At 59.6% G+C, this 56,709-nt stretch carries 56 protein-coding genes (1 of these 56 only partly in view); 37 read left to right on the top strand and 19 right to left on the bottom strand.

The features are described 5' to 3' along the window. Positions 1-33: the 5' end (the start) of a flavin-containing monooxygenase gene (locus GIW79_RS09935; RefSeq protein ID WP_371264156.1), read on the bottom strand. 1,299 nt of this gene lie to the left of the window's left edge; only the first 33 of its 1,332 coding nucleotides appear in the window; the start codon lies at positions 31-33; its stop codon lies off the left edge, out of view. A 189-nt stretch (positions 34-222) separates the two neighbouring features. After that, positions 223-825, bottom strand: coding sequence for a LuxR C-terminal-related transcriptional regulator (locus GIW79_RS09930; protein WP_054898522.1), 603 nt, complete (start codon positions 823-825; stop codon positions 223-225). Between the two features lie 182 nt (positions 826-1,007). On the opposite strand from GIW79_RS09930, the gene GIW79_RS09925 reads away from it, so the two are divergent. Further along, the gene (locus tag GIW79_RS09925; protein ID WP_096144289.1) at positions 1,008-2,621 is read left to right on the top strand and encodes an ATP-binding response regulator; all 1,614 of its coding nucleotides are present in this window, start codon (positions 1,008-1,010) and stop codon (positions 2,619-2,621) included. Here GIW79_RS09925 and GIW79_RS09920 read toward each other — a convergent pair. Next, on the bottom strand, positions 2,611-2,946 hold the full coding sequence (locus GIW79_RS09920) for a hypothetical protein (RefSeq protein WP_044273082.1): 336 nt from the start codon (positions 2,944-2,946) through the stop codon (positions 2,611-2,613). The two genes, GIW79_RS09925 and GIW79_RS09920, sit on opposite strands and share 11 nt — an antisense overlap. A gap of 176 nt (positions 2,947-3,122) precedes the next feature. Here GIW79_RS09920 and GIW79_RS09915 point away from each other — a divergent pair, with 176 nt between their 5' ends. Further along, complete coding sequence (locus tag GIW79_RS09915) at positions 3,123-3,605, top strand: GNAT family N-acetyltransferase (protein ID WP_236454450.1); 483 nt, start codon at positions 3,123-3,125, stop codon at positions 3,603-3,605. On the opposite strand, the gene GIW79_RS09910 is transcribed toward GIW79_RS09915, so the two are convergent. Continuing rightward, on the bottom strand, positions 3,589-4,077 hold the full coding sequence (locus GIW79_RS09910) for an HIT family protein (RefSeq protein WP_236454447.1): 489 nt from the start codon (positions 4,075-4,077) through the stop codon (positions 3,589-3,591). The two genes, GIW79_RS09915 and GIW79_RS09910, sit on opposite strands and share 17 nt — an antisense overlap. A gap of 234 nt (positions 4,078-4,311) precedes the next feature. Further along, a complete protein-coding gene (locus GIW79_RS09905) occupies positions 4,312-4,830 on the bottom strand; it encodes an Hcp family type VI secretion system effector (protein WP_034126109.1) in 519 nt (172 codons plus the stop codon). A gap of 468 nt (positions 4,831-5,298) precedes the next feature. Between GIW79_RS09905 and tssA the strand changes: the two genes are divergently transcribed. From tssA to GIW79_RS09830, 15 genes are all read left to right on the top strand, one after another. Beyond that, complete coding sequence (tssA, locus tag GIW79_RS09900) at positions 5,299-6,840, top strand: type VI secretion system protein TssA (RefSeq protein WP_236454444.1); 1,542 nt, start codon at positions 5,299-5,301, stop codon at positions 6,838-6,840. A gap of 25 nt (positions 6,841-6,865) precedes the next feature. After that, a complete protein-coding gene (gene tssB / locus GIW79_RS09895) occupies positions 6,866-7,375 on the top strand; it encodes a type VI secretion system contractile sheath small subunit (protein WP_054898526.1) in 510 nt (169 codons plus the stop codon). Positions 7,376-7,390: 15 nt separating this feature from the next. Further along, a complete protein-coding gene (gene tssC / locus GIW79_RS09890) occupies positions 7,391-8,869 on the top strand; it encodes a type VI secretion system contractile sheath large subunit (RefSeq protein WP_054898527.1) in 1,479 nt (492 codons plus the stop codon). Between the two features lie 14 nt (positions 8,870-8,883). After that, the gene (gene tssE, locus GIW79_RS09885) at positions 8,884-9,285 is read left to right on the top strand and encodes a type VI secretion system baseplate subunit TssE (RefSeq protein ID WP_054898539.1); all 402 of its coding nucleotides are present in this window, start codon (positions 8,884-8,886) and stop codon (positions 9,283-9,285) included. Beyond that, complete coding sequence (gene tssF, locus GIW79_RS09880; RefSeq protein WP_054898528.1) at positions 9,275-11,062, top strand: type VI secretion system baseplate subunit TssF; 1,788 nt, start codon at positions 9,275-9,277, stop codon at positions 11,060-11,062. The genes tssE and tssF overlap by 11 nt, the downstream gene beginning before the upstream one ends. Further along, positions 11,026-12,051 (top strand): type VI secretion system baseplate subunit TssG, encoded by a 1,026-nt coding sequence (tssG, locus tag GIW79_RS09875; protein ID WP_236454441.1) that lies wholly within the window; start codon positions 11,026-11,028, stop codon positions 12,049-12,051. The genes tssF and tssG overlap by 37 nt, the downstream gene beginning before the upstream one ends. An 83-nt stretch (positions 12,052-12,134) precedes the next feature. Beyond that, positions 12,135-13,664 carry a sigma-54-dependent Fis family transcriptional regulator gene (locus GIW79_RS09870; protein WP_236454437.1) on the top strand — a complete coding sequence of 510 codons (1,530 nt, stop codon included), beginning with the start codon at positions 12,135-12,137 and terminating at the stop codon, positions 13,662-13,664. Positions 13,665-13,699: 35 nt separating this feature from the next. Then, positions 13,700-13,831, top strand: coding sequence for a hypothetical protein (locus GIW79_RS09865; RefSeq protein ID WP_034126102.1), 132 nt, complete (start codon positions 13,700-13,702; stop codon positions 13,829-13,831). Positions 13,832-13,841: 10 nt separating this feature from the next. Next, complete coding sequence (gene tagH / locus GIW79_RS09860) at positions 13,842-15,035, top strand: type VI secretion system-associated FHA domain protein TagH (RefSeq protein ID WP_236454434.1); 1,194 nt, start codon at positions 13,842-13,844, stop codon at positions 15,033-15,035. Positions 15,036-15,040: 5 nt separating this feature from the next. After that, positions 15,041-15,526, top strand: coding sequence for a type VI secretion system lipoprotein TssJ (gene tssJ / locus GIW79_RS09855; protein ID WP_236454430.1), 486 nt, complete (start codon positions 15,041-15,043; stop codon positions 15,524-15,526). A gap of 1 nt (position 15,527) precedes the next feature. Further along, on the top strand, positions 15,528-16,856 hold the full coding sequence (gene tssK / locus GIW79_RS09850; protein ID WP_054898532.1) for a type VI secretion system baseplate subunit TssK: 1,329 nt from the start codon (positions 15,528-15,530) through the stop codon (positions 16,854-16,856). 5 nt (positions 16,857-16,861) lie between these two features. Then, entirely contained in the window at positions 16,862-17,722 is an 861-nt protein-coding gene (icmH, locus tag GIW79_RS09845; protein WP_054898533.1) for a type IVB secretion system protein IcmH/DotU, read from the top strand. Positions 17,723-17,737: 15 nt separating this feature from the next. Next, positions 17,738-21,085 (top strand): type VI secretion system membrane subunit TssM, encoded by a 3,348-nt coding sequence (gene tssM / locus GIW79_RS09840; RefSeq protein WP_236454427.1) that lies wholly within the window; start codon positions 17,738-17,740, stop codon positions 21,083-21,085. 2 nt (positions 21,086-21,087) lie between these two features. Next, complete coding sequence (locus GIW79_RS09835) at positions 21,088-21,810, top strand: PP2C family protein-serine/threonine phosphatase (protein WP_236454424.1); 723 nt, start codon at positions 21,088-21,090, stop codon at positions 21,808-21,810. Beyond that, entirely contained in the window at positions 21,807-22,649 is an 843-nt protein-coding gene (locus GIW79_RS09830) for a serine/threonine-protein kinase (protein ID WP_080757681.1), read from the top strand. The genes GIW79_RS09835 and GIW79_RS09830 overlap by 4 nt, the downstream gene beginning before the upstream one ends. Positions 22,650-22,657: 8 nt before the next feature. Here GIW79_RS09830 and GIW79_RS09825 read toward each other — a convergent pair whose 3' ends face one another. Then, a complete protein-coding gene (locus GIW79_RS09825) occupies positions 22,658-22,987 on the bottom strand; it encodes a DUF6388 family protein (protein WP_054898536.1) in 330 nt (109 codons plus the stop codon). 11 nt (positions 22,988-22,998) lie between these two features. Continuing rightward, positions 22,999-23,253, bottom strand: coding sequence for a hypothetical protein (locus tag GIW79_RS09820; RefSeq protein ID WP_230032401.1), 255 nt, complete (start codon positions 23,251-23,253; stop codon positions 22,999-23,001). Positions 23,254-23,597: 344 nt separating this feature from the next. On the opposite strand from GIW79_RS09820, the gene GIW79_RS09815 reads away from it, so the two are divergent. From GIW79_RS09815 to GIW79_RS09770, 10 genes are all read left to right on the top strand, one after another. Then, a complete protein-coding gene (locus GIW79_RS09815; RefSeq protein ID WP_236454420.1) occupies positions 23,598-25,667 on the top strand; it encodes an EAL domain-containing protein in 2,070 nt (689 codons plus the stop codon). A 400-nt stretch (positions 25,668-26,067) separates the two neighbouring features. Continuing rightward, complete coding sequence (locus GIW79_RS09810) at positions 26,068-27,063, top strand: HOASN domain-containing protein (RefSeq protein ID WP_072448390.1); 996 nt, start codon at positions 26,068-26,070, stop codon at positions 27,061-27,063. A gap of 39 nt (positions 27,064-27,102) precedes the next feature. Further along, a complete protein-coding gene (locus tag GIW79_RS09805; RefSeq protein ID WP_060764836.1) occupies positions 27,103-28,089 on the top strand; it encodes an HOASN domain-containing protein in 987 nt (328 codons plus the stop codon). 29 nt (positions 28,090-28,118) lie between these two features. Further along, entirely contained in the window at positions 28,119-29,552 is a 1,434-nt protein-coding gene (purB, locus tag GIW79_RS09800; RefSeq protein WP_198716121.1) for an adenylosuccinate lyase, read from the top strand. Beyond that, the gene (locus tag GIW79_RS09795) at positions 29,552-31,000 is read left to right on the top strand and encodes a class-II fumarase/aspartase family protein (protein ID WP_054897490.1); all 1,449 of its coding nucleotides are present in this window, start codon (positions 29,552-29,554) and stop codon (positions 30,998-31,000) included. The genes purB and GIW79_RS09795 overlap by 1 nt, the downstream gene beginning before the upstream one ends. A 38-nt stretch (positions 31,001-31,038) precedes the next feature. Then, the gene (locus GIW79_RS09790; RefSeq protein ID WP_236454416.1) at positions 31,039-32,112 is read left to right on the top strand and encodes a class I SAM-dependent methyltransferase; all 1,074 of its coding nucleotides are present in this window, start codon (positions 31,039-31,041) and stop codon (positions 32,110-32,112) included. Positions 32,113-32,222: 110 nt separating this feature from the next. Beyond that, complete coding sequence (locus GIW79_RS09785; protein WP_003191756.1) at positions 32,223-32,552, top strand: hypothetical protein; 330 nt, start codon at positions 32,223-32,225, stop codon at positions 32,550-32,552. Positions 32,553-32,649: 97 nt separating this feature from the next. Beyond that, positions 32,650-33,096: a GNAT family N-acetyltransferase gene (locus tag GIW79_RS09780; protein ID WP_034126087.1), complete on the top strand. Its 447-nt coding sequence runs from the start codon at positions 32,650-32,652 to the stop codon at positions 33,094-33,096. Between the two features lie 4 nt (positions 33,097-33,100). Next, entirely contained in the window at positions 33,101-33,361 is a 261-nt protein-coding gene (locus GIW79_RS09775) for a hypothetical protein (protein ID WP_032900704.1), read from the top strand. 401 nt (positions 33,362-33,762) lie between these two features. After that, positions 33,763-34,011, top strand: a complete 249-nt coding sequence (locus GIW79_RS09770) for a DUF1652 domain-containing protein (RefSeq protein ID WP_003191753.1) — start codon at positions 33,763-33,765, stop codon at positions 34,009-34,011. Positions 34,012-34,026: 15 nt separating this feature from the next. Here GIW79_RS09770 and GIW79_RS09765 read toward each other — a convergent pair whose 3' ends face one another. Then, positions 34,027-34,389, bottom strand: a complete 363-nt coding sequence (locus GIW79_RS09765) for an NUDIX hydrolase (RefSeq protein WP_057974846.1) — start codon at positions 34,387-34,389, stop codon at positions 34,027-34,029. Positions 34,390-34,515: 126 nt separating this feature from the next. Here GIW79_RS09765 and GIW79_RS09760 point away from each other — a divergent pair, with 126 nt between their 5' ends. From GIW79_RS09760 to GIW79_RS09750, 3 genes are all read left to right on the top strand, one after another. Continuing rightward, positions 34,516-35,493, top strand: a complete 978-nt coding sequence (locus GIW79_RS09760; RefSeq protein ID WP_054920858.1) for a Gfo/Idh/MocA family protein — start codon at positions 34,516-34,518, stop codon at positions 35,491-35,493. A 45-nt stretch (positions 35,494-35,538) separates the two neighbouring features. Continuing rightward, positions 35,539-36,168 carry a ribonuclease T2 family protein gene (locus GIW79_RS09755; RefSeq protein ID WP_072448400.1) on the top strand — a complete coding sequence of 210 codons (630 nt, stop codon included), beginning with the start codon at positions 35,539-35,541 and terminating at the stop codon, positions 36,166-36,168. Between the two features lie 588 nt (positions 36,169-36,756). Beyond that, on the top strand, positions 36,757-37,344 hold the full coding sequence (locus GIW79_RS09750) for a LysE family translocator (RefSeq protein ID WP_236454605.1): 588 nt from the start codon (positions 36,757-36,759) through the stop codon (positions 37,342-37,344). Here the strand turns inward: GIW79_RS09750 and GIW79_RS09745 are convergent. The 8 genes from GIW79_RS09745 to gloB form a co-directional block, all read right to left on the bottom strand. Further along, the gene (locus GIW79_RS09745; protein ID WP_236454608.1) at positions 37,286-38,179 is read right to left on the bottom strand and encodes an AraC family transcriptional regulator; all 894 of its coding nucleotides are present in this window, start codon (positions 38,177-38,179) and stop codon (positions 37,286-37,288) included. The genes GIW79_RS09750 and GIW79_RS09745 overlap by 59 nt on opposite strands. 35 nt (positions 38,180-38,214) lie before the next feature. Continuing rightward, positions 38,215-39,816: an ABC transporter ATP-binding protein gene (locus tag GIW79_RS09740; RefSeq protein WP_014718252.1), complete on the bottom strand. Its 1,602-nt coding sequence runs from the start codon at positions 39,814-39,816 to the stop codon at positions 38,215-38,217. Position 39,817: 1 nt separating this feature from the next. Continuing rightward, positions 39,818-40,837 carry an ABC transporter permease gene (locus GIW79_RS09735; protein WP_003190688.1) on the bottom strand — a complete coding sequence of 340 codons (1,020 nt, stop codon included), beginning with the start codon at positions 40,835-40,837 and terminating at the stop codon, positions 39,818-39,820. 1 nt (position 40,838) lies between these two features. Beyond that, positions 40,839-41,912, bottom strand: a complete 1,074-nt coding sequence (locus GIW79_RS09730) for a microcin C ABC transporter permease YejB (protein ID WP_034126078.1) — start codon at positions 41,910-41,912, stop codon at positions 40,839-40,841. Then, positions 41,913-43,745 (bottom strand): extracellular solute-binding protein, encoded by a 1,833-nt coding sequence (locus GIW79_RS09725; RefSeq protein WP_236454610.1) that lies wholly within the window; start codon positions 43,743-43,745, stop codon positions 41,913-41,915. Beyond that, entirely contained in the window at positions 43,742-45,571 is a 1,830-nt protein-coding gene (locus GIW79_RS09720) for an extracellular solute-binding protein (protein ID WP_236454612.1), read from the bottom strand. Before GIW79_RS09720 ends, GIW79_RS09725 begins: the two co-directional genes overlap by 4 nt. Positions 45,572-45,781: 210 nt before the next feature. Further along, positions 45,782-47,182, bottom strand: coding sequence for a transglycosylase SLT domain-containing protein (locus GIW79_RS09715; protein WP_003190692.1), 1,401 nt, complete (start codon positions 47,180-47,182; stop codon positions 45,782-45,784). 98 nt (positions 47,183-47,280) lie between these two features. Beyond that, the gene (gene gloB / locus GIW79_RS09710) at positions 47,281-48,048 is read right to left on the bottom strand and encodes a hydroxyacylglutathione hydrolase (RefSeq protein WP_236454615.1); all 768 of its coding nucleotides are present in this window, start codon (positions 48,046-48,048) and stop codon (positions 47,281-47,283) included. A 65-nt stretch (positions 48,049-48,113) separates the two neighbouring features. Between gloB and GIW79_RS09705 the strand changes: the two genes are divergently transcribed. Together GIW79_RS09705 and rnhA are read left to right on the top strand one after the other, a co-directional pair. Then, complete coding sequence (locus GIW79_RS09705) at positions 48,114-48,872, top strand: class I SAM-dependent methyltransferase (RefSeq protein WP_034126074.1); 759 nt, start codon at positions 48,114-48,116, stop codon at positions 48,870-48,872. Positions 48,873-48,903: 31 nt separating this feature from the next. Next, positions 48,904-49,356, top strand: a complete 453-nt coding sequence (gene rnhA / locus GIW79_RS09700; protein ID WP_003173571.1) for a ribonuclease HI — start codon at positions 48,904-48,906, stop codon at positions 49,354-49,356. Positions 49,357-49,491: 135 nt separating this feature from the next. Here the strand turns inward: rnhA and GIW79_RS09695 are convergent, their stop codons facing one another. Next, on the bottom strand, positions 49,492-49,797 hold the full coding sequence (locus tag GIW79_RS09695) for a DUF2388 domain-containing protein (protein WP_236454618.1): 306 nt from the start codon (positions 49,795-49,797) through the stop codon (positions 49,492-49,494). A gap of 202 nt (positions 49,798-49,999) precedes the next feature. On the opposite strand from GIW79_RS09695, the gene dnaQ reads away from it, so the two are divergent. The 3 genes from dnaQ to GIW79_RS09680 all read left to right on the top strand — a co-directional run bounded on the left by dnaQ (position 50,000) and on the right by GIW79_RS09680 (position 54,120). Beyond that, positions 50,000-50,740, top strand: a complete 741-nt coding sequence (gene dnaQ, locus GIW79_RS09690; RefSeq protein ID WP_164692278.1) for a DNA polymerase III subunit epsilon — start codon at positions 50,000-50,002, stop codon at positions 50,738-50,740. 534 nt (positions 50,741-51,274) lie between these two features. Beyond that, entirely contained in the window at positions 51,275-53,530 is a 2,256-nt protein-coding gene (locus GIW79_RS09685; RefSeq protein ID WP_054920838.1) for an Orn/Lys/Arg decarboxylase N-terminal domain-containing protein, read from the top strand. 20 nt (positions 53,531-53,550) lie between these two features. Beyond that, positions 53,551-54,120 (top strand): GNAT family N-acetyltransferase, encoded by a 570-nt coding sequence (locus tag GIW79_RS09680; protein WP_019820276.1) that lies wholly within the window; start codon positions 53,551-53,553, stop codon positions 54,118-54,120. 99 nt (positions 54,121-54,219) lie between these two features. Here GIW79_RS09680 and GIW79_RS09675 read toward each other — a convergent pair whose 3' ends face one another. Continuing rightward, the gene (locus tag GIW79_RS09675; RefSeq protein ID WP_054897501.1) at positions 54,220-55,128 is read right to left on the bottom strand and encodes a LysR substrate-binding domain-containing protein; all 909 of its coding nucleotides are present in this window, start codon (positions 55,126-55,128) and stop codon (positions 54,220-54,222) included. Between the two features lie 183 nt (positions 55,129-55,311). Between GIW79_RS09675 and GIW79_RS09670 the strand changes: the two genes are divergently transcribed. After that, complete coding sequence (locus GIW79_RS09670; protein WP_236454621.1) at positions 55,312-55,650, top strand: hypothetical protein; 339 nt, start codon at positions 55,312-55,314, stop codon at positions 55,648-55,650. 49 nt (positions 55,651-55,699) lie between these two features. Here the strand turns inward: GIW79_RS09670 and GIW79_RS09665 are convergent, their stop codons facing one another. Continuing rightward, a complete protein-coding gene (locus GIW79_RS09665; protein ID WP_032874044.1) occupies positions 55,700-55,936 on the bottom strand; it encodes a hypothetical protein in 237 nt (78 codons plus the stop codon). Between the two features lie 227 nt (positions 55,937-56,163). Between GIW79_RS09665 and GIW79_RS09660 the strand changes: the two genes are divergently transcribed. Beyond that, positions 56,164-56,673 (top strand): NADPH-dependent FMN reductase, encoded by a 510-nt coding sequence (locus GIW79_RS09660; RefSeq protein ID WP_329605952.1) that lies wholly within the window; start codon positions 56,164-56,166, stop codon positions 56,671-56,673. Positions 56,674-56,709: the final 36 nt, after the last annotated feature.

Raw genomic sequence — 56,709 nt, 5'->3', positions numbered from 1 at the left:
CTTGCGTAATGCAGTTGGATTCAGCTTGGGCATGACGTCAAGTTAGGGGGCGGGCGGTGATTAATAAAATATTATTAAGTTGGGAATTGAGCATAAATATCGGATGCAGAGGGGGCTGTAGGAGCTAGCTTGCTCGCGAAAAACGTCAACGCTAACGCGTGTTTTCTGAGTCAACGCGGCGCCTGTGGTTTTCTCGCGAGTAAGCTCGCTCCTACAAACAGCTTAGAGCTCTCCGGAGTACTTCACCGCCGCCGCCGCCCGCGACGGTACCTTCAGACTGCGCAGCAGGGACGACACATGAATGCGCACGGTAAACGGCGAGATATCCAGGGCCTTGGCGATTTCCTTGTTGGTCTTGCCCTGGGCAATCAGGCGCAACACTTCCTGCTGGCGGGTGGTAAGGGTATGAGTGTCCAGCGGCAGCAGGCCCGACGGCGCGAACTTGACCAGCACTTCGCCGGCGCGTATCGCCAGCAGCGCCTGGCCGATCTCATCCGGGGCGATGTTCTTGCCGATAAAACCGTCGACGCCCAAGGCCATGACTTGTTCGATCAGCGCAGGGTCGTCGACCATCGACACCACCACCAAGGTGGTGCGTCGCAGTTGCTGGCGCATTTCGGCCAGTTGGCTGATGCAGGTCAGGCCGGGAAAGCGCAAATCGAGGATCAGGGTATCGACCTCGCCCGCCTCGCGCAGCAACGTATTCACCGTGGCCAGGTCGCCGGCCTCTTGCACCTGGGCGTCGGGCAGCAAGCGTTGCACGGTGCGCGCCATGCCTTCGCGAAACATGGGGTGGTCGTCGGCGATGATGATCCGGCCGGTCATGGTGAGCTCCTTCCTGGGGCCAGGTTGTGTCGAGGCATGCTACTTTATTTACTGTCGGCGCAGGAGCGAGCTTGCTCGCGAAGCACGCCCAGGCACCACGTACTTCCAGGTAAAACGCGTTGTCGCCGACGTTTTTTCGCGAGCAAGCTCGCTCCTACAGATGATAGGTCAAGGATATGACGATGAGCCCCGAGACTAACTCCGAACTCGATCAGGCTAATCTGCGCATCGTGGTGGCCAGCATCGCTATCGTTTACATCGGCGTGCTGGGCTTTTTGCCTGGGCAGTCGTTGGACACCTATCTGCCGGTGATCCTGTATATCTTGCTGTTCCTGCTGGCATCCATCGTGTTGCGCCAGGTGATCGCACGCTGGCCTGGGCATTATCCGGCGCGGCGGATCTTCGGCATGATCCACGACTACACGGGCACTTCGTTCGGCCTGGTGATGGGCGGTGAGGCGGCATTGCCGCTGTATGCGGTGATGGTCTGGGTGAACCTGGGCAACGGCATGCGCTACGGTTCGCGCTACCTGGCAATCGCGACGGGGCTGGCGTTGCTGGCGCTGTTGATCGTGTACCAACTCACGCCGCTGTGGCAGGCGCAACCCTTCATGATGCTGATGCTGATGATCACCAGCACAGTGATCCCGGTGTACGCCCATATCCTGTTGGAGCGCACACGCAAGGCTTCCGAGCAAGCCATCGCCGCCAACCTGGAAAAGTCGCGCTTTCTTGCCCAGGCCAGCCATGACCTGCGCCAGCCGATCCACTCCATCGGCCTGTTCACCGCCTGCTTGCGCGAAGCCCGCTTGGGGGAGGACGAACAGCGCCTGGTGGACAATATCGACCGCTCTTTGCTTAACGTGTCGCAATTGTTTCGTTCGATTCTCGACCTTTACACCCTCGACAACGGACGCCTGTTGCCCAAATACCAAGTGATTCACCTGGGTGACTTTCTCGCCGACCTGGTGCGCCAGAACGCCGAGGCTGCGCGCTGGGCTGGAGTGCAGTTGCGCTTGCGCGCCGGCGCTCACTGGGTGCTGGTCGACCCGGCCATGTTGGCAACGATGGTGCAGAACCTGCTTTCCAATTGCTTCAAATACGGCGCGCAACGACCAGTGCTGATCGGTGTGCGTGTTCGCGATAACGGCTTGGTGGTGGAGGTGCACGACCAGGGGCGGGGCATTGCCAGGGAGCATCTGTCAAAGGTATTCGAAGAGTTTTATCGCGTGCGCCAACTGCGTGACAAGGACGTTGAAGGCGTGGGCCTTGGGCTGTCCATCGTCAAGCGCCTGGGGCAGTTGATGGGGTTGCAGGTGAGTCTGCGTTCGCGGGTGGGCCATGGCACCTCAGTGAGTCTGCATGGCCTGGCCCTGGCCACCGCGCCGCGTCGACCGGCAGTGCGTGACGATGCTCGCCAGGCCGGTCTGCTCAGCGGTCTGAAAGTGTGCCTGGTGGAGGATGACTACAACGTGCTGCTCGCCACCCAAGCTTTGCTCGAGCGCTGGGGGTGCGAGGTGCAGGCCGAGTCCACGGGGCAGGGCTTGGTCAGCGACTGCGACATCATCGTTGCCGACTACGATCTGGGCAACCATGCCACCGGCATTGAATGCATCGACCAGCTACGCGAACAACGCGGCTGGGCGGTGCCAGCGCTGATCCTCACCGGGCACGATGTGGAGAAAATCCAGGCCGCGTTGCATGATCGGCAGATCGCTATCCTCTCCAAACCGGTACGCCCTGCGGAGCTGCGCGGCACCCTGCGTGAGCTCAGTCAGGAAAAAATTACTGCATGAACGGCGTCAACCCATTGCCTTTGGCGCCCTTGGGCATGCAGTAGGCCGCGGGCTTCATCAGGCCGAAGCTGGCAATCGCGAACGCGCCGCCGCTCGCACCGCTGGGCACGGAGCAGTTGTACTCGCCGGAGGCTGTGTTAGCGACGTAGTAGGTGGTCATGGAGTCGCTGCGCACATTGGAAATACGTTTTACCGGCTCGCCCAGATTGGTTTCCGAAAGCTTCTTGAGATGATCTTCGGTGGGCTTGATATTGCTGCAACCGGCGACGCCGATGATCAAGGCGCCCAGCAGGGCAAGACGAGTGACAGGGGAGTGGAGTTTCATGGTGCTTCTTCCTTGGGGTTGTTTTGGTTTTTCCAACGCGCAAAGAACCCGCGCGCACTGAGTGCGCGGTGTGGATGAGAACGTTGGAAGTGCCGCGGAATATAGCGCCGCCGTGGGGTGGGGTCGATTAGCACAAATGGGCTAGTGGCAGTTTGAGGTCATGGAAGGAGTTTACGATGCTGGAGATAAAACGTGCCACGCCGGATGACGCCGAGCGTGCGTTCGAAATTCGACGCGAGGCCATTCGCGGTCAATGCGTTGGCGCCTACAGCGCTGAGCAAATGGCGCTCTGGACCCGAGGTCACGCCAGCGATGGCTACAGCGTGTTGATGGAAAAACAGTTCTACATGGGCTGGCTGAATGACGAGCCTGTCGCCACCGGTATGCTCGATCTTGCCGACGGTGAAATAGGGGCCTTGTTTGTATTGCCCGCTTACATGGGGCAAGGCCTTGGCAAGGCAATGCTTGCTCATCTGGAATGCGTGGCACGCCAGCAAGCGATTGAACAGGTTGTGCTGGATGCGACCTTGAATGCGGTAAGTTTTTATAGAGCGTGCGGGTATGTAGGCGATGAGCAAGCGGTGTATCGCTCTCCGTCCGGGTTGGTGCTGGCGTGTGTGCCGATGGTGAAGCGGCTGCGGGTTATGAGCCCCGCTTGAATGCAGCGCGCAATTGCTCGATCACCTGCGCCACCCCTGGCCCTTGAACCTGCGGCGGGGTTAGGCTCTCGCCAAACTCTCGCCATACAAACAGGGTCAGTTCAGCGCCATCGGTCAGGGGTTCGAGGGGTGGCGTACCGAAAGCGTACAGCGAGCGGTAGCGTTCGTCCTGCCAGAACGCTCGCTCCACCCAGTCATAGACAGGAATGAAGTGAAAGTGCAGCGGGAAACCCGGCATATGTCCGTAGCGGCTGATATATAGCCACTTCGGCTGGAGCTGGGCTTGCATCACTCGTTGGATGTTGGCGAGCAAACCGCCCATTTCGGCCAGTGCGGCTTCTGGCATGTCAGCGAGGGAGTCAACCGGTACCTTGGCGCCAAGCATCAGGTAGCCCGGCAGCTTCGACGCTAGGTGGTGGTTGAGCTGCCAGTGCTCGGTCTGGTGAAGGATGAAGGCCGGGTCGATGTGCATACGCGCGCGTCCGTGTGGGCGGGAGCGCCAGGATAACAAAACTGCGGGCTTGCTCGCGAAGGCGGCCTGATAGCCGACCAGATGTCAGATCAGACCGCGTACATATCCGTTATGCAGGTAACGGCCACCTAGGGTTCCGCAATGGCGGCGGCTCACTTTGCAAAAGCGGCAAATCAAGCAAAACGCTCTTGCCCCACTACTCGGCACCTCGTTAGCGGGGCCCTATCGCCCTGCTTAGCCGCCGGCCACTGGACTGCGCCAGTCGTCCGAACCGGACGTCCCGGCGACCTCGTGAGTCCAGATGATCTTGCGATAGCTGAAGTGCACGTCCTCCAGATGGGTGAAGTGGGCGTTGTCGGGGTCCTGGCAGTTGGGCATGCGCGATTGGATGTCCACGATGGTCGCGCCTTCCAGTTCAATGGTGAAGTAGTGCTCCAGGGTCCCGGAAGAAGAGTTGCGCAGCCATTCCAGCCGGCAGGACACTTCTTCGCCGGTAGTCAGGGCGCTGAACAGCAAGGGTGAGGATTTATCGAAAACCTTGCTGATCATCAGCGGTTTGTGCACGCGCTGACCGGTTGGCTGGCCGGATTGCGGGTCGCGAGGAATGATCACCTGGTGAGCAAATGCTTGTACCAGTATCTGGTCCTCATGACCTTCCTGATAAATGCTGCCTACCGAGTCCTGAGTAAATGTGCCTGCCGTAATCAAACCTTGTTTGACACCGGTGATGGAGAGATACGCGGGTGTTGGCATGACGGGTTTCCTTGCCTGATTGAGTAGGTATTGCCGAACAGCAAAAGCGCTGAAGGGGCAGAGGCCTATAACAAGAAGCGTGCCTGAAAGTATGAAAACCAATGAAATAAAGACCAAGGCGGCTCTGTGTTCGTTTGTTGAGAGCTTATTGTCGAGCGGTAGGTGGATTTCAGCGCAATTAGTTTCACGCCTGCGCGCACTTAGTTGCTCATGCCCTATAAGTTGTAAATGCGCGGCTGTCGGAGATAAAGCGTGGATTTTTCGATGAAGAGGTGCGCAAATAGTTGCGCATTCCTTTATTTGTTGGGTGTGTAGGACGTTTCTTAAGTTCCGTTCCGTTACTTGCTGATTGTTTTTGTCGTGGCTAAGGTTCACTCACTTCGATGAGTTTTTAATGGAAGTTCAAGGGCGTTTCGACAATGGCGTTAAGTCCTCCTATTTACCTCGGACGGATGTGTGCAACTCAAAATGGCTTATTCAGAAGAACTTTATGTTCATTACCGCAAGCTTGCACGGACAGCATGTTGCTCAAGCAGTTTTGTTGGTAGTGACGTGCGTTTTTCGAGCGAGTTTGAAGCGCTGGAGGCCGAGCTTGGCAAAGCCCAGTCTATCCATGTTGCGGGCCAGCCGGATTGGCAGAAGGTCAGCGAAATCAGCGAGCATTTGCTGCGTGATCACTCCAAGGATCTACGCGTCGCCGTCTGGTTGGTCTGGGCCCTGTATCAACGTGATTCATTTGCCGGATTGCTGGCCGGTCTCGGTTTGCTGCGTGACCTGTGTGAACTCCATTGGGAGCAGGTTTACCCTGGCAAGCTACGAACCCGTGCTGCGGCGTTTGGCTGGCTGGTGTCGCGCCTTGAGCAAGCGTTTGCACTCAACCCGTCGCTCAGCGATCAACGGCCTTTATTCCAGGCCCTGTTGGAACACCTGGCATGTCTCGACCAGCTATGGGGCGAACAACTTGGAAGCGATGCACCTTTGCTGCTGCCGATTCGCCGGCAATTGTCGGAGCGCTTGGCGCAGGGTGTATCCGAACCTGGCGGTGTAGCGACCGTCATCGCCCAGGTCAAGCAGACGACCCAGTTGCTGAGTCCCGGGCAACCGATCAATAACGAAAAAGACGCGCACAGACTGCTGCGCACTTTACAGGAGCAGGCCCGCCCGTTATGTGCCTGGTGGTTGCGCCAGGACGCAACCGACCTGCGTGCCTTGCGCCTGGGTCGAACCTTGGCGTGGTTGATGCTCGTCAATTATCCCGACGCCAACAGTGAGCGAGTAACGGCGTTGCGCCCGTTGGTCGCGGACAAGCGCAAGCGCTATCAAGAGCGTCTCAGCCAAGGCCATCACGCCGATCTGTTGCCTGAGCTTGAGGTAAGCCTGGCGGGTGCGTTGTTCTGGTTGGATGGTTTGCGCATGGTCTGGGAGTGCCTGGACGCCTTGCATGCAAACCTGGCCATGACTGAACTGGAGATGCATTTGGCTCTGCTGCTGCAGCGCCTGCCGCACCTGCCTGAATATCGGTTCAACGACGGCACCCCCTTTGCCGACCCTGCGACAGGTGAGTGGATCGCGCTGCATGTGATGCGTCACGTGCACAAGCCCGAGCCCTCCCATGTTGTCGCCGACAGTCACACGCAGCCCTGGGAGACCACATTGCAAGCGGTGATGCCTTGCCTGCGAAAGGACGGCCTCAAGGCAGCAGTGGCCGTACTCAAGCAAGGGCTGCAGGCGGCGTGCGGTGATCGAGCGCGCTTTCATTGGCGCCTGGCGCTGGCCAGGTTGTGCGTGGCGGCTGGCAAGCATGAGCTGGCCAGGCTTCAGCTGGAAGAACTCGACCTTCAATTACAGCGCACAGGTCTGGAAAGTTGGGAGCCGGCGCTGACCTTGCAAGTCGGCAAGCTTCTGTACCGCTGCTATGAGCTGTTGCCACAAACCCAGCCCATATGCGACTGCAAAGACGCACTGCATCGCAGGTTGTGCCATTTCGATCTTGAAGCAGTACTTGAATAGCGCCTCATCAAAAAGGAAAAGCACCATGGCCAAAGACGGTTCGGTAGCCCCCAAGGAACGTATCAATATTACTTTCAAACCCGCTGTCGGTGGGGCCCAGGAAGAAGTCGAGCTGCCGTTGAAGCTGCTGGTGCTGGGAGATTTTTCCCAGCGTGCGGACCATCGCAAACTCGAGGATCGCAAGCCCATCGGTATCGACAAGCACACCTTTGACGAGGTGTTGGCCAAGCAAGCCTTGAGCCTGACGCTGAGCGTACCCAATCGCCTGCAGGATACCGCTGATGTGGAGGAGTTGCCGATCCAGGTGCAGATCAACGTCATGAGGGACTTCAACCCCGCAAACCTGGTCGAGCAGATCCCGGCGTTGCAAAAGCTGATGGCATTGCGTGAAGCCCTGGTGGCGCTCAAGGGGCCGCTGGGGAACACGCCGAACTTTCGCAAGGCTATCGAGCAGGCATTGGCCAATGACGACTCCCGCGCTCGAGTCCTGGCCGAACTGGGGCTGGACAGCCCTCAAGCATTGCCGTTTCAGTAAAGGGACACTGACACCATGAACACGATTGAACACAGCTCGAAACTCGTACAAACCACCGAAACCTGCAGCATCCTCGATAACATCATTGCCCAGACCTTGCTCAGTGCCGACGACGAGGCTTACGGCATCGCCAAGCGCGGCGTGTCGGCGTTCATTGCAGAGCTGGTGAAGCCACATAACTGTGATGAGCCGGTAAAGAAACACCTGGTCGACCGCATGATTGCCGAGATCGATACCAAGCTCAGCCAGCAAATGGATGAAATCCTGCACCATCCGGACTTCCAGGCACTGGAGGCTTCCTGGCGAGGCTTGCAGTTGCTGGTCGAGCGCACCAATTTTCGCGAAAACATCAAGATCGAGCTCTTGAATGTCTCGCGCCAGGACCTCCTGGACGACTTCGAAGACTCATCGGAGATCACCCAGTCCGGGCTTTACAAACATGTCTACAGTGCTGAATACGGCCAGTTCGGCGGACAGCCGGTGGGCGCAATCATTGCCAACTACTTTCTCTCGCCCAACGCACCCGACGTGAAGCTGATGCAGTACGCATCCAGCGTCGCCAGCATGGCCCACGCGCCTTTTATCGCCGCTGCCGGGCCCGGGTTCTTCGGTTTGGAAAGTTTCACCGGGCTGCCGGACCTGAAGGATCTGCGAGATCATTTCGAAGGTCCGCAATTTGCCAAGTGGCAAAGTTTCCGGCAGAGCGAAGACGCCCGTTATATCGGCCTTACCGTACCGCGCTTTCTGTTGCGTACCCCGTATGACCCCCTTGAGTATCCAGTCAAGACCTTTGCCTACCAGGAGAATGTGGTTAATAGCCACGAGCATTACTTGTGGGGCAATACCGCGTATGCCTTTGCCACCCGCCTGACCGACAGCTTTGCGCGATTTCGCTGGTGCCCGAACATTATCGGCCCGCAAAGCGGCGGAGCGGTCGAGGACCTCCCGCTGCATCACTTCCAGAGCATGGGCGAGATCGAAACCAAAATTCCTACCGAGGTGCTGGTATCGGACCGACGCGAATACGAGTTGGCACAAGAAGGTTTCATCGCCTTGACCATGCGCAAAGGCAGCGATAACGCGGCGTTCTTTTCCGCCAGCTCCGTGCAGAAGCCAAAATCCTTTGGTATCAGTGAGGAGGGCAGGGCCGCAGAGCTGAATTACCGGCTGGGCACCCAATTGCCTTACATGATGGTAGTCAACCGCTTGGCGCACTACCTCAAAGTGCTGCAGCGCGAGCAGTTGGGCGCATGGAAAGAGCGCACAGACCTGGAGCTGGAACTCAACAAGTGGATTCGCCAGTACGTGGCGGACCAGGAAAATCCTAGTGCCGAGGTACGTGGGCGGCGCCCGTTGCGAGCTGCACGCATTGTCGTCAGTGATGTCGATGGCGAACCTGGCTGGTACCGGGTCAACCTGACTGTGCGCCCGCATTTCAAGTACATGGGGGCAGATTTCACTTTGTCCCTGGTCGGTAAGCTGGATAAAGAATGAGCAGAGGCTACGGCATGCCAGAGCACGGCAGCCTTTTCGAACGCCTCGAATGCGGTGCGTCGCCCCCGGAGGGCGGGGCGGCGTCCATTGCTGCCCATCTGGGGAAAATGCTCAGCACTCGCGCGGGTAGTGTCAAGACATTGCCTGATTATGGGCTGCCGGACCTCAATGACATGCGGCTTAGCTTGCATGAGTCCTTGAGCCAGTCGCGTCTACATATCGAGCGCTTTATCCAGGCCTATGAACCGCGGTTGACGAATGCACGTGTCAGGCTGTTGCCGGGGGCGCGTGAATCCCTGGAGTTGGCGTTTGCCATCGAGGCTGAGCGGGCCATTGACGGCATCCTGCAGCCCGTGGTGTTCCACGCCCGCCTCACGGATGCCGGGCGGGTTGAGGTTTTTACCGATGACGCTTGACCGATATTTTCAAAGCGAACTCAGTGCCCTGCGCCAACTGGGCAGGCGTTTTTCAGAGCGCAATCCCGCCCTGGCGCCGTTTCTCGCCGAGGCTGGCCAGGACCCGGATGTCGAACGCTTGCTGGAGGGTTTTGCCTTTTTGACCGCGCGCCTGCGCCAGAAGCTGGATGACGAACTGCCGGAGTTGACGCATTCGTTGATGCACTTGCTCTGGCCTCATTACATGCGGCCGATACCGGCCTTCAGCATCCTGCAATTCGATCCGTTGAAACGCGCTGGTCCCGGTGTTCGAGTGGGTCGGGACACCGCCGTGGAAAGCGCCACCATCCACGGCGAGCGTTGCCGGTTCCGTACATGCTACGCCACCGATGTCATGCCCCTGCAACTCAGTGGCCTGGAATACCGGAGCCAGGGCGAAGGGGCCCGTCTGGATTTGCACCTGAGCATGAGTGTCGCAGGTAACTTCAGCGAGTTGGCATTTGATTCACTGCGCTTGCACCTGGCCGGAGATCCTTATGTCAGTCAGGGCCTGTATCTGAACCTGTTGCGTCATCTCGATGGGATCTGCCTGCTGTTACTGGATCACGACGGTATGCCGATCATCGCCAGCGATGGCATGCCCGTGATGCTACGGCTCGCTGCTGACCAGGTTCGGCCGGTGGGATTCTCCAAGGAGCAGGCGTTGATTCCTTATCCGCAGAATGCCCTGGGGGGTTATCGACACCTGCAGGAGTACTTTGCTTTTCCCGAGAAGTACCTGTTTGTCGACGTTGAAGGTCTGAGTGTGCTGCACACGCTGTCTCACGAGCTGCTCCGGCAGGCGCATGGCATGGTAATGCGCTTTGAACATCGCACTCACGGCCGTGAACCTCAGCGTCCCACCCTGGACAACATAAAGTTGTATTGCACGCCCATCGTCAACCTGTTCAAGCAGGATGCGATTCCTATTCGCCTGGATGGAAAGCAGGATGAGTACCTCTTGGTGCCCGGGGAATATACGCCGGGTAATGCCAGCGTCTTTTCCGTGGATCAGGTCACTGGGTGGCGCCCCGGTGGCTTGGGCTATCAAACCTACGTGCCGTTCGAGTCGTTTGAGCATGACTGCGACACTGAGCCCCTGGCGGCACCGCCCAGCTACAGCATTCGCCAACGCTCGTCGGTTCAACATGCCGGGCTCGATACCTGGATGGGGTTTGGCAACCGCCGCGAACGGGGCCATGAAACCTTGTCGGTCGAACTGACCTGTACTAATTGCAACCTGCCGCGCCAACTGCGTGCGGGTGATATCAATCTGCCCGGTGAGCAGACGCCGGAGTCGTTGACGTTCCGCAACATCACCGCGCCAACGGCGAGCTTCGCACCACCACTGGACCAAGACTATCTGTGGAAGCTCATCAGCAACATGTCGCTCAACTATTTGTCGTTGACCGATATCAATGCCTTGAAAGTGATTCTGGAGTCCTACGATTTGTCGCGTTATTACGATCGCCAGGCCCTGAAGGTCAGCCAGAAAAGACTGGGCGCCTTGCTCTCCATCCGCCAAGAGCCAGTGGATCGCCTGCACCGCGGGCTGCCCATCCGAGGCGTGCGGATCGATCTGACGGTCGATTCCCAGGGCTTTGTTGGCCAGGGCGACCTGTTTGTATTCGCTTGCGTTCTAAATGAGTTTTTTGCGCTTTATGCCAGCCTCAATTCGTATCACGAGTTGCGGGTCATCAGCACACAAGGAGACGTGTATCTATGGCCATCCCAGATGGGACAGCAACCCCAGCTCTGACTCAACTTTGTCGCGTTATCCGTGAGTTCACGTTGTTTCAGGCGGTTCTGCAGGTTATCGAGCATTTGCGCGAGGCCCATCCGCTTTTAGATGACGACGCGCTGTACGACCAGTTGGAGTTCCAGGCCAACCCTGGTCTCGGGTTTGCCGCGCACGATATTGACCGGGTGGAGTTCTTTATGGAACAGGGCCAATTGCGCGCACGCCTGCGTCTGAATGTGTTGGGGTTATTCGGTGCGGGGTCACCACTGCCCGCGTTTTATGGTGAGCAGGCATTCGCCGAGCGCTCGGGTGGCAACCCGACTCGGGATTTCCTCGACCTGTTCCACCATCGGCTGCACCGGCTGATGCTGCCGATCTGGCGCAAGTACCGCTATCGGGCGTGTTTCCGGGCAGGTGCCAACGATAGGTTTTCCGAGCAGATGTTTGCCTTGATAGGGCTGGGCGCAGCTGCGATACGGGGCGTTTGCCAAGTCGATTGCAAGCGCTTGCTGCCTTACCTTGGCTTGCTGAGTTTACGGGGGCATTCGGCGGCGTTGATCGAGTCGGTCCTGCGTTACTACTTCATGCACGAGGCGTTGTTTCTAGAGCAATGGGTTGCACGTACGGTCGAGGTCTGCCAGACGCAGCGCAATCATCTGGGGCGGGCCAATAGTGCTCTTGGCGATGACCTGGTTCTGGGGCACCGCATCGCTGACCGCAGTGGCAAGTTCAGGGTGCATGTCCGGGCGCTGTGCTGGGAGCGTTTCCACGATTTTCTGCCCACCGGAAGTGCCTACCAACCACTGCGTTCGCTGGTGCGCCTGACCCTGCGGGACCCCTTGGACTACGACCTGAGCCTGATGTTGGCGCAGGGCCAGATCAAGGCCTTGCATATTGGTGAGAACACAGTTTGCCGCCTGGGCTGGACCACTTGGCTGGCGCATGAACAGGCCGATGGCGTGGTCACGCTGACCCACAATTCATCAGGGATTAATGACCATGACTAATGCGGACCTGCAACAACTGATCGGCGCGCTGTCGGCAAGACCGACACAGTGCTGGCCCTGGCGTGTTTCGACGAGTGCAGCCCATGACCGATAACCTGCTTGGTAAAGAGGCCGACCCGCTGGTTTATGTCGACGCGCTGTCTGCCTGTTTCACACGCTTGGGGTTCGAGCGCGATGAACATTCGTTACTTGAAGGATGCGTTACCGGGGCGGCACGGCTGAGCCAGTGTGAGCTCAGCCAATTGTATCTGCTGGACGAAGTGACCGGCCGGCTTGAACTGACCGCTCAACATATGGCCCAGATACCATCGCTCTCCGTTGCGCCTGCGTGTCCCGATCAGTCCCACCAAGGGCTGCTGCACGCAACCTTGAACCAGGGCTCCGTCCTGAGTCTGGAGGATGTGCAAGACAGTGGGTATGACACCCGCTTCCTCCCGGCAATGGCGATACCCTGGCGTGCGCTATTGATCGTGCCGCTGCTCAGCCGATGCAAACGTATGACCGGTGTGCTGGTCTTCGCCCGCCAGCAGTCGGTCCAGTTGCGAGTCTACGCCTCATCCTTGGGGCATTTGGGCAGCTTCGCCTTGAATCAGTTACTCGCACTGCGCGATATCCAGCCCATCGTTGGCACAAAGCGCAGATGCGACAAACCGTTGGCTGGAACATATGGCTTGATTGGCACCAGTGCGGCAATGGAGCAGGCGTGCCGGCTGATCAGTAAAGTGCTGCACACGTCTTATACCGTGCTGCTGCACGGTGAGACCGGCACTGGCAAGGAAGTGGTGGCCCGCGCCATCCATGCCGCCGGGCCGCGCAAGGCCAAGGCCTTTGTCGTGCAGAACTGCGCAGCGTTCCCGGAAGGGTTGCTTGAAAGCGAACTGTTCGGCTACCGAAAAGGCGCGTTCACTGGCGCCGAGCGCAATCACGCGGGGCTGTTCGACGCTGCGCATGGCGGTACGTTGCTGCTGGATGAGATCGGCGATATGCCGCTGTCACTGCAAGCCAAGTTGCTGCGGGTACTGCAGGAGGGCGAGGTTCGCCCACTGGGCGCCAGTGCAGCCCATAAGGTTGATGTCCGCATCATTGCTGCCACCCATCGCGACCTCGCGGCGATGGTTGCCGAGGGGCGCTTTCGCGAGGATCTCTATTATCGGCTTGCTCAGTTTCCCATCACTCTACCGGCCCTGCGCGAGCGAGACGGCGATGTACAGCAACTGGCGCGCTATTTCACGGACAAGGTTTGCGAAGCGCTGAAAAGGTCACCTGTCGATTGGTCGAATACCGCCCTTGATCAACTTTCCAGCCACAGCTTCCCCGGCAACATACGCGAGCTCAAATGCCTGGTGGAGCGCGCCGTGCTGTTGTGTGACGACAGCGTGATCCGACCGGAGCATCTGGCGCTGCCAATGACACTGACGCCAGCCGCTACCGATGAAGCGACCCTGCGCCAGCGCATGGAGCGAGTGGAGCGCACGTTTTTGCTCGATTGCCTGCACAAGAATCGCGGTAATCGCACCCGTACGGCACGGGAGCTAGGGGTTGCCCGGCGTACGCTGCTCTACCGTCTTGCCCGCTTGAACATTCCCTTTGGCGATGCCAGGGAAGAACGCTGAATGACGCACCTTATTTTCACTATGGGAGAAAGCCGATGCCTGATCGTCCATGGCACATCGTCGTGCTTGTACTGTTTTTGCTGGGTGGCTGTAACGCCAACTATGTATTCGATGACGCTGAGTACCATCCTGTGGGTGACCCACAGGCGATCACTCGTGGCCGCTGAATGGAGGGTCATGAAGATGCAGCTTGTGTTTGAGATCTGCGCGCCCGAGAGCGAAAAGAACGTGCCCCTGGACCGCAAAGTGTTTGACGTGAGTGGTGGCGTGATCGGCCGCGGCTCGGAATGTGATTGGGTAATACCTGACGCCAGCCGCGTGCTCTCCAGCCACCATGGACTGGTCGCCTACCGCGAGGGCCGCTATTTCCTCACGGATATCAGCCGCAACGGAATCAGGGTGGCAGGGAGTCATGAGCGCCTGCGCAAGGGGCACGCGCGATTGATCAGTGATGGCGAAGTGTTCGAGCTGGGAGCGTTGGCGATACGTGCGCGCTTGCTGGAGCCACCGCAACCTGCTGGCGGCTTGCAGGCCGCCTCGGCAGTAACGATCCCTGAAGACGCCTTCCTCTCGCTGGGCCCTTCGCATCAGTTGGACGTTGATTGCCGTATGCATGCCTTTTCGCAGGATCTGGAGGCATTGAACGAGTCCGCCGATGAGCAGCAAGTGTGGACGGATCGCTACGGGGCTGACCGGGAGCACGTGGTCTTCCCACGTCGGGAAGAACCCGCGGTAGAGGTTGCTACGGTACAGGCAGCGATGACTGTGCCGACTGATGACGAGTTCTGGCCACAATTTGCAGCAGCCTTGGGCCTGGACCTGAATACGCTCGATCAACCGGGTCGGCAAGCACTGGCGATCAAGGTGGCGCGCTTATTTCGCCTGACGATCGAAGGGTTGCAACAAAGTTTGCGCACCCGTGACGAATTGAATAACGAGTTGGATACAGCGCCGTTCGGCAGCCATGGTGTGGGCCTTAATCCCTTGAAAGCGTGTAGCGACATCGATGCTGCGGTAGCTGCGATGTTGGATATAAGTGCGTTAGGCCAGATGCCCGCTGTACGGGCTATCACCCAGGCTCACCGGGAACTGCAAGCGCATCAGGTCGCACTGTTGGCCGCCTGTCGAAGCACCTTGCGCAACGCCCGTGCGGCCTTTGAGCCCAGCTATCTGTTGGGATGCTTCGAGTCCTCGGGCAAGTCGGTCGGGTTTTTCTCGGATGGTGGGCATTGGCGTGCGTACCAGCGTCATTACCAGCGTCTGGTGGCGCAAGAGCGATTGAGTGATCGTCCTTTGGGGGGCGACTTCGCCAAGGCCTATGAGGAGCAGGTGCGCCTGATCTCCAGCCTGCATATTGATTTTCCAGGATAATGCTCATGTACCGAGTCACCCTTGCTTTGCTGTTGCTCATGTTCGGGCTATTGACAGGTTGCAGCGCCGCCTCGCCTTTTTCTAAGCTGACCAAGCTAGACATGGCGCTGACCGCCAGTGAACTCGTCAACCCGGATCTGCATGGCCGCCCCTCGCCAGTTGTGGTGCAGTTGATTGAACTGCGCCAGGGCGTCGCTTTTGAACATGCCGACTTCTTCGGTCTGTATGGCAATGCGCAGCAGACGCTGTCCAAGGACTGGGTAAACAGCGACGAACTTGAATTGCGCCCTGGGGACCGCCTGGGGCTCAAGCTTCGTATCGGACCTGACAGTCGTTTCGTGGGGGTGCTGGCGGCTTATCGAGACCTGCCCAATGTCCAGTGGCGGCTACTGATCCCGCTGACCGTGCAACAACGTAACCGTGCTGATCTGGTATTGGATCAGACCGGTATACGCGTTGCTGGCTCACTCGCCGGCCTGAAGGCGCAGTGACATGCAGGCTCAGAAAGTTATCTGGCAAGAAGGCATGCTGTTGCGGCCACAGCACTTGCAGCACAACGACCGTTATTATCATCAACAACTCACCCAGACGCGCTTGTTGGGCAGTGATACCTGGGGCTTGCTCACGCTGGAACTCAATTTGCAGTACCTCAAGCTGGGCAAGCTGGTGGTCAACCAGGCCAGCGGCGTTTTGCCGGACGGTAGCCTGTTTGAGTTGAGCCCCGGCATGGAACCTCTGGTGTTGCAGGTACCCACCGACACGGGCAGACAAGGCGTTTTCCTGGCGCTCCCGTTGGCCAGTGGCAGTCACCTTGAAGTTCGCCAGCCAGGACAGAGTGATGTGCTGGCACGCTACGTCAGCTGCGAAGTGGAAGTGGGAGATGCCAATGCGGGTGTGGATACGCGTTGCCGGATCAACTGCGCACGTCCCGACTTACGTCTTCTGTTGGGCGAACACCCGCATGACGAGCACTTCGTCAAACTCAAGATCGCCCAGGTACTGGACGCCACCGACGAGGGGGGAGTGAACCTGGATACAACGTTCATCCCTACGTTCATTTTCGTGCAGGAGCATGGGTACGTGGCGTCGTGTCTCAAGGAGGTGATCGGCCTGCTTGTCAGCAGGGGCGATGCCATCGCTGCACGTATTCGTGGCGAGAGCACGACCGCAGGCACACAAATCGCTGACTTCCTGATGCTGCAAGTAATCAATCGTACCGAGCTGGAGCTGCGCCACTGCCTGAGCCAGGCTCGGGTGCGGCCCGAAGCAGTGTTCCGTGCGCTGGTGTCCCTGCTCGGTGAGTTATCAACGTTCGCCAGTGACAGTAAGCGTGCGCAGTTGAACGTTCATTACCAACACGGTGATCAGGGCGCCAGTTTTCGTGGGCTGATGGAGCAGGTGCGCTTGGTGCTGTCTGTGGTGTTGGAGCAACAGGCGATCAAGTTGGCTTTGCAGCCGCGCCAATATGGCGTCCTGGTATGCCCAGTCAGCGAGTTGAAATTGCTTGGTACGGCCACCTTCATTTTGGCGGCCACTGCGCAGTGTGAGGCGCAGGAACTGCGCCAGCGTCTGCCGGCACACCTGAAAGTCGCGCCGGTTGAGCGCATACGTGAATTGGTCAACCTGCACTTGGCCGGTATCAAGGTCACGTCGTTGCCAGTGGCGCCGCGACAGATTCCATTTCACGCCGGCAAGACCTACTTCATGCTCGATATGAGCGCTCGTGATATCGCACAACTGGAGCAGTCAGGTGGTTTCGCTTTCCACGTAGGAGGTGAGTTCACCGGGCTTGAACTTGACTTCTGGGCCATCAGGAATTGAACGCCATGGAAAGTGAATGCACTCAAGATGAAAAAACCGTCTTGCTTGACCGGGAAAGTCATGGGCCTGCCCAAGGACCATTAACGGACTTCCCGTCGCCGCCGCGTTATGAGCAGTTGGAAGATCGGATGATCTACGCCGGCCTCAGGCTCGATACGCAAAGCTTCCAGGTTGGGCTCAACCCTATAGTCGACGCAGCCTGGGCGGTATTGTCCGAGGTTGTAGGGCTCAGGCGCTGCTCTGGCCGTGAAAGTTGGGACACGCTCAACGAGCGGTTGTCGTTGGCTGTCAATCAATTTGAAACCCACGCTTTGCAGGGCGGCGTGGAAAGCAGCCAGATAATATCGGCGCGTTATGTGTTGTGCAGTGTGATTGACGAGGCGGTCTTGATAACTCCGTGGGGGGCGCAGAGCGAGTGGTCGAAAAAGAGCCTGTTGAGCCGCTTTCATAACGAAACCTTCGGGGGCGAAAAAGTTTTCCAACTGCTGGAGCGGCTGTCGCGCGACCCCCTCAAGCACCTGGCGATGCTGGAGCTTTTGTACCTGTGTCTATCTTTGGGGTTCGAGGGCAAATACCGGGTCATGGAGCGGGGCGCGTCACAACTTGAGGCTGTTCGTGATGCCTTGTATCGCCAGATCAGGCATGTACGTGGGGAACCGCTGAAGGCGCCGCTACTGCCTGCCATACAGGGGAAGGACCCGCACAAGCGGATCCGTGTCATTCCCGTCACCTGGTGTGTGGCATTCACCCTGAGCTGTTTGTTGGCTCTGTATACAGGATTTGCCTGGGTACTGAGCAAGGAACGATCGAATGCACTGCAACCCCTTCAATTCTCGGCGTCGGACCTGATTCGTACGCCCTTGTAAACGCTGGAGCAATGAATGAGCGCATTCTTCAAGAGGATGGGCGCCGTGCTGGGCAGGGTTTGGGTTTGGAGCCTTCTGCTGGCGCTTTCCTGTGCGGCACTCGTGTGGTTTTTAGGGCCGCTGTTGGCAGTGGATGACTATCGTATCTGGCAGGGGACGACTGCTCGCCTGCTTACCATCAGCATCGTGTTTTTACTGTGGGGGCTGGTGATAGCGCTTACGGATACTGGTAGTGCTACCAGGCGCCAAAGGCCCCCGCGTGAGCAGCCGTTGAAGTGGGTCGAGGATGAGCGCCGTCAGGTAAGCGTTCGATTCAAAAACGCTGTGCATCTGCTGAAAACATCCAGCCATTATGGCGTGCATAACGCACGGTGGCGCCATGATCTGCCGTGGTACCTGTTGATCGGCGAGCCGGGCAGTGGCAAAACGCAGTTACTGGCTGCCGCCGGCTTGCCGTTGGCGCTCGACCCTGCCCAAGGGCGACCAATGGGCAGTAGCACTCATTGTGAATGGTACTTTGCCGCCGCAGGCATACTCGTCGACACGCCGGGGCGCTACCTTACCCAGCCTGACAGCTCAGTGGATGCCGCAGGTTGGGCAACCCTGCTCAATCTGCTCAGATGGCGGCGCCGAGTGCGTCCGCTGAATGGTGTAGTGGTGACGCTGTCGGTCGACACGTTGTTGAGCATCAACGAGTACGACCTGGATCATCACGCACGCCGTGTGCACTCACGTTTGCAGGAGATTCAGCAGACGTTGCATGTGGATGTGCCGATCTACCTGGTTTTGACCCAGGCCGATCGGTTGTCGGGATTCGCTGAGTTCTTCGACCTGCCCCACGCAGAGAGTGCTGACAGCTTGCTTGGGCAGCACTTGGACGCCCATGTCGAGGATACTGACACTACGCAGGTTCGCCGGGCCGTCGAGCGATTGTTACAGCGCTTGAATAGTGAGCTGATCGGGCGATTGCACCAGGAGCGCAATGTCGAGCGCCGGGGGCTGATGCTGGGATTCCCCCAGCAGGTGGCACGAATAGGTGAACGCGTGAATCTGTTCGCTGAAATGGCGTTTTCCTCTCATCGCTACCAACCCATCAATGGTCTGCGAGGGATTTTCCTGACCTGCGCCGATGGCCGGCACCCGCGATTTGTGCAGGGCCTGTTCAGCCAGGCAATCTTTGCCGAAGCCGACCTCGCTGGCTTGCAGGCCGAGGAACGACAGCGAATCCGTTGGCGCCAGGGGTTGCAAGCGATGGCCGTAGCCTTGGTTATTGGCGGTGTCGGCGGGCTGTGGTGGCACAGTTATGCCGTCAACCATCAACGACTGGCGCAGTTGGCGGCACTGGTAGCTCTCCCGCCGCTTGGCTCGCAAGCCAGCGATGACAGCACGGCGCTGTTGGCGCTGTTGGATACGCGGCTGGCGGCGACCCGGGTTTTTCCCAGGTCGGCAGATGTGCGCCTGGTCGAGCACGTTGGGCTGTATCAGGGCGAGCTGAGTCGGCCCAGTGTCGAACACGCCTATGAGCAGGCACTGCACCAGCAATTGCTGCGTTGGATAACCGCCCAACTGGACGAGCAGGTATATGCCAGCCTGGGAGATCGGGACCGGCTATTGGTCAATCTGCGCGCGTATTTGATGCTCAACTTGCGCGAGCGCCGTGAGACTGCTTGGCTGGCACAACATATGGCGAGCCTCTGGTCGGAGCGTTTTGCCGGGGACATGTCGACACAGAAGCGCCTGACTGATCACTTTGCGCGGCTGCTTGAGCGCCCGTTTGTCGGGCCGCTCAACGAGGAACGGGTGGCTCAGGCTCGCGAAGCACTGAGGGGCGAGTCATTGGCCGACGTGGTGTATCGGGTACTGCGCGAACAAGCTCGCGACCTGGAACCCTTGCGCTTGGCCGAGGGCAATGTATTCGCTGGTATCGCCCCCTCCGTACCGGGTTTCTATACCAAAAGGTATCTGCAGTACTTTGAGACGCAGGGCCCACGGTTGGTTGACACCATTGCCCGGGATAACTGGGTGCTCGGTGAGGGTGCCGACCTGGGCCATCAAGATTTGAGTCGGCTGATGGCGCAATTGCAACAGCGCTATTTCAGTGAATATGCCGATGCCTGGAGCGATGTTCTCGGCCGTATCACGCTGCAAGAGACCGACAGCCTACGCCAGGACGCCGAGCAACTCATGAGCCTGACTTCGGCCCAGTCCCCTTTGATTAGGTTGTTGCAACAGCTGCGTGAAAACACGCGTTTGCTGCCAGGTCATGAGCTGCTCGATAAAGTAGTGCAACATCCCGCAGACGTGGCCAAGGCGGCGCTGGTGGCTGGGCCAGTGGCTTTTGCTGATGCTGCGCGGCGGGCGTTGCAACAAAAATTCGAGCCTTTGCATCAATTGCTGGATGAGCAGAACAACCCCGGAGCAGAGTTGACCCAGGCTTTGCGTCAGTTGGATGAACTGCACTTGCAACTGACGGCATTGAACCGTGACAGCGCACCCGAGCAGGCAGCCTTCCTGCGTGCCCGGCAGCGTATGGAGGGGCAGCAGGATGTGCTGGGTAGCCTGCGTGATGCCGCTGCGCGTCTGCCGCTACCCGTTGCCGGCTGGCTTGAGGACCTGGCCGACGAGAGTTGGCGGCATTTGCTGGAGCAGGCCTATGTGCACGTCAACCAACGCTATCAGAGCGATGTGCGTAGCCCTTACGCCAAGGCAATTGGACGACGTTACCCGTTCCATGCCAACGCGAGCAATGACGTAGCCCTTCATGATTTTCAGGAGTTCTTCAAGCCACGAGGGGTGATGGCGCGCTTTTATGAGAACTACCTGCGGCCTTTCATCAGTGTCGACGGCACTCGCTACCGATTGCGTGGGCTGGATGGCCAGAGCTTGCCGGTTTCGCGTTCGCTGTTGGAGCAATTGACAAAAACCCAGGCCATACGCCGCGGTTTTTTTACCGAGGACACGGAGGAGTTATCTGTGCGGTTTACCGTGGCGCCCTACAGCCTGGACCCATCGATCAGTCGTGCGATTCTGCGCGTGGGTGACCAGCAATTGGAATATCGCCACGGTCCCATCGTGCCCGTGGCGTTCCGTTGGCCCACCGATGCAGACAATGGGCGCAGCAGTCTCGTCCTGGAGAAAGGCACCGAGCAGCGACCCTTGGGAATCGAGAAGAACACAGGGGCTTGGTCACTGTTCCGGTTTCTGGACCAGCTGCAGAGAGAACCCGCCAGTGGGCAAAATGCTCAGGTTTTCAAGGCAGACCTCGCCGGCCTGCGCGTCAATTACCTGCTGACCAGCCAACGCACGCCTGTCCCGTTTGATGTGGATACGTGGCGCACCTTTCGCTTGCCGGAGCAACTGTGAAGATGGCAGCCCCCTGGCGCAGCGCTGGTCGTACACAGCAGGGGCAGGCGCGGCTGCGCAACGAGGATGCATTCCTGGACGACCCGCGCCGCAGCTGCTGGGCGGTTGCGGATGGCATGGGCGGGTATCGCAACGGGGATTTCGCCAGCCAATGGGTAATCAGGCAGTTGGCAGCCGTGTCGGCTCAGGGCAACCTCGATCAGCGTATCCAGGCCGTTCGCAGTTGTTTGCAGGGCGTCAACCAAGGGTTGAGGCGTGCATGGACAGAACCTGGTGCACCTGCTGACGCGACGATGGGCAGTACCGTAGTTGCACTGCTGCTGGAGAAAGGCCGGGCGGCTTGTCTCTGGGCGGGAGACAGTCGCTGCTATCTATGGCGCGGGCAGAGTCTCTACCAATTGTCGAAGGACCACTCGTTGCTGCAGCGGCTCATGGACGAGCGTCACCTCAGTGCCGCGCAAGCCCAGGCCTACCCCGATGCCAGGGCCTTGACCCGAGCCGTGGGCGCGGGTTCGCGGTTGCACCTTGAGGCATTGGAACTCAGTACCCGCCCAGGGGATGTATTTTTATTATGCAGTGATGGTTTGTATCAGGCCCTCAGCCATGTGGACCTGGGACGAGCGTTGAGTATGCAAACGCCCCAGCAGGCAGTGGAACGGCTATTTGCAGGGGCGTTGCGCAGGCCGGTACATGATGACCTGACCGCGGTTGTCGTGCAGCCTTGAGCGCGTCGCCACAAGCCTTGCGTCTGCTGGTTGGGCGTTATCACCTTGAGCATGTCTTGGGCAGAGGGGGTATGGGCGTTGTGTACCGTGCGCGCGACCTGCTGCACGAGCAATTAGGCGAGCGCTGTTCGAACGTGGCGCTCAAGCTGGTGGACGAATCCATTTCCCAATGTCCCGATGCGCATGTGTTGTTGTACAACGAGTTTGCGTTGACCCGCAGCCTTCGGCACGACCGCGTGGTACGGACGTTCTCGTTCGAAGTCGACACACACAGCCAGGTCGCGTTCTTCACCATGGAGTTGTTGCAGGGGCTGACCCTGGACCGTCTGCTGCTGGAATGCCCTTATGGGTTGCCCTGGCGCGAACTGCAACCCATCGCCGTGCAGTTGCTGGATGCCTTGGTCTACACCCACCAGCAAAACGTGCTGCACGGTGACGTCAAACCAGCCAATGTCATGGTGGGCGAGGAGGGCGTGCGCTTGTTCGACTTTGGGCTGGGCCATGCCGCCGGGCAGGCTGGGGTGGGTTTGCCGAGTGTCAGCCGCAGTCGTTTCAATGCCTGGACACCTGCCTACGCAGCCCCGGAACTGTTGGCCGGCGGGGCGTTGACCGCGGCCGCCGACTTGTACGGCGTGGCCTGCATCCTATACGAACTGGCCCATGGCAAGCGCGTTGGCGAACGTTGCGCAATGGACCGGCTGTCCCGGCCTGCGCAGTTGCCCAGGCATTGCTGGGCGGCGTTACAGGCTGCGCTCGCGGTGGACCCGCAGCACCGAAGCATAACGGTCGCCGAGTTGCGCCAAGTCATGGGGCGCAACCGGCCACGCTGGCGCTTGTAGGGAAGAGGTCAAACGGCCAAGCCGTGCAACTGGCAGTACTCCAGCCAGTCCATGCCCGCCATCTGTGCGACTTCTTTATGCACTTCACGGCGCTGGGCCTCGAAGACTTCGGTGGAATCGGCCGTCAGCTTGAGGGTCAATTCCCAGGCGAACAGCTGTTGCTGTTCAGCGTGTGCCTCGAAAGCCTCATGCAGGCGTTCAGCGCGATACTGCGCCAGGGTTTCGCCCCTGGCCTGGGCTACCAGCGGGTTAAGACTGTCCAGCTCGGCAGCGACCTGCGGTTGTTCGCGCAGAAATCTGTCCAGTGCAAGCTGATAAGTATCGTTAGGCGTCGACACAGATAGACACCTTAACGAGAAGGATGAGAGCTGCTATCGGACGTGCGTGCGTTGAGGTGATGGCGGGCACGCTTGCGCGACCTGCGTCGCATCCAGTTCTGCAACGGCGCCAGCAAGAAAAACATCAGATAGGCGATCAGCACCAGCGTCAGGTCTACCCAGGTTTCAGCCACAGGCCCGGTAAACAATTCAATGACGTTCTTGATCACAAACAGCAACACCACGCTGCACAACCACAGCACAATGGTGACGAATAGAGGACGCATGTTACTTGAGCGCTTGTCTTGCATAGTGAGGTTCTCTCCTTTGGCCTGTTGTCGTTCCAGGCAAGATTCCCTGAGTGCGTACCCATTATCAGACAGGTTGTAACATCGTTTAACACGCACAAACCGTGCGGATGATACCGACTCAGACAGCCTTAGGGGATGATTCAAGTCAGAAAGTTCGATAAATCTGTAGGGATTTAGTCTAGCAGCCAGGCATTCACTGGTAAAAAGCCGGGCTGGGGCGGGGATAAAGGCTTTCGCTTCGGCTATCAGGGCGTGTAGCGTTAGCGGTGTTTCCGGCCGCTGATCTTCAGCGGCAGTCGGTGACAGGCAGAGGACGGCCCATGGCGCACACCCTGTTCAAACTTTTCCTGACCCAGCGCCTGGCGGTCCTGGCCAGCACGGAGTCGTTGCGTGCGATTCGTGAGGGGCTGCTGTGGATTCTGCCGTGCCTGTTGGTGTCCGCCGGCTTCCTGATTCTGTCCGAATGCGCCCTGGCGCTGGGGTTCGATCCCCAAGTGGTGAGTTTCCTGGCGGGGTTGCATAAACAGATCAGTTCGGTGATCCCACTGCTGGTCGCGGCCTCCATCGGTTATATGTTGGCGATTCAACACCGTCTGCCACAGCTGCCGGTTGCCTTCCTGTGCCTGGCCCATGTGGTGGTCGCCACCTTCGTGCTGCGTGATTACCCGCGTGCTTCGGCCACGTTCCTGCTGTTTATTGCCATTGCTTCGCCCTTGATCAATGTGCCTGCCATTGCCTGGCTGCACCGCTTTCGCTGGACACGCCTGGTCAACCAAGACCTGGTCGGCCATAACCTCAAGGGCACCATCAACATGGTGATACCCGGCGCACTCACCGCCTTGTCGTTGGTGACGGTGTTGTCGTTGCTGCTGTTGATACCCCATGTGGCGCAAATCCAGGGTCCGCAGGTGCTTGATGCGTTGCAGACGCCTTACCGCAGCGGGTTGTTTGTGACACTGATGAATTCGCTGCTGTGGTTCTTCGGCATTCACGGCGTGTATGCCATGCAGCCGCTATTCGATGCCCTGGACCAGGCCGTGGCGCTCAATGGCGCAGCGTTGGCGGCGGGGGAGCCGGTGCTGTACTTGCTCAATAACGGCTTGCTGGGCAGTTTTGCGTTTATCGGTGGTTCGGGGGCAACCTTATGCCTGCTGCTGGCGATCCTGCTGTTTTCCAAAAGCCAGTCCATGCGCTTGCTGGCGGTAGCGAGTTTGCCGTTGTCGTTATTCAATGTCAGCGAGGTGCTGTTGTTCGGTTTGCCGATCATCCTCAACCCGCGCCTGTTTATACCGTTTCTCTTGGTACCGGCGTTCAACGCGATGGTGGCGTTGATGGTGGTACAACTGGGCTGGGTGTCGCCGGCGGTGGCCAGCGTGCCGTTTACCGCCCCGGTGCTGCTCAATGCATACCTCAGCACCCACGGCGACGTGGCGGCGGTGGTGTTGCAGATCGTTCTGCTGGGGGCCGGCACGCTGGTGTATGCGCCCTACGTGAGAGCGATTCATCGCCAGTCCAGCGATGGCGGCACGGTGTATCTCAAATCTTTGGACATGACGTTTCGCGGCCTTGAGGAAAAAGGCCGTCTGCTAGAGTTCGACCCGGTGCTGGCCACCCACCAGACATTGGCCCGCCAGGCCGCTGAGTTGAACCGCATCCAGCAGATCAGCGATTACGAGTTCTATCTTGAGTTTCAACCCCAGGTCTCCACCCGTACCGGTTTATGCACCGGGTGCGAGGCGCTGATGCGCGCCCGGGACAGCCAGGGCACGGTGCATTCGCCGTGGGAGTTCCTGCAATGGCTGGCGCACGCCAGGCTGATGCCGGACGTGGATGTGTGGGTGGCATCCCAGGCCGTGCGCCAGTATCAGAAATGGCAGAAGGTGGGTTTTGAACTGCCGATGACCATCAATATTTCCAGCACCACACTAAAGGATGCCGCCTATGGCGACCGCCTGGTGGAAATTCTTGGCCAGGCCCGTGGGCAAGTTTCAGTGGAAATTACCGAAGACGCGCTGGTCAGCGACATCCCGGCCACCCGCCAGACCATCCAGAAGTTGCAAGCCATGGGGGCCAAGGTCTATCTGGATGATTTTGGCACTGGGTTTTCTGCGTTGAGCTATCTGCACCAGTTTCCTGTGGATTTCATCAAGATCGACCGCAGTTTTGTGGTTGCCCAGCACGACCCTAAAGGCGCCCAGGTGCTCACCGGTATGTTGCGCTTCTGCGAGGCCCTGGACCTGGGCGTGGTAGTGGAAGGGGTCGAGACGGCTGAGCAATTGGCGTTCTTGAGTAACGGGCCTGAGTTGTTTATCCAGGGCTGGTATTTCAGCAAGGCGCTGCCTGGGGATCAGTTGCCGCGCTTTGTGCTTGAGCGCAGGGCGTTGGTCTGATGGCCGACCCTTATCTACCTGGCACCCCGATCCAACCGTGGGAGCTGGCTCGTCGGCGATGACCATAGGTACCTACACAACTTTGGTGCGACGCTGGACCTGTGGCGAGGGAGCTTGCTCCCGTGACGGACTGACAGCCGACGCTGATCTAACTGACGCACCGCGATCTAACTGTGGGAGCTGGCTTGCCTGCGAAGACGGCCTGACAGCCGATACAGTTGGATCGTGTACATATCCATTCTTGCGGTAACGGCTAATTGGGGCTCCGCCCTGACGCCATCACCTCCCATCGCCAAGCCTTGAAAGAATTTTCCTACAGGTGTTGACCTTGCCACTACGGGAACCTTTAGGCTTTTTTCCGAGTATGCCCAACCACAAAAACAAGATTCAGGGGTTATCAATGGATACTGCTACCCTGCAACAACGCTCGGATTCCGATCTGTTCACCACCGCCTCGCGGCTGATGACGAATGCCTTGGAACCCGGCGCCAACTACACCCAGGTCACCCGCGCGCTGGAAGCGCTGCTCGCACTGACTCGACAAGGCCTGGCGGGAGACGCTGGCGCCTACGCGCACTACCAGTCAGCCTTGCTGCAATTGCACATTCCAGGTGACCCGCGCACCGAGCCGACCCGGCGCTGGATGGCCAGCGAGGTCTACCGCGTCGAAGATGAGTTCGCCGCCGACGTGCCGGGCTTCACCGCGTTGCCGGTGGACGAGTTCCGTCAACAGGTCGACGCTGAAATCGCCGCACGTAGCCGGGTCAACCACCCGATGTCGGTACACCTGTTCCAAGGTACGCCGCCGGTGCAGGATGTGCGCTTCTTCCTGGAGCATCACTGGACCCGTTCCTACAACTTCTACAGCCTGCTGGCCGAACTGGCCTTTCGCTTCGAAGCCATCGAGGACGCCTCGGTGTTTTACCGCAACCTGTACGGCGAAGCAGGGGCTGAGACACCGGAGCGTTCGCACCCGGCGATGCTCGCCCATCTGATGGAGTATTTCGATATTCCGCTGGCCATCGACTTTCCCGCGCTGCATCCGCTGGAAAAGGCCTACCTGAATAATCGTATTCGCTGTGTGCGCCACACGGATGTCGCCTGGGGCCTTGCGCTGCTGTATGCGGTGGAGTCTGTCAGTTGCGTCAACCATCGGCGCATCTACGAGCTGTTGCAGCGCCTCGACGTTCCAGAGCAGCCCAGCGAATTCCACCGTTTGCATGGCACCCAGGATGAGATCGACACCGAGGAAATGTGGGCACTGATTGCCAAGTTCGCCAGCGAGGAGGGCTTTCAGCGCACGTTCATGCGCGCACTCAAGCGCCACTTCGAAATCAACAAAGCCTACTTCGACAGCCTGTGGCAGCAGATGCAGGCCCAACGCCTGTCTGCCTGAACGACCTGCGATCCGAAAACAAAAATAATGGAGCACATGATGAGCCCACGTAATTTTTCCCTGCCGCAATTGCAGAATATTCACACGGCCGAAGCCCGTCTGTTGGCGGAAGCCTTGAAGCCGGACGCGACGTTCAATCGCATCGAAATTGCTGCCAATATGCTGCGCGCCCTGTGCGAGACCGGCCAACGTGGCGACGCCGCGAATGCAGCGCAGTGCCAGCAATTGCTGTACATCCTGTCGCTGAGCGATGACGTGGCCACCGCCTCGACCCGGCGCTGGCTGGCCAATGCCGTCTATAGCGTACAAGAGCGTTTCATGCCGTCAGCCGACCTGGCATCACCCTTGTCCGAGGCCGGTTTCCAGCAACGCCTGGAAGAGCAGATTGCCGCGCAGTCGCGGGAAAACCATCCGATGTCGCAGTATGTGTTTGAAGGCAAAGCCTCTCGCGAGCAACTGCAGGTGTTTTTGCGCCATCAATGGTTCCGCACGTACCGCCTGTACCGGGATGCCGCCGACCTGCTGGTCAACCTGACTGATGTGGACGAGGCGGCCGCCCTGGCGCGTTATCTCTACGGCGAGTTGGGCGAAGAAGACGAGCGGCGCTCCCACCCCCGCCTGTTAGCCAAGCTGCTTGCCGCCGTGGGCCTGAATGCCGATTTCGAGGCGCTCTCGACGATGCCCGAGGAAATCGCCTACCTCAACAACCGCGCACGCTGTTTCCGCAACCCCGATGTCGGCTGGGGCCTGGCGGTGTTCTACATCACCGAACTGGTGGTGCCGGGCAACCACGGCAAGCTGTACAACGCCCTGCGCAACGCGGGCTTGAGCCAGGATGACGCGGAGTACTACGAAGTGCATATCAGCCTGGTGCCGCCGCGGGCCAAGCGTGAATGGGCGCTGATCTCACGGCGTATTCCGGACCTCGGGTTTCAGAATGCGTTCCTGACGTCTTTGGCCGAGCACTTCCGGCTGGAGCGGGCTTATTACGATGCAGTCTGGGAAGAAGTACAACGCGTGAAGTAGCCCTCCCTGGACAACCCGAGTAACCCGACATGCCAAGTCATATCACTGAATCCCGTATCCACGGGGGCGCTTACTCGTCCCCGGAATTTGCTGCGATCTTCTCTGATGCCAATCAGGTGCAGAAGTGGCTCGATGTTGAAACAGCGCTGGCGGCGACCCAGGCGCAGATGGGCCTCATCCCCCACGAGGCCGCCCGGGAGATTGCCCGGGTAGCCAGCGTGGAACTGCTGGACCTCGACGCGTTGGGGCGCGAAGGCCTGGAAACCGGGCATATCCTGGTGCCGACCCTGCGCGCATTGCAGGGGTTATGCGCCGATGGGCTGGGCGAATACGTGCATTACGGCGTGACCACCCAGGACATCCTCGACACCGGGCTGATCCTGCAAATCCGCGATGCCTGGGGCCTGGCGGTGCAGCGCTTGCGCGGGATCCGTGGGCATCTGCTCACGCTCGCCCTGCGCCATAAGCACACGCCGATGGTCGCCAGGACCCATGGTCAACACGCTTTGCCCACCACGTTTGGCTACAAGGTGGCGGTGTGGGTCGATGAGATTGATCGACACCTTGAACGCTTTGAAGAAGCCTACGCCCGGGTGATGGTCGGCAACCTGACCGGCGCCGTGGGCACCCTGGCCGGGCTTGGCCCGCAGGGTTTGGAAGTGCAGCGCCGTACCCTGGAAAGCCTCGGCCTGTCGGCACCGTTGAGCAGTTGGCACAGCGCCCGCGACCGCATCCTGGAAGCCGCGTGGTTGCTGGTGCAGGCGTCGGCGACGTTGGGCCGTGTCGCCAATGAGATCTACCACCTGCAGCGCACCGAGATCGACGAAGTGCGCGAGGGGCGGCGAGCCGGGCAAGTGGGAAGTAGCACCATGCCCCACAAGCAAAACCCATCGACGGTGGACCTGATCAGCGCGCTGTCGCGGCTGGTGCGCGCGCAGATGGTTGCGCTGACCGACGCCGCTTTCCAGATGCACGAGCGTGACGGCACCACTTGGCGCATCGAATGGGCGGCCTTACCCGAGCTGTTCATTTACGCCGGTGCGTTGCTCGCTCGTATGGAAGGCTTGCTGCAGGCTGGGCTGCAGGTGCGTGAAGCGCGCATGCGCAGCAACCTGGACTTGCTGGGCGGGCTGATCCTGTCGGAGCGCGTGATGCTTGCGCTGGCGCCTCGGTGTGGCAAGCAGACGGCCCATCATCTGGTGCACGACATCGCCCTGCAGGCCCAGGACGCGGGCGTTTGCTTTCGCGATGCGCTGCTTGGCGACCCTCGGCTGCGCGGTTGTTTCAGCGCGCAAACGCTCGACGACTTGCTTGACCCGACAGCCTACACAGGGCTGGCGGCCGAGATGGTCGATCTGGTGGCAACTAAAGCAAGACCTCGCGCTTCAGGCGATGGCGCTGAGGCGGTGATGGCAACCCAAGGCAATACCAGTCAGTCCCTGTACGCTACGGAGGGTATGTGATGGATGCGCAAACATTGGAAGTGACAGCCCGTGCGTCTTGCACCGCACGTTCGGACCACCCGGGCTTTGATCATGACGGCGAGCAATGCCGCCACGAACACAGCCACATCCTCGATTCGAAAACCCACGGTTCGGGTTATGCCGGCCCGCAGAGCCGCAAGATCTTCTGCAGTCATTGTCGCCTGCAACGTTGGCTGGACGTGGAAGCTGCGCTGGCCATGGCCCAGGCCGATGTCAACATCATCCCGCGCGAGGCGGCCCTGGAGATCGAAAAGGCCGCGTTGCTATCGGGCATCAATGTGCGCCAACTGGCCGAGGGCGTGGCTGCCACTGGGCATTCGCTGATGCCATTGCTGAGCGCCCTGCAAAAAAATTGTAGCCCCAGTGCCCGTGAATACGTGCATTACGGCGCTACCACCCAAGACATCCAGGACACCGCCCAATCCCTGGAGATGCGCGATGTGCTTGATGCGATGGATCAGGCCCTGGAGACTTTGCTGGGCAAGTTGTCGACCCTGGCCGATGCGCACCGTGACTCGCTGATGGTCGCCAGGACCCACTCGATTCCCGCTTTGCCGACCACCTTCGGGCTGAAGGTCGCCGGCTGGATCGATGAGCTGTTGCGCCACCGGCAGCGCTTGGCCGAAGCCCGCCAGCGTGTACTGGTGGTGCAACTGTTCGGCGGGGTCGGCACCATGGCGGCGTTCGGCCCGGACGCCATGCCGATGCTGGATCGTTTTGCCCAGCGCTTGTCGCTGCAAGTGCCCCTGACGGGCTGGCATGTGTCCCGTGACCGCGTTGCGGAGTTCGTCAGCACCCTGGCCATGGTCACCGCCTCGTTGGCCCGCGTAGCCGATGAAATCCGTACGCTCAATCGTTGGGAAATCGCTGAAGTGGAAGTGGGCTGGAGCGACCAGCAGATCGGCAGCAGCACCATGCCGCACAAACGCAACCCCGAAGGCTGCGAGCAGGTGGTGGTGTTGGCACGGCTGGCCAAGGCCCAGGTCATGCTCGCGCTGGACGCGATGATTCTTGAGCATGAGCGCGATTACCGCGGTACGCGGTTGGAGTGGTGCGCGGTCGCGGACGTTTCCCACTATGCACTGATGGCGCTCTCGATTCTGACCGAGACCATCGATGGGCTCACCGTGAATGTGCAGAAAATGGAATGCACCGCCCAGGCCTATGGCGATGCCATCTGCACCGAAGCGGTGGTGTTCGAAATGGCGCGCAAGCTGGGCAAGAGCAGCGCCTACCAGATCATCTTCGAAGTGTCCCAGGCCAGCCAGCGCAATCACGTGTCGATCCGCGAGGCAATCGAGGCCGATGCGCGGGTGCTTGCGGTCATGAATGACGGCGCCCTGGCCCGGCTGTTCGAGCCCCGTACTCACTTGGGCATGTCCGAACGCATCGTTGACAACGTGCTGGCCAAACTCGCCGGCCACTGATCCCTTAACAGATTTGCATATTCATCAAGGAGCGACAGATGTCCAACGTTATGGAAGTTGATAAAGCCAAGGTCCAGCAATTTTCGGCGCGCATCATGGAGGATTACGGCAACACGCTGCGCGGCGCCATGCTCTACATCGGCGACCAGCTCGGTTTGTTCAAGGCTTTGGCCGACGGCCAGGCGGTGACCCTGGAAGAGTTGGCGCACAAGACCGGCTACAACGCACGTTACTTGCGCGAATGGCTGGGCAGCATGGCCACCGGCAATTATGTGACCTACGACGCGCAAACCCGCCGCTACCAAATGCCCGCCGAGTTTGCGCCGGTGCTGGCTGATGAAGATTCGCCGTATTTTGCCGGTGGCATTATCCAACTGAGCGTGCCGTTCGTGAGCATGGCGCCCAAGGTCATCGAGGCCTTCCGCCATGGTGGTGGTTGCGCTGAAGAGGCGTTCCCGCTGGAAACCTGGAAAGGCATGGAGCGCATGACCATGCCCTGGTACAAGCACTACCTGGTCCAGCACTGGATTCCATCCCTGGACGGCGTCGAAGAGAAGCTCAAGACCGGCGGCAGTGTGCTGGATTTCGGCTGTGGTGCGGGCCTGGCGGCGATCACCATGGCCAAGGCCTATCCTGAGGCGCGCATTGTCGGCTGCGACTTCCACCTGCCTTCCATCGAGTTGGCGCGGGCCAACGCCGAGGCGGCTGGTGTGGGTGACCGGGTGCAATTCGAGGTGAACGACTCCGATGCGTTGCGCGGCCAGCAATTCGACTTCGTGACCACCTTTGTGGTGATCCACGATGCCACCGACCCTCAGCAGATGCTCAAGGATTTGCGCGCCGCCACGGCCGAAGACGGTACTTACCTGATGGTGGAGCTCAACCTGTCCGAGGAACTGCACGAGAACATGAACCTGTTCGGGCGCGTCATGTACCCGCAGAGCACCCTCTATTGCATGACCTGTTCGCTGTCCCACGGTGGGGCAGGGCTGGGGGCGTTCATGGGCGAGAAGCGTGCCCGCCAAATGGCTGAGGCAGCCGGGTTCAGCCGCTTTCGTAAAGTGCCTTCGCAGTGGCCACCGATGCCGGCGCTGTTCGAACTCAAGCCTTGATAGGAAGCATCCGCGAGTCGCTTTGCGCAGTAAGGCAATTTAATGGCCCCTTTGTAACAAAATCCTCGCCAAAATCACTTTTATTTTCAGGTGGTTAGGTGAGGATGCAAATGCGCTCTGTGGGAATGATGCTGATTGCCTGCTCCCTGGCCGGCGGCGCGACTGTCGCGCAGGCCAGGGAATTGCGCGAGGGTGACAAGTACATGTGCAGTTGGGGCGCAGGCACGGCCGCCAGGGCCCAGGAACTCAAGTTATCCGGCGTTTCGCTATACGCGGCCCGGCAGAAGATCCAGACCCTCAAGTTCAGCAAGTCGTGGATGCGCATGATGGCCATGGGCATCACCGAGCAGACCTATGACAGCCGCTCAAGGCTCAAGCCCGAGGCGATTCGTCAAAGCTTTTACCAGGATTGCCTGCGCTACAAGGTCGCGCGCAAGTAATCCGTAGCCCCGCACCAGCCGTGGGGCCTTTACAAATCCACGACAAACCCCGTGTGAGTATTTGCATACAATTGCGCACTTCTTGATGGAGGCGGGTATGCAAGTGCTGATTCGAACGGCGACACCTGATGACGTCGACACGTTGTGCGCGATTCGCACCTCGGTGGTGCAAAACCACCTGAGCCTTGAACAGATGGCTGGCCTGGGGATTACCCCGCAGGTATTGAGCGATACGTTGCGTGCAGCACCTTGCGGCTGGATCGCGGAAGTGGACGGCCAGGCGGCGGGGTTTTCCATGGTCGACCTGGATGAAGGTGAAGTGTTCGCAATGTTCGTGCTGCCCTCGCACGAGAAGCTTGGGCTGGGCCGTCAACTGATGGCGGTGGCCGAGGCGGCCCTGTTTGAGCACCACGACACGCTCTACCTGGTGACTGATGGGCGTGATGAAATCCGGGCCAATGGGTTCTATCAGCGCCTGGGCTGGTCCGTCGTGGGCCCGGTCGATGGTGATGACGTTCGTTATGAAAAGAGCAGGGCGCCATAAGGCCATGAATGCCCCAGAGCCTCCATCGTCCAACGGCTTGCGCTACCTCGCGGTGGGTGTGCTGGGCATCGCCGTGCTGCTGGGGTTCTATTTCATTCAACTCAACGCCAAGGTCGACCGCCAGCGCGAAGAGGCGGCTGAACGCCTGACGCTGTGTCGTCATCTGGAGGCCGTGGTGGGCGCCACTGCTTCCAGTCGTGAGGCCCTTCAAGAAACATGCAAGCAGTTAAGTGAACAGTTACTTGAAAGCGCTACGCCCGATTAATAACCATTTTTTATACAGGGACTTACTGTCGTTACTTGCACCAAAAAGTAGCACGACTACTGCCTTCTACCTTAAAAAATATGTGGTTATTGAATGACTTACGACGCTTTCAATCCGACGAAAGGATTAAAATAATCTTGTTACATGTTTTTACAATCGCTACTATAGCCGGGCGTTCACCTCCCACGGTTTATGCATTTTTAAATCCCAAGTTTCCATCAGCTACTTGGGATTTTTTTTGCCCGCGATTTAATCTCGGCCTGTCGTTCATGGCCGGTGACGCCCTACTAAAGTGAGGGCTGGCTAACACTTTTGCATTAATTGTCCGGCGGCCGGCAAAACCTTATCTATGCTGCTTGCATCACCTCAATCGGGTAGAACCCAGGGACGGGGGGCTGATCATGATTTCCATCACCGAATTCAACCGCATCATGGCCTCAGGCTTCCTGCCGCTTGCGTGTGAGTGCTGCCTCAATAGCGACGGCTCGCTGCGCATCAGCGTGTTCGAGCCTGCGTCCGGTCGTGTCGACTTGCTGCTGACCCGCGTATCACCCGAAGGCCTGGACAGCATCCGTGCCATCTCCAACCTGATTGGTGAGTTGCGTACCGAGATAAAGGCCGGGCGCCGTGGGTTTGCTGCGGTAGGTTAACGGCCGTCCAGCGCGTCAGAGGCGCCGCAGGAAGGATTTGACGATGTGGCGGGTAGCGTCTGTGGTATCCAGCTCGTCCACGGCGCTGTAGGCGTACCACTGGCAATCGACAATCTCATTGCACGGCCGCGCCTCGTCGATATTGACCACCGAGGCCTCGAACACATGGTGGACGGTGTCGCGGGCCTTGAGCTCCTGCAGGTACAGCAAGCCGTCCACGTTTAAACCGGTTTCTTCTTCCAGCTCGCGTTCCGCCGCGCCTACCGGGCGCTCGTGCGCTTCTACTTTCCCGCCGGGCAATGCCCATTTTGATCTGGCCTTGCGTACGAAGAGGATATGCCCCTCATGTTCGCAAATGACGGTCGCCCTAATTTTCATCGAATGTGCCCCCGCGCCGGATGAATGTCATAAAAGTGTAATGCAATTGTCATGCTAAGTGGTTATGGCGCGCCGGGGCCGGTATGTGGATACTGCCCGATTGACGAATACGACCGAGGACATTAGATGAAGACCATACGCTGGGGCATGATCGGCTGTGGCAGTGTCACTGAATTGAAGAGTGGACCGGCTTTCTATAAAGCGCCAGGTTCGGCATTGGTCGCGGTGATGGGGCGGCGTGCCGAGGCGGTGCGCGATTATGCGGCGCGCCATGGCATTGCCCGTTGCTATACCGATGCCCAGGCCTTGATCGATGACCCCGAGGTGGATGCGGTCTACATCGCCACTCCGCCCGACAGTCACCTTGAGTACGCCCTGAGAGTGGCCGCGGCGGGCAAACATTGTTGCGTCGAAAAGCCGATGTCGCTGAATGCTGAACAGAGCGCGTTGATGCAGCGCACATTCGAGCGTGCCGGGCTGCATCTGTTTGTCTCCTACTATCGGCGTTCATTGCCACGCTTTCAGCAAGTGCGCACCTGGCTGCAGGAAGGCCGTATCGGTGAGTTGCGCCACCTGACCTGGACCTTGTGCAAACCCGCTGCCGTAACAGACTCCGACGCCACCAATTGGCGCACCGATCCGGCCATTGCCGGTGGCGGTTACTTTGCCGACCTGGCGAGCCATGGGTTCGACCTGTTCCAGTACCTGGCCGGGGACATCGTCGAGGTCTCAGGCTTTTCGGCGCGACAGGCTGGGCGCTACGCGGCAGAAGATGCCGTGACGGCCTGCTGGACATTTGCCAGCGGTGCATTGGGCATGGGCTGCTGGAATTTTGTGGCGGACCGACGCGAAGACCGGGTCGAACTGATCGGCAGTCGCGGTCGTATTCAGTTTTCGGTGTTCGAGGACCAGCCGCTGCGTCTTGAAGGCGAGACCACCGAGGTGTTGGACGTGCCGTGTCACACCCATATTCAATGGCACCACGTCCTGAACATGAACGCGCATATTCGTGGCGAGGCCGAGCATCCGTCGCTGGGCATCGAAGCGCTGAAGACCGATATCATCTTGGACAAGGTGTTACACCGTTACTCCCAGCATCCCTAGGCGTGGCAATAGCGTAAGGCTTTACTCTTTTAAAGGAATACCGGGATGAAATACTGGATGGTGATGTGGCTGCTGATGGCCACCGCGGCAACGGCGGCGCCACGCAGCCAAGGGCAGGCGGGTGAGTTTGATTTCTATGTGCTATCGCTCTCGTGGTCACCCACGTTTTGCCTCACGCACTCAGGCAACGAGCAATGCTCAGGTAAAGGCTACGGCTTTGTGCTGCATGGTTTGTGGCCGCAATACGCACGGGGAGGGTGGCCGGCGTCCTGTACACCGCAGACGCGCTTGAGCGAGGCAGAAATGGACAAGGGCGCGGCGCTGTTTCCCACCCGCACGCTGCTCAAGCATGAGTGGGCCAAGCATGGCACCTGCAGTGGGCTGGAGCCGTTGGAGTATCTGGAGAAGACCGATGTGGCGCTCGGTGCGGTTGCCATTCCGCAGCAACTGCAGCCGTTCAATACGCCGCCGTCATTGCAGGCCAACGAGATCGAGGCGCTGTTTCGCGAGAGCAACCCACGCATGGGCAACCACGGTATGGCGGTGATCTGCAAGGGCAAGGTGCTGTCGGAAGTGCGGGTGTGCCTGACCAAGGATCTCGCGTTCGCCGGTTGCCCGCGCAGTGTGAAGAGCCAGTGTCGGGGGGGCGATATTCGTATTCCCACCCAGCGCTGAGAGGTGCCCTGGATCCCACTATGAAAGCTGGCTTGTTGGGTCGCCGTATCGCTGCGATGGCGACGTGCCAGCCGATGGCTATCTACCTGACGCCCCCGCGATCCAACTGTGGGAGCTGGCTTGCCTGCGAAGACGGCCTCACAGTCGACACAGTTATACCGAGTACATATCCATTCCTGCGGTAACGGCCACTTAGGGTTCCGCCCTGACGGCGGCTCACTTTTGAAAAGCCGGAATGCCGGCCCAGACAAAAGTAAGCAAAACGCTCTTGCCCCACCACGTTACCCACGAATTCAAGCCTGCGTTCGGCCAGCGTGGTTTAACGGGGCGCCTGAGATCAAGATCACAAGCAGATCAAGATCAAGAGCGGCTCGCTTCGCATCGTGGTTACCTGTGGGCGGCACATTCGACATCTCTGTCGATTGAACGGCCGCCATCGCAGGCAAGCCAGCTCCCACAGTTGATCGCGGGGCACTAATCAGATCAGCGTCCGTTTCTCAAGTACCCAGGGGCATTTTCTTCAATACCCTCGTGTCCCTGCGCGGTACCGTGATCTAAACCTCGTTTGGGATCACAAAAGGAACTGCAATGAGCTTGATTCTCTCCATGGCCGCCTTTGCCCTGGCCACGTCCATCACGCCGGGACCGGTGAATGTGGTCGCTTTAAGTTCTGGCGCACGTTTTGGTTTCGTCGCCAGCCAGAAACATGTCTTTGGCGCCGCCGTGGGTTTTACCTTGTTGTTGGTGTTGATCGGTCTGGGGTTGCATGAAGTATTGGTGCGCTGGCCGATCCTGATTCAATTGATCCGCTGGGGCGGCGTGGCGTTCTTGTTGTATATGGCTTGGAAGCTGGCGGTGGATAATGGCCGGCTGGACGCTGACGGTGCGCACACAGCGCCGTCGATGCTGTATGGCGCGATCATGCAGTGGCTCAACCCGAAAGCCTGGCTGGCGTGTGTGGCAGGCATGGGGTTGTTCGTGGCCGATGGCGATGCGGCGCAGGTATGGTTGTTTGCCGTGCTTTACCTGGTGATCTGCTACCTGTCGGTGGCGTGCTGGGCGTATGCGGGGACGTTTTTGCGCCGCTACTTGAACAACCCCAAAGGTGTGCGCCTGTTCAACCGCTCAATGGCCGCGTTGCTGGTGGCCAGTGTGGGTTATTTGCTGATGGCTTGAGGTTCTCGCGGTATTGCCCCGGCGTGGCCGCGAAGTGTTGTTTGAAGGTGCGCTGGAAGTGCGCCTGGTCGGCAAAGCCCGCGGCCAGGGCGACGTCGGCAATCAGTGCGCCATTGCGCAGTTGGCTGCGGGCGAACTGGATGCGTCGGTTGACCATGAAGGCGTGGGGCGTCAAGCCGTAATACTGCTTGAATGCGCGGATCAGATAAGACGGCGACAGTTCAGCGGCCTGGCAGATGTCTTCGAGTTTCAAGGCCTGCGTGCAGTGGGCGCGGATGTAGTCGGCGGCGCGTTCCAGTTTGTGGTTGACCTCGCGTACCGGCGTCAGCGAAGGGTTCAGGCGCTGTTGCACCTCGGTGAAGTAACTCACTAGCGCGCTCTGTTTTTGCAGCAGTTCGGCCTGCTCATCCAGCAGTGTCCGGTACAGGTCGAGCAAACCGTGGTACAGCACCGGCTCGCGCGTATGGGGCGTGTCGAATGCTCGGTAGCCCTGGTCGGTACTGAATCCCAGCTGGTATTGCAGGTCGGTCAGCCACGGCGTGTCCAGGTACAGCATGTGGTAGGACCAGGGCTGGTCATGGATGGGGTTGCACGCATGCACATCGCCTGGGTTCATCAGCACCACGGTGCCGGCGCTGATTTCGAAGGTGCGCGCGCCGTAGTGGTAATAGCTGCAGCCGGTGGTGATCGCACCGATGGAAAAATGCTCATGGGCGTGCCGGGTGTAAGTGACCTTGCGCCCGTCGGCGATGCTGCGCGCTTCGATGAACGGCAGGCGTTCGTCGCGCCAGAAGCGCGGCGTGTCTGCGGGACGGGCGATTGGGCTGAGCGACATGGCGTTATTTCTCCTGCATTTGCACCCGCGTGCCGTCAGGCCGGCACCAAAAAAGCCGCCTTGAGCAACTGCCGGGTATAGGCATGTTGCGGGTCAGCAAAAATAGCCTGGGCATCGCCTTGCTCCACCACCTGGCCTTGCTTGACCACCATCAACTGGTGACTCAGCGCCTTCACCACTGCCAGGTCATGGCTGATAAACAGGTAGGTCAGGTTGTACTTGGCCTGCAAACCACGCAGCAACTCTACCACCTGGCGCTGTACCGTGCGGTCCAGGGCCGAGGTGGGTTCGTCCAGCAGGATCAGGCGCGGCTTGAGCACCAGCGCTCGGGCGATAGCGATGCGTTGGCGCTGGCCGCCGGAAAATTCATGGGGGTAGCGATGCCGGGATTCGGGGTCCAGGCCCACTTCCTTGAGCGCCGCGATAATCGCCGCTTCCTGTTCGGCGGGCGTGCCCATCTTGTGGATACGCAGGCCTTCGCCAACGATCTCGCTGACGCACATGCGCGGGCTCAGGCTGCCGAACGGGTCCTGGAACACCACCTGCATTTCCCGGCGCAACGGGCGCACCTGCTGTTGGCTGAGGCGGTCCAGTTGCTGGCCTTCGAAGCGAATCCCGCCCTGGCTGCCGATCAGGCGCAAAATTGCCAGGCCCAAGGTGGACTTGCCCGAGCCACTTTCGCCAACGATGCCCAGGGTTTGGCCCTGGGGCAGGCTGAAGTTGATGCCGTCCACAGCCTTGACGTAATCGACGGTATTGCGCAAAAAGCCTTTCTTGATCGGAAACCAGACTTTCAGGTCGTCCACTTCCAGCAGCGGAGGGCCGACATCATTGTTGGCTGGCCCACCGCTGGGCTCCGCCGCGAGCAACTCCTGGGTATAGGGATGCTGGGGCGACTGGAACAGTGTCTCGCAATCGGCCTGTTCAACGATGCAACCTTGCTGCATCACACACACACGGTGGGCGATGCGCCGTACCAGGTTGAGGTCATGGCTGATCAGCAGCAGCGCCATGCCCAGCCGCGCCTGCAGCTCCTTGAGCAATTCCAGGATCTTCAACTGCACGGTGACATCCAGCGCCGTGGTCGGCTCGTCGGCAATCAACAACTCCGGCTCGTTGGCCAGAGCCATGGCGATCATCACTCGCTGGCGCTGGCCGCCGGACAGCTCGTGAGGCAACGCCTTGAGGCGTTTGTGTGGCTCGGGGATACCCACCAGCTCCAGCAATTCCAACGTGCGCTGGGTGGCGACCTTGCCGGTCAGGCCCTTGTGCAGGCCGAGCACTTCGTTGATCTGTTTTTCGATGGAGTGCAGCGGGTTCAACGAGGTCATCGGCTCCTGAAAGATCATCGCAATGCGGTTGCCGCGTATATGCCGCAGCGTCTTCTCTTTGAGCGTCAGCAGGTCTTGCCCTGAATACTCGATAGTGCCCGACGGATGCCTGGCCAACGGGTAGGGCAGCAGGCGCAGGATCGAATGGGCGGTGACCGATTTGCCCGAACCGCTTTCACCCACCAGCGCCAGGGTTTCGCCGCGCTTGATGTCGAAGCTCACGTGGTTGACCACCCGGTGGTGATGCTCGCCGGTGACGAACTCGACACTGAGGTCGCGGATTTCGATCAGATTGTCCGGATTCATCTCATTTCCTCGGGTCGAACGCATCGCGAGCGGACTCGCCGATAAACACCAGCAGGCTCAACATGATCGCCAGCACCGCGAAGGCACTCATGCCCAGCCACGGCGCTTGCAGGTTGGACTTGCCCTGGGCCACCAGCTCACCCAGCGACGGCGAACCTGCCGGCAGCCCGAAGCCGAGAAAGTCCAAGGCGGTCAGGGTGCCAATGGCGCCGGTAAGGATGAAGGGCAGGAAGGTCATGGTCGAGACCATCGCATTGGGCAGAATGTGACGGAACATGATCGCGCCGTTCTGCATGCCCAGCGCCCGCGCCGCGCGTACGTATTCCAGGTTACGACCGCGCAGGAACTCGGCGCGCACCACATCCACCAGGCTCATCCAGGAAAACAGCAGCATGATCCCCAGCAGCCACCAGAAGTTGGGTTGCACGAAGCTGGCCAGGATGATCAGCAGGTAGAGCACCGGCAAGCCGGACCAGATCTCCAGGAAACGTTGCCCGGCCAGGTCGACCCAGCCGCCATAAAAGCCCTGCAAGGCGCCGGCAATCACGCCGATGATCGAGCTGAGTATGGTCAGGGTCAGGGCGAAGAGCACCGACACGCGAAAGCCGTAGATCACCCGCGCGAGCACATCACGCCCTTGGTCATCGGTGCCCAGCAGGTTGACCGAGGACGGCGGCGCCGGGGCCGGGACTTTCAGGTCGTAATTGATGCTCTGGTAGCTGAACGGAATCGGTGCCCACAAGGTCCAGGCATCCTTGGCTTTCAGCAGCTCCTGGATGTACGGGCTCTTGTAGTTGGCTTCCAGCGGGAATTCACCGCCGAAGGTAGTCTCCGGGTAGCGCTTGAGCGCCGGGAAGTACCAGCCGCCGTCGAAGTGCACCGCCAGGGGCTTGTCGTTGGCGATCAACTCGGCGCCCAGGCTCAGCACGAACAGCACCAGGAACAGCCACAGCGACCACCAGCCACGCTTGTTGGCTTTGAACCGCTCGAACCGGCGGCGATTGAGGGGGGACAGGTTCATCTCAATGCTCCCGGCTGGCAAAGTCGATACGTGGATCGACCAGGGTGTAGGTGAGGTCGCCGATCAGTTTCACGATCAGCCCCAGCAGGGTGAAGATAAACAGCGTGCCGAACACCACCGGGTAGTCACGGTTGATCGCCGCTTCAAAGCTCATCAGGCCCAGGCCGTCGAGGGAGAAGATCACCTCCACCAGCAACGAGCCGGTAAAGAAGATGCCAATGAAGGCCGAAGGGAAACCGGCGATCACCAGCAGCATGGCGTTGCGGAACACGTGGCCATACAGCACGCGGCGGTTGGTCAGGCCCTTGGCCTTGGCGGTGACCACGTACTGCTTGTTGATCTCGTCGAGAAAGCTGTTCTTGGTCAGCAGGGTCATGGTCGCAAAGTTGCCGATCACCAGGGCGGTGACGGGCAGCGCCAGGTGCCAGAAGTAATCGAGGATCTTGCCGCCCCAGCTCAACTCCTCGAAGTTGTTGGAGGTGAGCCCGCGCAAGGGGAACCAGTCGAAATAACTGCCACCGGCAAACACCACGATCAGCAGAATCGCAAACAGGAACGCCGGTATCGCGTAGCCGACGATGATCGCCGAGCTGGTCCACACATCGAAATGGCTGCCGTGGCGCGTGGCCTTGGCGATCCCCAGGGGGATGGACACCAGGTACATGATCAGGGTGCTCCACAACCCGAGGGAAATAGACACCGGCATCTTTTCCTTGATCAGGTCGATGACCTTGGCGTCCCGGAAAAAGCTGTCACCGAAGTCCAGCTGGGCGTAGTTCTTGACCATGATCCACAAGCGTTCCGGCGCCGACTTGTCGAAGCCGTACATCTTTTCGATTTCCTTGATCAGCGCCGGGTCCAGGCCCTGGGCGCCACGGTAGCTGGAACCGGCCACCGCGACTTCGGCGCCGCCGCCAGCAATGCGGCTGGTGGCGCCGTCGAAGCCTTCGAGCTTGGCGATCATCTGCTCCACCGGGCCGCCGGGAGCGGCCTGGATGATGACAAAGTTGATCAACAAGATCCCGAACAGCGTGGGAATGATCAGCAACAGGCGGCGAACAATATAGGCCAGCATTTAATCGCCTCCGCTCGCCGCATCGGCGCGTGTGTCCAGGGGGACGGCAGGTGTGACGTCGGGTTTGCTCCACCAGGTCGCGGTGCCGACGTCGTAGCGTGGCGAGACCTTGGGGTGGCCCAGGTGGTCCCAGTACGCGACGCGAAAGGTCTTGATGTGCCAGTTGGGAATCACGTAGTAACCAAACTGCAGCACACGATCCAGCGCCCTGGCGTGGGCGATCAGGCTTTGCCGCGAACCGGCGTCGATCAGCTCTTCCACCAACTGGTCGACCGCGGGGTCCTTGAGGCCCATGTAGTTGCGGCTGCCGGGCTTGTCGGCGCTGGAGGATTTCCAGAACTCGCGCTGCTCGTTACCCGGCGAGGTGGATTGCGGGAAGCTGCCCACCAGCATGTCGAAGTCGCGCGAGCGCAGGCGGTTGACGAACTGTGAGACGTCCACGCGACGAATCACCAGGTCGATGCCCAGGTCTGCCAGGTTGCGCTTGAACGGAAGCAGGATGCGCTCGAACTCGGTCTGGGCCAGCAAAAACTCTATGGTCACTGGCTTGCCGGTGCTGTCGACCATTTTGTCGTCAACAATCTTCCAGCCCGCTTCCTGCAGCAGTTGGTAGGCCTCGCGTTGCTGGGTGCGGATCATGCCGCTGCCGTCGGTGTGGGACGGTTCGAATGCCTGGGTGAAGACTTCGCCAGGGATCTTGTCGCGCAGCGGCTCGAGAATCGCCAGCTCGTCCGGACCGGGTAGGCCGGTGGCGGCCATTTCCGAGTTTTCGAAATAGCTGCGGGTACGGGTGTAGGCACCGTTGAACAGTTGCTTGTTGCTCCACTCGAAATCCAGCAGAAGGCTGATGGCCTTGCGCACCCGCACGTCCTGGAACATCGGCTTGCGCATGTTGAACACAAAACCCTGCATGCCGGTGGGGTTGCCGTTGGGAATTTCTTCCTTGATCAATCGGCCTTCTTTCACCGCTGGAATGTTGTAGGCATTGGCCCAGTTCTTGGCGCTGAACTCCAGCCAGTAGTCGAACTGCCCGGCCTTCAAGGCTTCCAGGGAGGCAGTGCTGTCGCGGTAGTAATCGGTGATGCGGGTATCGAAGTTGTAGAAGCCCTTATTGACCGGCAGGTCCTTGGCCCAATAATCCTTGACCCGCTCGTAGCGAATCATGCGGCCCGGCTTGACCTCGGCCACCTGGTAAGGCCCGCTGCCCAAGGGGATTTCCAGGTTGCCCTTGGAAAAATCCCGGCTGGCCCACCAGTGTTTGGGCAGTACTGGCAACTGCCCAAGGATCAACGGCAACTCGCGGTTGTTGGTGCGCTTGAACTTGAACAGCACGCGCAACGGGTCTTCGGCCACCACCTCATCGACGTCGGCGTAGTAGTTGCGGTACAGCGGGTTGCCTTCCTTGATCAGGGTCTGGAAGGTAAACACTACGTCTTCGGCGCGTATCGGGTGGCCGTCATGGAAGCGCGCTTCGGGGCGCAGATAGAAGCGCACCCAGCTGTTGTCCGGGGCTTTTTCGATCTTGCCGGCCACCAGGCCGTATTCGGTGATGGGTTCGTCCAGGCTTTGCATGGCCAGGGTGTCGTAGATCAGTGGCAGGTTGTCTGCCGGTACGCCCTTGCTGATATAGGGGTTGAGGCTGTCGAAGCCGCCCATGGCCGATTCGCGGAAGGTTCCGCCCTTGGGGGCGTCGGGGTTTACATAGTCAAAATGCTTGAAGTCGGCGGGGTACTTGGGGGGCTCGTTGTAGAGAGTCAGCGCATGCTGAGGCGCGGCGTGCGCCGCGGTGCACAGCAACAGGCTGGCGAGCAGGGTAGTACGCAAGGACATCATTGGGCTTTCTCCGAAGCTTTCAGCCACCATGCGCTCAGGCCCAGGCTGTAGGGCGGCGTGGTGACGAAGGCGAACCGGTTGCGGTACGCCAGGCGATGATAGTTGAGGTACCAGTTGGGAATGCTGTAGTGCTGCCACAGCAGCACCCGGTCCAGGGCGCGGCCGGCAGCCAGTTGTTCTTCGCGGGTCTGCGCCGCCAGCAGTTGGTCCAGCAGGTGGTCGACCACCGGGTTGGCGATACCGGCGTAATTCTTGCTGCCTTTGATTGCGGCCTGGCTGGAGTGGAAGTACTGCCACTGCTCAAGGCCGGGGCTCAAGGTCTGGTTGAGAGTCATCAAAATCATGTCGAAATCGAATTGATCGAGGCGCTGTTTGTACTGTGCGCGGTCAACGGTACGCAAGCGGGCGTCGATGCCGATGCGGGTCAGATTTTCGACATAGGGTTGCAGGATGCGCTCGAGGTTCGGGTTGACCAGCAGGATTTCCAGGCGCAGCGGTTGCCCGTCCTTATCCAGCAGGCGCTGCCCTGACAGTTTCCAGCCGGCCTCGCTGAGCAGGGCCAGGGCCTGGCGCAGGGTTTCGCGGGGAATGCCACGGCCATCGGTGTTCGGCAGACTGAACGGTTGGGTAAACAGCGCAGCCGGCAGTTGGTCGCGGTAGGGCGAGAGCATCAACCACTCATGGCCCACGGGCAGGCCGGTGGCCGAGAATTCACTGTTGGGGTAATAGCTCACCGAACGCTTGTAGGCGCTGCTGAACAGCGTGCGGTTGGTCCATTCAAAATCGAACATCAACCCCAGGGCTTCACGCACTTTGGCCTGGCTGAACGCCGGTCGCCGGGTATTCATGAACAGGCCCTGGCTCTGGGTGGGGATCTGATGGGCGATCTGCGCCTTGATCACATCGCCGCGGTTGACCGCCGGGAAGTTGTAGCCGGTGGCCCAGTTCTTGGCCTGATGCTCGATATAAATGTCGAATTCACCGGCCTTGAAGGCTTCAAAGGCCACGTCGCTGTCGCGATAGAACTCCACTTCGACCTTGTCGTAGTTATAGAAACCCTGGTTGACCGGCAGGTCTTTGCCCCAGTAATCCTTGACCCGTTCAAACACCAGTTGCCGCCCAGGCGCAACCTTGGTGATGCGGTAGGGCCCACTGCCCAGGGGCGGCTCGAAGGTGGTGGCCTTGAAGTCACGGTTTTTCCAATAGTGCTGGGGCAGCACCGGCAACTCGCCCAGGCGCAGGATCAGCAAGGGGTTGCCGGCGCGCTTGAACACAAAGCGGATACGGTGAGGGTTGAGGATATCGACCCGGGCCACTTCCTGCAGGTTGGTGCGGTACTGCGGGTGGCCTTCGGTCAGCAGGGTGCGATAGGAGAACGCCACGTCATCGGCGGTGATCGGCTTGCCGTCGTGAAAGTGCGCTTCGGGGCGCAGGTTGAACACCACCCAACTGCGGTCTTCGCTGTATTCCACCGATTGGGCAATCAGGCCATAGCTTGAGGTGGGTTCATCGCCGGACGGCGCGTATTGCCCAGTGCCCACCATTAAAGGTTCATTGAGTTCGTTGACGCCGTACTGCAGGAAATTGGCGGTGGAAACCGGGCTTGAACCTTTGAAGGTGTAGGGGTTGAGCGTATCGAAGGTGCCAAATGCCATCACCCGCAATGTCCCGCCTTTGGGCGCTGCAGGGTTTACCCAATGGTAATGGGTGAATTTGGCCGGGTACTTGAGTGTGCCGAACTGCGCATAACCGTGGCTTTCGGTGATCGTCGCATTCGCCGCAAAGCTCAAGGCCAGACTTATTAGTAGAAGGAGGGGACGCTTCAAGTCAGAGATCCGATCCAGGCGGCTTGGGCTTTATGATCGGTACAGTAACAGCTTGTTCCGGTTGGAAAAAGCATCTTGAAATTGGCTGTAGGCCCATGTGGGAGCGGGCTTGCTCGCGAATGCAGTGTGTCAGTCAACAGAGATGTTGATGTGCCACCCTATTCGCGAGCAAGCCAGCTCCCACATGGGGTCCCCAGAAAGCCTGAAGCCTTAGCGCGGCCCGGAAACCACCAGCATCTGCCCTGGTTTCAATGCCTGGCCGGTGCGCGGGTTCCAACGCTTGAGATGTTGCATCTCGACGTTGAAGCGCTTGGCCACCATGTACAGCGAATCACCTTTCTTGACCTTGTACTGCACCGGTTTTTTCGCCGCGACTTTACGCGTGTCCTGCATCACCAAGGTCTGGCCGACCTTGAGGGCCTGGCCGTTGAGCTTGTTCCAGCGCTGCAGGTCATGCACATCGACCTTGTTGGCCTTGGCGATCAGCGTGAGGTTGTCGCCACTGCGTACCTTGTAGCTACGGGTACGCCCTGCGACCGCCTTGGTCTCGACTTCGTCGAATACCGGCTTCTTAGGGCGCATGCTCAGCAATTCTTCCGGCTTCATCGTCGAAAGGGTGCTGGTCAGCAGTTGGGCCTTGGAGGTCGGCACCAGCAGATGCTGGGGGCCGTCCAGGGTGGTGCGTTGTTTCAAGGCCGGGTTGAGCTGAAACAGTTCGTCTTCGTCGATCTCGGCCAGCGCGGCAACCCGTGACAGGTCCATGCTTTGCTTGACTTCAACGACCTCGAAGTACGGCGTGTTGGCAATCGGGTTCAGGTTGACGCCGTAGGCTTCGGGCGCCAGTACCACCTGGGACAAGGCCAGGAACTTGGGCACATAGTCCTTGGTTTCCTGGGGCAGGGGCAGGTTCCAGTAGTCGGTGGGCAGGCCGAGCTTTTCGTTGCGCTCGATCGCCCGGCTGACGGTGCCTTCGCCGGCGTTATAGGCCGCCAGGGCCAGCAGCCAGTCGCCGTTGAACATGTCATGCAGACGCGTCAGATAGTCCAGGGCGGCGGTGGTGGAGGCGGTGATGTCGCGGCGGCCATCGTAGGCGCGGGTCTGGCGCAGGTTGAAGTAGCGCCCGGTGGAGGGAATGAACTGCCACAAGCCCACCGCATCGCTGCGCGAATAGGCCATCGGGTTGTAGGCACTTTCAATCACTGGCAGCAGCGCCAGTTCCAGGGGCATGTTGCGTTCTTCAAGGCGTTCGACGATGTAATGAATGTAGAGGCTGCCGCGTTCGCCGGCATTCTCCAGAAAGGAGGGGTTGCTGGCGAACCACAGGCGCTGTTGCTCGATGCGCGGGTTGACGCCGACACCGTCCTGCAATTGAAAGCCCCGACGCATGCGTTCCCAGACGTCCTGGGGTACTTCGGGGCTGGGCTTCTCTGATAGCCAAATAGGTTTTTGCTTGATCTTGGCAGCAAGATTCGGTTTGGGTTGCACGGTGGATTGTGCAGCGTAATGAGTCGATTGGCAGCCCGCCAGAGTTGCGGAAACGGCCACCGCCACGGCTTGAGCCAGGCGGGTCAATGCGTCTGAAGAAATGGATTTACGAATAGATGACGACATTGGCTGGAAGTAAGTTCCGGGCAAAAATGTCGGGCGATTCTAGAAAGCGCTTTGGTTCCGGTCAACCATTCAGAAATTACGTATCAGATTGCATCTGGTTAGAACTTATCTTTCCAAGCCCTCAAGCTAGCAAACACCTCGGCCCCAGAGCGGTTGTCGCGGCCGTTCCGTTCGTCCGCTTTTTGTTTAACGGATGTTTCAGCGGTGCGCAGAAAAGGGTTAGTACGTTTTTCCAGGGCCAGGTTGGAGGGCAGCGTCATCTCGCCACGGGCGCGAAGTTGGGCGACATTTTCCACACGTTCGGCGATGTCGGCATTGTGCGGTTCCACGGCTTGGGCAAATTTCAAGTTACTTTGCGTGTATTCATGGGTGCAGTACACCTGCGTATCGGCGGGCAGGGCGGCCAGGCGTTCCAGAGAGTTGTACATCTGTTCGGGTGTACCTTCGAACAGGCGACCGCAACCGGCGGCGAACAAGGTATCGCCACACAGCAATACGCCTTGGTGATAAAAGGCGATGTGGCCGAGGGTGTGGCCTGGCACGGCGTACACGTCGAAGTCCCAGCCCAGCACGCGGATATGGTCGTTATCGTGCAAGGCCACATCCCGCGCCGGGATCTTTTCGTTGGCAGGGCCATAAACCTTGGCGCCGGTGGCATTTTTCAGTTGCTCGACACCGCCTACATGATCATGGTGATGATGGGTAACCAGTATGTCGCTGAGGCGCCACTCGGCATTCTGCTTGAGCCAGGCCAGCACTGGCGTGGCATAGCCGGGGTCGACCACGGCGCAGCGCTGGGTCGTAGGGTCTTGTAACAACCAGATGTAGTTGTCGGTAAAGGCGGGTAGGGCACTGATCTGTATCATTCTTCGATTCGCCAAGCTGAACACATTGGTGCATCTTAGAACGTCTAGGCGAGTTGGAGAATGCAATGACTGATAAAGCGTTCGCCCAGGCCGATCCTGAGTGGCTGGCCCTGATCAGCGCGGCCCGCGAATGGTTGTCCGGGCCGATTGGGCAGTTTTTGCTGGAAGAAGAGCGGCGCATGCTCGAAGACGAGCTGGGCCGGTTCTTTGGTGGCTACTTGGTGCATTACGGACCGTCGGCCGACACGCCTCCATCGGCGCCGCAGGTGCAACGCAATGTGCGCCTGGGTGCACCGTTGCCGGGCGTGGAGATCGTCTGCGAGGAACAGGCCTGGCCCTTGAGCGAACACGCCGCCGATGTGGTGGTGTTGCAGCACGGCCTGGATTTCTGCTTGTCACCCCACGGTTTGTTGCGCGAAGCGGCGAGCAGCGTGCGCCCTGGTGGGCATTTGCTGATTGTCGGCATCAACCCCTGGAGCAGTTGGGGCCTGCGCCGTGTGTTCGCCCATGACGGACTGCGCCAGGCGCGTTGCATCGCGCCATCGCGTGTGGGCGACTGGCTCAACCTGCTGGGCTTCGCGCTGGAGAAACGCCGCTTCGGGTGCTATCGTCCGCCGCTTGCGACTGCCAAGTGGCAGGGCCGTCTGGCCGGTTGGGAACGCCGGGCAGGAGCCTGGCAGCTGTCGGGTGGCGGCTTCTATTTATTGGTCGCACGCAAGATCGTGGTCGGTCTGCGACCGTTGCAGCAAGTGCGCCGCGAGCCGATCGGCAAGCTCGTGCCGATGCCGTTGGCCAAGGTCAACCGCGAACAAGGCGAACCGTAAAACCTCTTTTTGATTTCAGGCCGAATAACCGATGACCGATAGCGTAGAACTCTTCACCGATGGCGCCTGCAAAGGCAACCCGGGCCCAGGCGGCTGGGGCGCCTTGCTGGTGTGCAAGGGCGTGGAGAAGGAACTGTGGGGCGGCGAAGCCAATACCACCAATAACCGTATGGAATTGATGGGCGCCATTCGCGGCCTCGAAGAACTCAAGCGGCGTTGCAACGTACTGCTGGTGACCGACTCGCAATATGTGATGAAGGGCATCAACGAGTGGATGGTCAACTGGAAAAAACGCGGCTGGAAAACGGCGGCCAAGGAGCCGGTCAAGAACGCCGACCTGTGGCAATTGCTCGATGAACAGTGCAATCGTCACGACATCACCTGGAAATGGGTACGCGGGCACATCGGCCATCCTGGCAACGAGCGCGCCGACCAGTTGGCCAACCGTGGCGTGGATGAAGTGCGCGGCTACAAGCAGAGCTGAATCAGCGACACCGCGGCGGCCGTTCGAGCCGCTGCTTCACCGCCGCCATTGCGTGTGGCGAATCTACCAGCACGGCATTGAGCTTCAGGCAGGCATACTTTGGCCTGATCACAAAGATGCCGTGAGTGTTGTCGCTTACAGAGCCAGGATTGCACGGGCGAGTTGTTCGTCCGTGCATCGCAGGTCCACTCTTGTCTGGCGAATATGCCGCAAGGCTGACTCCAACTGGACACCGCGTATTGCACCTTCGCTTGCGACAAACGATGCGGCATCGGCCTTGGCCGCCAGCACAATCTTGTCGTCCTTGAAGCTGCTGCTGGTGCCGCCCGTGGCACTCATCGACAGGCTCACCAAGGCGTCAGTGGTCATCACGAAACTGGTGGCTTGCGCACCGGCAGCGCTGAACAGGCAGGGGATGAACAGCCAGTTCAGGTTGAACATGAGTCAGTGAATTCCGTATCTGGAGGAGGCGCGCAGGTTAGCGACGAGGGACGTAGAAAACCGCAGCAAGTTTGCGAAACCTTGTAAATAACTGTTGGGTGTCCACCGGGGGTTGGGTGCCATGGGCGCTTCGTTTACAGAGCGTGCTAATATCCCGCCCCTTGAACTGTACCGAACCGTTGAGAGCTGAACCCTGATGGCCATCCGATCTGTTGTACTCGATACCGAAACCACCGGCATGCCGGTGACCGATGGTCACCGGATCATCGAAATCGGCTGTGTCGAACTGATGGGGCGCCGCCTGACCGGCCGCCACTTCCACGTCTACCTGCAACCGGACCGCGACAGTGACGAGGGCGCGATTGGCGTCCACGGCATCACTGACGAATTCCTCAAGGGCAAGCCGCGCTTCGCCGAAGTGGCCGATGAGTTCTTCGAATTCATCAATGGCGCCCAGTTGATCATCCATAACGCGGCGTTCGACATCGGCTTCATCAACAACGAATTTGCCCTGATGGGGCAGACTGACCGTGCGGACATCTCCCAGCACTGTACGATCCTCGATACCTTGATGATGGCCCGCGAGCGTCACCCGGGCCAGCGCAACAGCCTCGATGCCTTGTGCAAGCGCTATGGCGTCGACAACTCCGGCCGTGAACTCCACGGCGCCTTGCTTGACTCCGAGATCCTGGCCGACGTTTACCTGACCATGACCGGCGGGCAGACCAGCCTGTCCCTGGCCGGTAATGCATCCGATGGCAGCGGTTCGGCGGAAGGGTCGGGCAACCGCCCTTCGGAAATCCGCCGCTTGCCAGCTGATCGCAAGCCGACGCCGATCATCCGTGCCAGCGAGCAGGACCTGGCCGAGCATGCGGCAAGGCTGGAGGCGATTGCCAAGGCAGCCGGTGCGCCGGCGTTGTGGACTCAACTCACTCAGCAATAACCGCTCATGTAGGAGCAGGCTTGCAGCCATGGGTACTTACACAGTTGCATCTGTGGCGAGGGAGCTTGCTCCCGTGACGGCCTGCCAGCCAACACCTATCTACCTGACGCTGCGCGATCAAACTGTGGGAGCTGGCTTGCCTGCGATAGCGGCCTGCCAGCCAACGCCTATCGACCTGACGCCCCGCGATCAAACTGTGGGAGCGTGCTTGCTCGCGAATGCGGCCTGACAGTCAACACGGTTGGATTGGGTACATCTCCATTCCTGCGGTAACGGCCACTTAGCGTTCCGCTCTGACAGCGGGTCACTTTGGAAAAACCGGAGTGCCGGCCCAGCCCACCCACAGTTTGATCGCGGGGTGTCAGGTAGGTATGGCCCAGCTGGCAGGCCGTCACGGGAGCAAGCTCCCTCGCCACAGGTTCAACGCCGTACCGACGGTTATGCAGGTACCTCTCGACCACCTGTGAAATCTTCATTCGCCACTTTTGCTTCCAGCTTCTACCCTTGTGCAAAGCCTCCGGAGTAAGAGTGCTCATGTACAAAGACCTGAAGTTCCCTGTTCTGATCGTGCACCGTGACATCAAGGCCGACACCGTTGCCGGTGACCGGGTTCGAGGCATCGCCAGGGAGTTGGAACAAGAGGGCTTCAGTATTTTTTCTGCGGTGGACTACGCCGAGGGGCGGCTGGTGGCCGCTACCCATCACGGTCTGGCCTGCATGCTGATTGCCGCCGAAGGCGCCGGGGAAAACACTCATCTGTTGCAGAACATGGTGGAGTTGATTCGCTTGGCGCGCCTGCGCGCACCCAACCTGCCGATCTTTGCGCTGGGCGAGCAAGTCACCCTGGAAAACGCGCCCGCCGATGCCATGAGCGAGCTCAACCAGCTGCGCGGCATTCTTTATCTGTTCGAAGACACCGTGCCGTTTCTGGCGCGCCAGGTCGCCCGCGCCGCACGCACGTACCTGGATGGCCTGTTGCCGCCGTTCTTCAAGGCGTTGGTGCAACACACCGCCGATTCCAATTATTCCTGGCACACCCCCGGTCATGGCGGTGGCGTGGCCTATCGCAAAAGCCCGGTGGGGCAGGCGTTTCATCAGTTCTTCGGGGAAAACACCCTGCGCTCTGACTTGTCGGTGTCGGTGCCCGAACTGGGCTCGCTGCTCGATCACACCGGGCCTTTGGCCGAAGCCGAGGCACGCGCCGCGCGCAACTTTGGCGCCGACCATACGTTCTTCGTGATCAACGGCACGTCCACCGCCAACAAGATCGTCTGGCATTCCATGGTGGGGCGCGATGACCTGGTGCTGGTAGACCGCAATTGCCACAAGTCGGTGTTGCATTCGATCATCATGACCGGCGCGATCCCGCTGTACCTGTGCCCGGAGCGCAACGAGCTGGGGATCATCGGCCCGATCCCCCTGGGCGAATTCAGCCCTGAGTCGATCCGCGCCAAGATCGACGCCAGCCCCTTGACCCGTGGGCGACCACCGAAAGTGAAATTGGCGGTGGTGACCAACTCCACCTATGACGGCCTGTGTTACAACGCCGAACTGATCAAGCAGCAACTGGGCAACAGTGTCGAGGTGCTGCATTTTGATGAGGCCTGGTATGCCTACGCCGCCTTTCACGAGTTCTTCGCCGGGCGTTATGGCATGGGTACCTCGCGCACGCCGGACAGCCCCTTGGTGTTCACCACCCACAGTACGCATAAGTTGCTGGCGGCATTCAGCCAGGCGTCGATGATCCACGTACAGGACGGCGGCGCACGGCAACTGGACCGTGACCGCTTCAATGAAGCCTTCATGATGCATATCTCCACCTCGCCGCAATACAGCATCATCGCGTCGCTGGATGTGGCCTCGGCAATGATGGAAGGCCCGGCCGGGCGCTCGCTGCTTCAGGAAATGTTCGACGAGGCCTTGAGTTTTCGTCGCGCCCTGGCCAACTTGCGCCAGCATATCGCGGCGGAAGACTGGTGGTTTTCCATCTGGCAGCCACCCTCGGTCGCGGGTATCGACCGGGTCGCCACTGCGGATTGGCTATTGCACCCTGGGGATGAGTGGCATGGCTTTGGCGACGTTGTTGAAGACTACGTGCTGCTGGACCCGATCAAAGTCACACTGGTGATGCCTGGCCTCAACGCCGGTGGGGCATTGAGCGAGTGTGGGATTCCCGCTGCAGTGGTCAGCAAGTTCCTCTGGGAGCGCGGGCTGGTGGTGGAGAAGACTGGGCTGTATTCGTTTCTCGTGCTGTTTTCCATGGGCATTACCAAAGGTAAATGGAGCACCTTGCTCACCGAGCTGCTGGAGTTCAAGCGTAGCTACGATGCCAATGTCAGCCTGGCCACTTGCTTGCCGTCGGTGTATGCCCAAGGCCCGGCACGTTATCAGGGCCTGGGGCTGCGCGACCTTTGCGACCAGTTGCACAGCTGTTACCGTAGCAATGCCACGGCCAGGCACCTCAAGCGTATGTATACGGTATTGCCGCAAATCGCGATGAAACCCGCCGATGCCTACGACCAGTTGGTCAGGGGCGAGGTGGAGGCGGTCTGCATCGATGCCTTGGCAGGACGCATCGCCGCTGTAATGCTGGTGCCTTACCCGCCGGGCATACCACTGATCATGCCCGGCGAACGCTTCACCGAGTCAACACGTTCAATCATCGATTACCTGGCATTTGCCCGCACGTTCGATAGCAGTTTCCCCGGTTTTGTCGCGGATGTGCATGGGCTGCAACACGAAGATGACGGCAGTGGCCGTCGTTATACCGTCGACTGCATCAAGGGTTAAGGAAGTCTATGCAAGCTGTAATGAACCCGAAGTATCCAGGGCTCAGTGTGCGAGTCGCCGACGAAGGTTTTGACGCCTATGTGTGGGGCAATGATTTCAGCTTTGAAGTCAGTGCCTATGGGGTGCCGCAAATGGGCCAGCGCGTCGAACAATGGCCGGTGGAAAAAGTGCTGCCGTACCGCAAGTGCTATGGCATCGACCCGGAAGAATTCGCCAGTTTTCGTGATGCCGCCGACAGCTCGATCTTCATGGCGTACCTGGATGACCGCGCAGTGGGGCATATCGTGGTCAGCACCAACTGGAACGGTTTCGCCCATGTTGACGAGTTGGCCGTGGCGTTACCGGCGCGCCGACATGGCGTGGCCAAGTCGTTGTTGGACGTGGCGCAGTTCTGGGCCCGCAAGAAGAACCTGCCGGGCATGATGCTTGAGACCCAGAACAACAACCTCGGCGCCTGTCGCCTGTATGAGCGTTGTGGCTATGTAATGGGCGGCATCGATCAACTGCGTTATCGCGGGATTGACCCGCAAACCCGCGAGGTCGCGATTTTCTGGTATCGGTTGTTCAAGGCGCAAGTGGAGGCTGTCTGACCCCTGTAGGCGCGAGCTTGCTCGCGAAAAACGCCAAGGCGCCGCGTTGCATAAGGATGAGCGTGTGATCGTTCACGTTCTTCGCGAGCAAACCCGCTCCTACGGGGACTTGGTGTCGTTGCCAAGCAGGCTTTCGGCTTTCTGGATGACGATTTCCAGCAGCGCATTCAATGCCGGGGAGGGCGCAGCGTCTTTCAAGGTCAACGCATACAGGCTGACCACTATCGGTGGTGACACCGGGCACGCATCAAGCCCGGACTCTCGTGCACCCAAGGCAGTGAACGGGTCGACAATCGCCAGGCCTTCTCCGGCCTCCACCAAGCCGCGCATCATCGGGTAGGTTTGCACCCGCGTCTGCACCACGGGCAGCGGCCGCAGGGCGTGCAGCTTGGCATCCAGCAAGCGGCTGAGCGGGTCATGGCCTTCAAGGCCGATCAGGGACTGGCCGGCCAACTCCTGCAGCGCAATGTATTTTTGCTTGGGCTTGAGCCAGCCATGGGGGGCCAGCAACTGCAATTTGCCTTGGGCCAGCACCGTGCTCTGGATCTGTGGATGTTCTGGGTCATGCAGGCTCAGGCCCACATCGGCTTCATGCAACAGCAGGCTGTTGATGATCTCGCCAACTGGCTGGCTCGACAGGTTGCACGGCATGTCCTGGAAGCGTCGACGCAGTGCAGCAATGCTCTGGGGCAACAGTTGGTTGGCCAACGGCGGCGTGCACAGCGCGCGCAGGGGCGGCGCATGATGGTGTTTCAAGCGGCTGGCAAGGCGTTGCAACGGCTCCAGGGCTTCATACAGAGCAGTGATTTGTGCCTGCAATTCCAGGGTTTCCCGGGTGGCCTGCAAACGCCCGCGCACGCTGGCGAACAGCATGAAGCCCAATTGCTGCTCAGCGTCCTTGAGAGTGGCGTCTACTTCGCCCACGGGGAGTTGCAACCACTCGGCGGCGGTGCCGAGGTGGCCGGTCTGCAAGATGGCCTGAATCACTTCGATATGACGTAAACGCATGGCCGGAGTCTATGTGCAGTGCGCAGGGGATTCAATGGCGCAGGCCTTCGTGCGCAAAAAAGACTGCCGGGGTCGTCCCGGCCTATGGCGCTCAGCCAGGACCCCATTAGAATGGCGGGTCCGATCAGCAACGACCCCTGCCGGTTTCCCGGTACTTAAAATAAAAAACAGGTCTGGTCTCATATGCCTCTACCCTCGACTTTCTTCGGGGTAACGGCCAAGCAACTCGTGGTCCTGGTGACCGTGGGAGGCCTGGCGGCTTACTTCTTCAATCATCAGGATGAACCGACGCCGGACAATCTTGCACTGGAAGTCTTTATTCGCTCCCAGCAACAGGTGGGCGAGCAGGTGGGCGCAGTCGTGGGGATCACCCTGGTCAGGGAGGTGGAGGCTTACCCCGCGTACAATGCGGCAGGTTACAAGCGTTCGATGTTTACCGTGCAAGGGGAGCACGGCCAGGTGCTGGTGACGCTCAAGCAAGACGAGCAGGGCATAGAGGTGACGCAGATCCGCCGCCCATGAACGTCCCCAGCCCAGCCGCCAGGACTGAGCAGGTGAACAAGGCAAGCGCTTACGATGCCAGAGTGGTTTCGGACTCGCGCACGAGAATGGTGCCCGACTGGATCAGTTTGAATTCATCACCTTCCAGCTTTTCTACACGGTCGCCAATGGCCAGCTTGTAGGTCGTGGTGGGCGTCGATCCGGCCAGGTCGCCTTGCGCCGGGTTGGATTCCTGAAACTCATGCACCGAATAAACGCGGCCTTCCGCGTCTCTGGCATGAAACTGTCCAACAAGTACTGCAGCCATCTGTTTAGAACCTCTGGAGATAAACACTCGATTTGCGGTTCTGTAGACCGTCAGGGAGCGGGGTAGTTTACCTATAAGAAAAAAATACTATTCGCTGATATTTTCAGACGCTTCCTACGCAAGTGCTTGCACGGAAAACGGCGAGGGAATCCGCACAACCCTCTGGTGAACGCGTCGCGAAGCCTCTATAACTACAAGCTCCTTTATTCAGAAGTCGGGAAACCTCAATGAGCAAGGTCTACACGATTGCCGTCCTGGTGGGCAGCTTGAGAAAAGAGTCGATCAACCGCAAGGTCGCCCTGGCCCTGGCCGAACTGGCCCCAGCCAATCTCAAGTTGAACATTGTTGAAATCGGCGACTTGCCGCTCTACAACGAGGACATCGACGGTGCAACTCCGCCCGCAGCCTACAGTACTTTCCGCAAACAAGTGAGTTCATCCGACGCGGTGCTGTTCGTCACCCCCGAATACAACCGCTCCGTGCCGGCGGCCTTGAAAAATGCCATTGACGTGGGCTCGCGCCCATACGGGCAGAGCGCCTGGAGTGGCAAGCCGGGGGCGATCATCAGCGTGTCGCCGGGTGCCATTGGCGGCTTTGGCGCCAACCACCATTTGCGCCAGTCCCTGGTGTTCCTGGATGTGTGGTGCATGCAACAGCCGGAAGCCTATCTGGGCGGGGCAGGCAGTGTGTTCGATGAGGCGGGGAAGGTGTCGGGCCTGGGCCTTATTACCACCTGAGGCCTGCGGCGCGAGCGTGGGAGGGGGTGGTGTGGG

Source organism: Pseudomonas sp. PA-7-1E, from assembly GCF_021605325.1.
Taxonomy (GTDB): Bacteria; Pseudomonadota; Gammaproteobacteria; order Pseudomonadales; family Pseudomonadaceae; genus Aquipseudomonas; species Aquipseudomonas fluorescens_BV.
The sequence above is the reverse complement of the archived record's forward strand: the minus strand, read 5'-3'. Positions and strand labels throughout refer to the sequence as shown.

Bases quoted from the DNA above. Each gene is read 5' to 3' on its own strand.
- GIW79_RS09930 (WP_054898522.1), bottom strand. From the start codon at position 825: ATGACCGGCCGGATCATCATCGCCGACGACCACCCCATGTTTCGCGAA.
- GIW79_RS09925 (WP_096144289.1), top strand. From the start codon at position 1,008: ATGAGCCCCGAGACTAACTCCGAACTCGATCAGGCTAATCTGCGCATC.
- GIW79_RS09920 (WP_044273082.1), bottom strand. From the start codon at position 2,946: ATGAAACTCCACTCCCCTGTCACTCGTCTTGCCCTGCTGGGCGCCTTG.
- GIW79_RS09915 (WP_236454450.1), top strand. From the start codon at position 3,123: ATGCTGGAGATAAAACGTGCCACGCCGGATGACGCCGAGCGTGCGTTC.
- GIW79_RS09910 (WP_236454447.1), bottom strand. From the start codon at position 4,077: ATGCACATCGACCCGGCCTTCATCCTTCACCAGACCGAGCACTGGCAG.
- GIW79_RS09905 (WP_034126109.1), bottom strand. From the start codon at position 4,830: ATGCCAACACCCGCGTATCTCTCCATCACCGGTGTCAAACAAGGTTTG.
- tssA (WP_236454444.1), top strand. From the start codon at position 5,299: ATGGCTTATTCAGAAGAACTTTATGTTCATTACCGCAAGCTTGCACGG.
- tssB (WP_054898526.1), top strand. From the start codon at position 6,866: ATGGCCAAAGACGGTTCGGTAGCCCCCAAGGAACGTATCAATATTACT.
- tssC (WP_054898527.1), top strand. From the start codon at position 7,391: ATGAACACGATTGAACACAGCTCGAAACTCGTACAAACCACCGAAACC.
- tssE (WP_054898539.1), top strand. From the start codon at position 8,884: ATGCCAGAGCACGGCAGCCTTTTCGAACGCCTCGAATGCGGTGCGTCG.
- tssF (WP_054898528.1), top strand. From the start codon at position 9,275: ATGACGCTTGACCGATATTTTCAAAGCGAACTCAGTGCCCTGCGCCAA.
- tssG (WP_236454441.1), top strand. From the start codon at position 11,026: ATGGCCATCCCAGATGGGACAGCAACCCCAGCTCTGACTCAACTTTGT.
- GIW79_RS09870 (WP_236454437.1), top strand. From the start codon at position 12,135: ATGACCGATAACCTGCTTGGTAAAGAGGCCGACCCGCTGGTTTATGTC.
- GIW79_RS09865 (WP_034126102.1), top strand. From the start codon at position 13,700: ATGCCTGATCGTCCATGGCACATCGTCGTGCTTGTACTGTTTTTGCTG.
- tagH (WP_236454434.1), top strand. From the start codon at position 13,842: ATGAAGATGCAGCTTGTGTTTGAGATCTGCGCGCCCGAGAGCGAAAAG.
- tssJ (WP_236454430.1), top strand. From the start codon at position 15,041: ATGTACCGAGTCACCCTTGCTTTGCTGTTGCTCATGTTCGGGCTATTG.
- tssK (WP_054898532.1), top strand. From the start codon at position 15,528: ATGCAGGCTCAGAAAGTTATCTGGCAAGAAGGCATGCTGTTGCGGCCA.
- icmH (WP_054898533.1), top strand. From the start codon at position 16,862: ATGGAAAGTGAATGCACTCAAGATGAAAAAACCGTCTTGCTTGACCGG.
- tssM (WP_236454427.1), top strand. From the start codon at position 17,738: ATGAGCGCATTCTTCAAGAGGATGGGCGCCGTGCTGGGCAGGGTTTGG.
- GIW79_RS09835 (WP_236454424.1), top strand. From the start codon at position 21,088: ATGGCAGCCCCCTGGCGCAGCGCTGGTCGTACACAGCAGGGGCAGGCG.
- GIW79_RS09820 (WP_230032401.1), bottom strand. From the start codon at position 23,253: ATGCGTCCTCTATTCGTCACCATTGTGCTGTGGTTGTGCAGCGTGGTG.
- GIW79_RS09815 (WP_236454420.1), top strand. From the start codon at position 23,598: ATGGCGCACACCCTGTTCAAACTTTTCCTGACCCAGCGCCTGGCGGTC.
- GIW79_RS09810 (WP_072448390.1), top strand. From the start codon at position 26,068: ATGGATACTGCTACCCTGCAACAACGCTCGGATTCCGATCTGTTCACC.
- GIW79_RS09805 (WP_060764836.1), top strand. From the start codon at position 27,103: ATGAGCCCACGTAATTTTTCCCTGCCGCAATTGCAGAATATTCACACG.
- purB (WP_198716121.1), top strand. From the start codon at position 28,119: ATGCCAAGTCATATCACTGAATCCCGTATCCACGGGGGCGCTTACTCG.
- GIW79_RS09795 (WP_054897490.1), top strand. From the start codon at position 29,552: ATGGATGCGCAAACATTGGAAGTGACAGCCCGTGCGTCTTGCACCGCA.
- GIW79_RS09790 (WP_236454416.1), top strand. From the start codon at position 31,039: ATGTCCAACGTTATGGAAGTTGATAAAGCCAAGGTCCAGCAATTTTCG.
- GIW79_RS09785 (WP_003191756.1), top strand. From the start codon at position 32,223: ATGCGCTCTGTGGGAATGATGCTGATTGCCTGCTCCCTGGCCGGCGGC.
- GIW79_RS09780 (WP_034126087.1), top strand. From the start codon at position 32,650: ATGCAAGTGCTGATTCGAACGGCGACACCTGATGACGTCGACACGTTG.
- GIW79_RS09775 (WP_032900704.1), top strand. From the start codon at position 33,101: ATGAATGCCCCAGAGCCTCCATCGTCCAACGGCTTGCGCTACCTCGCG.
- GIW79_RS09770 (WP_003191753.1), top strand. From the start codon at position 33,763: ATGATTTCCATCACCGAATTCAACCGCATCATGGCCTCAGGCTTCCTG.
- GIW79_RS09765 (WP_057974846.1), bottom strand. From the start codon at position 34,389: ATGAAAATTAGGGCGACCGTCATTTGCGAACATGAGGGGCATATCCTC.
- GIW79_RS09760 (WP_054920858.1), top strand. From the start codon at position 34,516: ATGAAGACCATACGCTGGGGCATGATCGGCTGTGGCAGTGTCACTGAA.
- GIW79_RS09755 (WP_072448400.1), top strand. From the start codon at position 35,539: ATGAAATACTGGATGGTGATGTGGCTGCTGATGGCCACCGCGGCAACG.
- GIW79_RS09750 (WP_236454605.1), top strand. From the start codon at position 36,757: ATGAGCTTGATTCTCTCCATGGCCGCCTTTGCCCTGGCCACGTCCATC.
- GIW79_RS09745 (WP_236454608.1), bottom strand. From the start codon at position 38,179: ATGTCGCTCAGCCCAATCGCCCGTCCCGCAGACACGCCGCGCTTCTGG.
- GIW79_RS09740 (WP_014718252.1), bottom strand. From the start codon at position 39,816: ATGAATCCGGACAATCTGATCGAAATCCGCGACCTCAGTGTCGAGTTC.
- GIW79_RS09735 (WP_003190688.1), bottom strand. From the start codon at position 40,837: ATGAACCTGTCCCCCCTCAATCGCCGCCGGTTCGAGCGGTTCAAAGCC.
- GIW79_RS09730 (WP_034126078.1), bottom strand. From the start codon at position 41,912: ATGCTGGCCTATATTGTTCGCCGCCTGTTGCTGATCATTCCCACGCTG.
- GIW79_RS09725 (WP_236454610.1), bottom strand. From the start codon at position 43,745: ATGATGTCCTTGCGTACTACCCTGCTCGCCAGCCTGTTGCTGTGCACC.
- GIW79_RS09715 (WP_003190692.1), bottom strand. From the start codon at position 47,182: ATGTCGTCATCTATTCGTAAATCCATTTCTTCAGACGCATTGACCCGC.
- gloB (WP_236454615.1), bottom strand. From the start codon at position 48,048: ATGATACAGATCAGTGCCCTACCCGCCTTTACCGACAACTACATCTGG.
- GIW79_RS09705 (WP_034126074.1), top strand. From the start codon at position 48,114: ATGACTGATAAAGCGTTCGCCCAGGCCGATCCTGAGTGGCTGGCCCTG.
- rnhA (WP_003173571.1), top strand. From the start codon at position 48,904: ATGACCGATAGCGTAGAACTCTTCACCGATGGCGCCTGCAAAGGCAAC.
- GIW79_RS09695 (WP_236454618.1), bottom strand. From the start codon at position 49,797: ATGTTCAACCTGAACTGGCTGTTCATCCCCTGCCTGTTCAGCGCTGCC.
- GIW79_RS09685 (WP_054920838.1), top strand. From the start codon at position 51,275: ATGTACAAAGACCTGAAGTTCCCTGTTCTGATCGTGCACCGTGACATC.
- GIW79_RS09680 (WP_019820276.1), top strand. From the start codon at position 53,551: ATGAACCCGAAGTATCCAGGGCTCAGTGTGCGAGTCGCCGACGAAGGT.
- GIW79_RS09675 (WP_054897501.1), bottom strand. From the start codon at position 55,128: ATGCGTTTACGTCATATCGAAGTGATTCAGGCCATCTTGCAGACCGGC.
- GIW79_RS09670 (WP_236454621.1), top strand. From the start codon at position 55,312: ATGCCTCTACCCTCGACTTTCTTCGGGGTAACGGCCAAGCAACTCGTG.
- GIW79_RS09665 (WP_032874044.1), bottom strand. From the start codon at position 55,936: ATGGCTGCAGTACTTGTTGGACAGTTTCATGCCAGAGACGCGGAAGGC.
- GIW79_RS09660 (WP_329605952.1), top strand. From the start codon at position 56,164: ATGAGCAAGGTCTACACGATTGCCGTCCTGGTGGGCAGCTTGAGAAAA.